The 56,481-nt window shown below is 61.8% G+C and carries 52 protein-coding genes and 1 tRNA gene (2 of these 53 running past the window's edge); 26 read left to right on the forward strand and 27 right to left on the reverse strand.

Annotated features, from left to right (window positions below):
• Positions 1-371: the 3' end of an aldo/keto reductase gene (locus ACODR6_RS14720; RefSeq protein WP_489022764.1), read on the forward strand. The gene continues 511 nt to the left of window position 1, outside the view; only the last 371 of its 882 coding nucleotides appear in the window; its start codon lies off the left edge, out of view; the stop codon is at positions 369-371.
• Between the two features lie 351 nt (positions 372-722).
• Here the strand turns inward: ACODR6_RS14720 and ACODR6_RS14725 are convergent, their stop codons facing one another.
• Positions 723-1,106, reverse strand: a complete 384-nt coding sequence (locus tag ACODR6_RS14725; protein ID WP_489022765.1) for a hypothetical protein — start codon at positions 1,104-1,106, stop codon at positions 723-725.
• A gap of 177 nt (positions 1,107-1,283) precedes the next feature.
• Between ACODR6_RS14725 and ACODR6_RS14730 the strand changes: the two genes are divergently transcribed.
• The 3 genes from ACODR6_RS14730 to ACODR6_RS14740 all read left to right on the forward strand — a co-directional run bounded on the left by ACODR6_RS14730 (position 1,284) and on the right by ACODR6_RS14740 (position 4,953).
• On the forward strand, positions 1,284-2,537 hold the full coding sequence (locus ACODR6_RS14730; protein ID WP_489022766.1) for an alpha/beta hydrolase: 1,254 nt from the start codon (positions 1,284-1,286) through the stop codon (positions 2,535-2,537).
• A gap of 85 nt (positions 2,538-2,622) precedes the next feature.
• Positions 2,623-3,873 (forward strand): NAD(P)/FAD-dependent oxidoreductase, encoded by a 1,251-nt coding sequence (locus ACODR6_RS14735; RefSeq protein WP_489022767.1) that lies wholly within the window; start codon positions 2,623-2,625, stop codon positions 3,871-3,873.
• Positions 3,874-3,915: 42 nt separating this feature from the next.
• Entirely contained in the window at positions 3,916-4,953 is a 1,038-nt protein-coding gene (locus tag ACODR6_RS14740; RefSeq protein ID WP_199626079.1) for a proline racemase family protein, read from the forward strand.
• A gap of 2 nt (positions 4,954-4,955) precedes the next feature.
• Here the strand turns inward: ACODR6_RS14740 and ACODR6_RS14745 are convergent, their stop codons facing one another.
• Complete coding sequence (locus ACODR6_RS14745; protein WP_413710897.1) at positions 4,956-5,432, reverse strand: RbsD/FucU family protein; 477 nt, start codon at positions 5,430-5,432, stop codon at positions 4,956-4,958.
• Positions 5,416-6,663 carry an ROK family transcriptional regulator gene (locus tag ACODR6_RS14750; RefSeq protein ID WP_489022768.1) on the reverse strand — a complete coding sequence of 416 codons (1,248 nt, stop codon included), beginning with the start codon at positions 6,661-6,663 and terminating at the stop codon, positions 5,416-5,418. Before ACODR6_RS14750 ends, ACODR6_RS14745 begins: the two co-directional genes overlap by 17 nt.
• Positions 6,664-6,902: 239 nt before the next feature.
• On the opposite strand from ACODR6_RS14750, the gene ACODR6_RS14755 reads away from it, so the two are divergent.
• From ACODR6_RS14755 to ACODR6_RS14790, 8 genes are all read left to right on the forward strand, one after another.
• A complete protein-coding gene (locus ACODR6_RS14755; RefSeq protein WP_489022769.1) occupies positions 6,903-7,922 on the forward strand; it encodes a sugar ABC transporter substrate-binding protein in 1,020 nt (339 codons plus the stop codon).
• A gap of 159 nt (positions 7,923-8,081) precedes the next feature.
• Entirely contained in the window at positions 8,082-9,161 is a 1,080-nt protein-coding gene (locus ACODR6_RS14760; RefSeq protein WP_489022770.1) for an ABC transporter permease, read from the forward strand.
• Positions 9,161-9,943 (forward strand): ATP-binding cassette domain-containing protein, encoded by a 783-nt coding sequence (locus ACODR6_RS14765; protein WP_112713619.1) that lies wholly within the window; start codon positions 9,161-9,163, stop codon positions 9,941-9,943. Before ACODR6_RS14760 ends, ACODR6_RS14765 begins: the two co-directional genes overlap by 1 nt.
• Positions 9,940-10,569 carry a nucleoside triphosphate hydrolase gene (locus ACODR6_RS14770; protein ID WP_203429669.1) on the forward strand — a complete coding sequence of 210 codons (630 nt, stop codon included), beginning with the start codon at positions 9,940-9,942 and terminating at the stop codon, positions 10,567-10,569. Before ACODR6_RS14765 ends, ACODR6_RS14770 begins: the two co-directional genes overlap by 4 nt.
• Before the next feature lie 140 nt (positions 10,570-10,709).
• Positions 10,710-11,918 carry an MFS transporter gene (locus ACODR6_RS14775; protein WP_489022771.1) on the forward strand — a complete coding sequence of 403 codons (1,209 nt, stop codon included), beginning with the start codon at positions 10,710-10,712 and terminating at the stop codon, positions 11,916-11,918.
• A gap of 80 nt (positions 11,919-11,998) precedes the next feature.
• A complete protein-coding gene (pyrC, locus tag ACODR6_RS14780; protein ID WP_489022772.1) occupies positions 11,999-13,039 on the forward strand; it encodes a dihydroorotase in 1,041 nt (346 codons plus the stop codon).
• A 188-nt stretch (positions 13,040-13,227) separates the two neighbouring features.
• Complete coding sequence (locus tag ACODR6_RS14785; protein WP_130279161.1) at positions 13,228-14,409, forward strand: diguanylate cyclase; 1,182 nt, start codon at positions 13,228-13,230, stop codon at positions 14,407-14,409.
• Between the two features lie 186 nt (positions 14,410-14,595).
• A complete protein-coding gene (locus tag ACODR6_RS14790; RefSeq protein ID WP_489022773.1) occupies positions 14,596-15,132 on the forward strand; it encodes a glyoxalase superfamily protein in 537 nt (178 codons plus the stop codon).
• 34 nt (positions 15,133-15,166) lie between these two features.
• Here the strand turns inward: ACODR6_RS14790 and ACODR6_RS14795 are convergent, their stop codons facing one another.
• Positions 15,167-15,649, reverse strand: a complete 483-nt coding sequence (locus ACODR6_RS14795; RefSeq protein WP_489022774.1) for an anthrone oxygenase family protein — start codon at positions 15,647-15,649, stop codon at positions 15,167-15,169.
• 92 nt (positions 15,650-15,741) lie between these two features.
• Here ACODR6_RS14795 and ACODR6_RS14800 point away from each other — a divergent pair, with 92 nt between their 5' ends.
• Positions 15,742-16,392 (forward strand): TetR/AcrR family transcriptional regulator, encoded by a 651-nt coding sequence (locus ACODR6_RS14800; RefSeq protein WP_203429665.1) that lies wholly within the window; start codon positions 15,742-15,744, stop codon positions 16,390-16,392.
• Here the strand turns inward: ACODR6_RS14800 and ACODR6_RS14805 are convergent.
• Positions 16,389-17,291, reverse strand: a complete 903-nt coding sequence (locus tag ACODR6_RS14805) for a GGDEF domain-containing protein (protein ID WP_203429664.1) — start codon at positions 17,289-17,291, stop codon at positions 16,389-16,391. The two genes, ACODR6_RS14800 and ACODR6_RS14805, sit on opposite strands and share 4 nt — an antisense overlap.
• A gap of 332 nt (positions 17,292-17,623) precedes the next feature.
• On the opposite strand from ACODR6_RS14805, the gene ACODR6_RS14810 reads away from it, so the two are divergent.
• Positions 17,624-18,319, forward strand: a complete 696-nt coding sequence (locus ACODR6_RS14810) for an orotate phosphoribosyltransferase (RefSeq protein ID WP_112713601.1) — start codon at positions 17,624-17,626, stop codon at positions 18,317-18,319.
• A 61-nt stretch (positions 18,320-18,380) separates the two neighbouring features.
• Positions 18,381-19,307, forward strand: a complete 927-nt coding sequence (locus ACODR6_RS14815; protein WP_489022775.1) for a carbohydrate kinase family protein — start codon at positions 18,381-18,383, stop codon at positions 19,305-19,307.
• Between the two features lie 2 nt (positions 19,308-19,309).
• On the opposite strand, the gene ACODR6_RS14820 is transcribed toward ACODR6_RS14815, so the two are convergent.
• From ACODR6_RS14820 to ACODR6_RS14830, 3 genes are all read right to left on the reverse strand, one after another.
• Entirely contained in the window at positions 19,310-20,113 is an 804-nt protein-coding gene (locus ACODR6_RS14820) for an alpha/beta fold hydrolase (RefSeq protein ID WP_489022776.1), read from the reverse strand.
• 119 nt (positions 20,114-20,232) lie between these two features.
• Positions 20,233-21,858 carry a glucose-6-phosphate isomerase gene (gene pgi, locus ACODR6_RS14825; RefSeq protein ID WP_489022777.1) on the reverse strand — a complete coding sequence of 542 codons (1,626 nt, stop codon included), beginning with the start codon at positions 21,856-21,858 and terminating at the stop codon, positions 20,233-20,235.
• A 423-nt stretch (positions 21,859-22,281) separates the two neighbouring features.
• The gene (locus tag ACODR6_RS14830) at positions 22,282-23,982 is read right to left on the reverse strand and encodes a long-chain fatty acid--CoA ligase (protein WP_489022778.1); all 1,701 of its coding nucleotides are present in this window, start codon (positions 23,980-23,982) and stop codon (positions 22,282-22,284) included.
• A 234-nt stretch (positions 23,983-24,216) separates the two neighbouring features.
• Here ACODR6_RS14830 and ACODR6_RS14835 point away from each other — a divergent pair, with 234 nt between their 5' ends.
• A complete protein-coding gene (locus tag ACODR6_RS14835; RefSeq protein WP_112714372.1) occupies positions 24,217-24,609 on the forward strand; it encodes a PRC-barrel domain-containing protein in 393 nt (130 codons plus the stop codon).
• 57 nt (positions 24,610-24,666) lie between these two features.
• Here ACODR6_RS14835 and ACODR6_RS14840 read toward each other — a convergent pair whose 3' ends face one another.
• The 6 genes from ACODR6_RS14840 to osmF are packed head-to-tail and all read right to left on the reverse strand — an operon-like array spanning position 24,667 to position 31,381.
• A complete protein-coding gene (locus tag ACODR6_RS14840) occupies positions 24,667-27,108 on the reverse strand; it encodes a glycoside hydrolase family 2 protein (protein WP_489022779.1) in 2,442 nt (813 codons plus the stop codon).
• Between the two features lie 10 nt (positions 27,109-27,118).
• Positions 27,119-27,514 carry a VOC family protein gene (locus tag ACODR6_RS14845; protein WP_489022780.1) on the reverse strand — a complete coding sequence of 132 codons (396 nt, stop codon included), beginning with the start codon at positions 27,512-27,514 and terminating at the stop codon, positions 27,119-27,121.
• A 46-nt stretch (positions 27,515-27,560) separates the two neighbouring features.
• Positions 27,561-28,310 carry an ABC transporter permease gene (locus tag ACODR6_RS14850; protein ID WP_489022781.1) on the reverse strand — a complete coding sequence of 250 codons (750 nt, stop codon included), beginning with the start codon at positions 28,308-28,310 and terminating at the stop codon, positions 27,561-27,563.
• The gene (locus ACODR6_RS14855; RefSeq protein WP_489022782.1) at positions 28,307-29,251 is read right to left on the reverse strand and encodes an ABC transporter ATP-binding protein; all 945 of its coding nucleotides are present in this window, start codon (positions 29,249-29,251) and stop codon (positions 28,307-28,309) included. Before ACODR6_RS14855 ends, ACODR6_RS14850 begins: the two co-directional genes overlap by 4 nt.
• Entirely contained in the window at positions 29,248-30,414 is a 1,167-nt protein-coding gene (locus tag ACODR6_RS14860) for an ABC transporter permease (protein ID WP_489022783.1), read from the reverse strand. Before ACODR6_RS14860 ends, ACODR6_RS14855 begins: the two co-directional genes overlap by 4 nt.
• A gap of 58 nt (positions 30,415-30,472) precedes the next feature.
• A complete protein-coding gene (osmF, locus tag ACODR6_RS14865; protein ID WP_203429657.1) occupies positions 30,473-31,381 on the reverse strand; it encodes a glycine betaine ABC transporter substrate-binding protein OsmF in 909 nt (302 codons plus the stop codon).
• 420 nt (positions 31,382-31,801) lie between these two features.
• Between osmF and ACODR6_RS14870 the strand changes: the two genes are divergently transcribed.
• Both ACODR6_RS14870 and ACODR6_RS14875 read left to right on the forward strand, forming a co-directional pair.
• Positions 31,802-33,013 carry a LysR family transcriptional regulator gene (locus ACODR6_RS14870; RefSeq protein ID WP_489022784.1) on the forward strand — a complete coding sequence of 404 codons (1,212 nt, stop codon included), beginning with the start codon at positions 31,802-31,804 and terminating at the stop codon, positions 33,011-33,013.
• A gap of 34 nt (positions 33,014-33,047) precedes the next feature.
• Positions 33,048-33,770, forward strand: coding sequence for a copper homeostasis protein CutC (locus tag ACODR6_RS14875; protein WP_489022785.1), 723 nt, complete (start codon positions 33,048-33,050; stop codon positions 33,768-33,770).
• 6 nt (positions 33,771-33,776) lie between these two features.
• On the opposite strand, the gene ACODR6_RS14880 is transcribed toward ACODR6_RS14875, so the two are convergent.
• From ACODR6_RS14880 to ACODR6_RS14910, 7 genes are all read right to left on the reverse strand, one after another.
• Complete coding sequence (locus ACODR6_RS14880; protein WP_489022786.1) at positions 33,777-34,796, reverse strand: zinc-binding alcohol dehydrogenase family protein; 1,020 nt, start codon at positions 34,794-34,796, stop codon at positions 33,777-33,779.
• 60 nt (positions 34,797-34,856) lie between these two features.
• Positions 34,857-35,831 carry an ABC transporter permease gene (locus tag ACODR6_RS14885; RefSeq protein WP_112713573.1) on the reverse strand — a complete coding sequence of 325 codons (975 nt, stop codon included), beginning with the start codon at positions 35,829-35,831 and terminating at the stop codon, positions 34,857-34,859.
• 28 nt (positions 35,832-35,859) lie between these two features.
• Entirely contained in the window at positions 35,860-37,413 is a 1,554-nt protein-coding gene (locus ACODR6_RS14890; protein WP_489022787.1) for a sugar ABC transporter ATP-binding protein, read from the reverse strand.
• 121 nt (positions 37,414-37,534) lie between these two features.
• Positions 37,535-38,521, reverse strand: coding sequence for an ABC transporter substrate-binding protein (locus tag ACODR6_RS14895; RefSeq protein WP_112713569.1), 987 nt, complete (start codon positions 38,519-38,521; stop codon positions 37,535-37,537).
• A 210-nt stretch (positions 38,522-38,731) separates the two neighbouring features.
• A complete protein-coding gene (locus ACODR6_RS14900) occupies positions 38,732-39,178 on the reverse strand; it encodes an RbsD/FucU family protein (protein WP_130279144.1) in 447 nt (148 codons plus the stop codon).
• A gap of 9 nt (positions 39,179-39,187) precedes the next feature.
• The gene (locus ACODR6_RS14905) at positions 39,188-40,207 is read right to left on the reverse strand and encodes an aldo/keto reductase (RefSeq protein ID WP_489022788.1); all 1,020 of its coding nucleotides are present in this window, start codon (positions 40,205-40,207) and stop codon (positions 39,188-39,190) included.
• A gap of 33 nt (positions 40,208-40,240) precedes the next feature.
• Positions 40,241-41,743, reverse strand: coding sequence for a UxaA family hydrolase (locus ACODR6_RS14910; protein ID WP_489022789.1), 1,503 nt, complete (start codon positions 41,741-41,743; stop codon positions 40,241-40,243).
• Between the two features lie 228 nt (positions 41,744-41,971).
• Here ACODR6_RS14910 and ACODR6_RS14915 point away from each other — a divergent pair, with 228 nt between their 5' ends.
• Positions 41,972-42,868, forward strand: coding sequence for a GntR family transcriptional regulator (locus tag ACODR6_RS14915; RefSeq protein ID WP_489022790.1), 897 nt, complete (start codon positions 41,972-41,974; stop codon positions 42,866-42,868).
• 3 nt (positions 42,869-42,871) lie between these two features.
• Here ACODR6_RS14915 and ACODR6_RS14920 read toward each other — a convergent pair whose 3' ends face one another.
• The 4 genes from ACODR6_RS14920 to ACODR6_RS14935 all read right to left on the reverse strand — a co-directional run bounded on the left by ACODR6_RS14920 (position 42,872) and on the right by ACODR6_RS14935 (position 46,727).
• Positions 42,872-44,362 carry an MDR family MFS transporter gene (locus ACODR6_RS14920; RefSeq protein ID WP_489022791.1) on the reverse strand — a complete coding sequence of 497 codons (1,491 nt, stop codon included), beginning with the start codon at positions 44,360-44,362 and terminating at the stop codon, positions 42,872-42,874.
• Positions 44,363-44,556: 194 nt separating this feature from the next.
• Positions 44,557-45,402: a hypothetical protein gene (locus tag ACODR6_RS14925; RefSeq protein WP_199626109.1), complete on the reverse strand. Its 846-nt coding sequence runs from the start codon at positions 45,400-45,402 to the stop codon at positions 44,557-44,559.
• A gap of 169 nt (positions 45,403-45,571) precedes the next feature.
• Positions 45,572-45,647 (reverse strand) — tRNA-Thr (locus ACODR6_RS14930).
• 120 nt (positions 45,648-45,767) lie between these two features.
• Positions 45,768-46,727: an NAD(P)H-dependent flavin oxidoreductase gene (locus ACODR6_RS14935; RefSeq protein ID WP_489022792.1), complete on the reverse strand. Its 960-nt coding sequence runs from the start codon at positions 46,725-46,727 to the stop codon at positions 45,768-45,770.
• A gap of 254 nt (positions 46,728-46,981) precedes the next feature.
• On the opposite strand from ACODR6_RS14935, the gene ACODR6_RS14940 reads away from it, so the two are divergent.
• The gene (locus tag ACODR6_RS14940; protein WP_112713552.1) at positions 46,982-48,190 is read left to right on the forward strand and encodes a RodZ family helix-turn-helix domain-containing protein; all 1,209 of its coding nucleotides are present in this window, start codon (positions 46,982-46,984) and stop codon (positions 48,188-48,190) included.
• A 9-nt stretch (positions 48,191-48,199) separates the two neighbouring features.
• On the opposite strand, the gene ACODR6_RS14945 is transcribed toward ACODR6_RS14940, so the two are convergent.
• A complete protein-coding gene (locus ACODR6_RS14945) occupies positions 48,200-48,622 on the reverse strand; it encodes a hypothetical protein (RefSeq protein WP_148194478.1) in 423 nt (140 codons plus the stop codon).
• 8 nt (positions 48,623-48,630) lie between these two features.
• A complete protein-coding gene (gene ppk2, locus ACODR6_RS14950; protein WP_203430023.1) occupies positions 48,631-49,512 on the reverse strand; it encodes a polyphosphate kinase 2 in 882 nt (293 codons plus the stop codon).
• Between the two features lie 238 nt (positions 49,513-49,750).
• On the opposite strand from ppk2, the gene phoR reads away from it, so the two are divergent.
• From phoR to phoU, 6 genes are all read left to right on the forward strand, one after another.
• Complete coding sequence (gene phoR / locus ACODR6_RS14955) at positions 49,751-50,971, forward strand: phosphate regulon sensor histidine kinase PhoR (RefSeq protein WP_489022803.1); 1,221 nt, start codon at positions 49,751-49,753, stop codon at positions 50,969-50,971.
• 199 nt (positions 50,972-51,170) lie between these two features.
• The gene (locus tag ACODR6_RS14960; protein ID WP_112713544.1) at positions 51,171-52,205 is read left to right on the forward strand and encodes a substrate-binding domain-containing protein; all 1,035 of its coding nucleotides are present in this window, start codon (positions 51,171-51,173) and stop codon (positions 52,203-52,205) included.
• Positions 52,206-52,364: 159 nt separating this feature from the next.
• Positions 52,365-53,846: a phosphate ABC transporter permease subunit PstC gene (pstC, locus tag ACODR6_RS14965; RefSeq protein ID WP_130279134.1), complete on the forward strand. Its 1,482-nt coding sequence runs from the start codon at positions 52,365-52,367 to the stop codon at positions 53,844-53,846.
• Entirely contained in the window at positions 53,843-55,165 is a 1,323-nt protein-coding gene (gene pstA / locus ACODR6_RS14970) for a phosphate ABC transporter permease PstA (protein ID WP_199626114.1), read from the forward strand. Before pstC ends, pstA begins: the two co-directional genes overlap by 4 nt.
• A 14-nt stretch (positions 55,166-55,179) precedes the next feature.
• Complete coding sequence (pstB, locus tag ACODR6_RS14975; protein WP_112713538.1) at positions 55,180-55,995, forward strand: phosphate ABC transporter ATP-binding protein PstB; 816 nt, start codon at positions 55,180-55,182, stop codon at positions 55,993-55,995.
• A gap of 44 nt (positions 55,996-56,039) precedes the next feature.
• Positions 56,040-56,481, forward strand: the 5' portion of a protein-coding gene (phoU, locus tag ACODR6_RS14980) for a phosphate signaling complex protein PhoU (RefSeq protein WP_112713536.1). Its footprint extends 272 nt past the window's final position; only the first 442 of its 714 coding nucleotides appear in the window; it begins with the start codon at positions 56,040-56,042; the stop codon falls past the right edge of the window.

Raw genomic sequence — 56,481 nt, forward strand, 5'->3', positions numbered from 1 at the left:
AAGCGGCATCGAAATACTTCAAGGTCGCCACCGTCCAGAACCGTTATAATCTGGTCGATCGCACCAGCGAGGATGTGCTCGACTATTCGGCAAAGCACAATATCGGCTTCATCCCCTGGTATCCGCTCGCCGCCGGCGACCTCGCCAAGCCGGGCTCGCTGCTCGATACGATCGCCAGGAAGCACAATGCGGCGCCGAGCCAGATCGCCCTTGCCTGGGTGCTGAAGCGCAGCCCCGTGATGCTGCCGATCCCCGGCACCTCGAAGGTCAAGCATCTGGAAGAAAACGTTGCCGCTGTCGGCATCACGCTGTCGGATGAGGAGTTCGCTGCTCTCGATGCCGAGGGAAAGAAGCTTTTCAAGGCCGCCTGATTTTGTGACGAAAGGTGTGGCGGCAACCGTCGCCATGCCCCGCATCCGGCCGAAAATCGGTCAGGAATTTGACCGGTTTATTAAAATTGCTGCAAAATGAGGCGACTTCGCAAATGTGTTACAGTTAGCTATGCGAATGATGCATTGCTGCGTTGCGGTAATATCCCTATTCCTGATCAAATGAATGGGCTATCTATATCTCCGTAAGCAGCGCACTCCTCCTCCCAGCGCTCTTACGAAGACTGGTAACACTCCTCCTCCCAGTTGCCAGTCAAGATCAAGAGCTCGGTGCACCTCCTCCCGCACCGAGCTCTTTTCTATTTCAGCCCCTTTTATTTCAGTGCTTGAAAATCAGTCGCCGATCCGCGCCACGCCGGTCTCGCCGTTGTCGCGCGTCCACTTCACCTTGCCGGGGCCTGCGCGCTCCAGCTGGAAGCACATCGGTGCGCCCTTGTACCAGGTCTGAAATTTCTGGCAGAGCTGGTCCGATTGGATCCACCATTTGCCGGTATCGCTGGGCTTGAAGTAGCGGCCGAGACCGATCGCCTTGCCGCTGCCATCGACGGCGCCCGATGTGTGATAGTTGAGCGGCAGCTCGCCGCCGAGCGGTGTGGCGAGATAGATCGTCCTGCCGATGATATCGCGCCGGATGTCGTCTTCCGCCAGCCGTTCCGCATGCGCGAGCGACGGCATCAGCAATGCCACCGAGGTGAGGGCGATCAGAATAGCCTTCATTGCATCCGTCCATCTATCCATGAATATTGGGTGAAGAACGGGCAAGACGAAGATAAAGTTTCACCTGGACGCGATCGGCCTGCCTTATTTGACTCCGCTGCATTGGCCGTCTTATTTGGCGGGCGGCCGGACTGCCGGCAGTAACGGGGAGATGGTATGCTCGGCGGATCAGGGGCGATGCAAAAGACGCTTGCTGCGATGACGCTTGCAGCCTTTCTGCTGACCGGCTGCGGTGGCCGCGCCGTCGGCGTCATGACCCCCGTAGGCGCGACGCAGCCAGGCACCTCTCAGGTCAATCTGCTGGTCGCGACCACCCGTGCACCGGATACCGATCCAGGCGTTCTGTTCTCCGGCGAGCGCGGAACCGGTCTGATGGTCAATGCCGTCGATGTCTCGATCCCGCCGGATGCCAATCGCAAGGTCGGCCAGGTCCAGTGGCCGAAGCGGCTGCCCGCCGATCCGCTGCGCGATTTCGTCACTGTCTCTGTCGATCCGCTGCAGGGCGAGAAGGCGGGCGAGGGCTGGCTGAAGGGCCATATGCCGAAGAGCCGCCGGGTGCTGATTTTCGTTCACGGCTTCAACAATCTCTATGAGGATGCGGTCTACCGCTTCGCGCAGATCGTTCACGACTCGCATGCCGACGTCGCGCCCGTCGTCTTCACCTGGCCGTCGCGCGGCTCGATTTTCGATTACAATTACGACAAGGAAAGCACCAACTATTCCCGCGATGCGCTGGAAGAGCTGCTGCGCCGCACCGCCGAAAACCCCGCCGTCAGCGACGTGACGATCATGGCGCACTCGATGGGCACCTGGCTGACGGTAGAGGCGCTGCGGCAGATGGCGATCCGCGATGGACGCGTCGCCCCGAAGATCAACAATGTCATCCTGGCGTCGCCGGATCTCGATGTCGATGTCTTCGGCCGCCAGTTTGTCAGCCTCGGCAAGGACAAGCCGCATTTCACCATCTTCGTCTCACGGGATGACCGGGCGCTTGCCCTGTCGCGCCGCATCTCGGGCAATGTCGATCGCCTCGGCCAGATCGATCCCTCGGTCGAGCCTTACCGCAGCAAACTCGAAGCGGCGGGCATCACAGTGCTCGATCTTACCAAGCTCAAGGGCGGCGACCGCCTGAACCACGGCAAGTTCGCCGAGAGCCCCGAAGTGGTGAAGCTGATCGGTGATCGGTTGATTGCGGGACAGACCATCACGGATTCCAATGTCGGTCTCGGCGAAGCCGTCGGTGCCGTCGCCATCGGTACTGCACAGACTGTCGGCAGTGCAGCGAGCGTCGCCGTCAGCACCCCGATCGCTATCTTCGATCCACGCACCCGGCGCAATTATGATGCCCAGCTGAAGCGTCTCGGCCAGTCGGTGGAGAACACCGCAGGCTCCGTCGGAGACAGCGTCGGCGCCGGGCTGCCCAGCCAGTAAAAATTCCCATAGGCAAGTTGATTGATCTGATATATCACGTCCCTCAGCGGCGATCTGCAAGGCGCCGATGGGAATGGATGGCGCGATGACGGATAATGTGAAGCGAACGGTTGCCGTGGTTGGCGCAGGCGTGATCGGCGCCTCGATTGCCTTCGAGCTGCAGCGGCGCGGCTATCAGGTGGCGCTGATCGACAAGGGTGAACCCGGTCGCGGCACCTCCTATGGCAATATGGCCAGCATCGCGCTCGATTTCGCGGCCGGATCCGGCCCCACGACCTGGAAGAAAATCCCGCGCTGGCTGCTGGATCCGGAAGGTCCGGTTTGGTTGCGCCCGTCCTACGCGCCGAAGATGCTGCCCTGGTTCCTGCGCTTCATCGCTGCCGGCCGCCCGTCGCGCCTGCGCGAGATCGAGGATGCCGGTATGCAGCTGACCGGCCGCGCGCTCGGCGATTTCCGCGCCATGCTATCGGCGATCGGTGCATCTGACCTGATGACCGACGAAGGTTGCCTGGCGATCTACGAGACGGAAGCCGAATTTGGCGGCGACCGCGGTCATATCGAGATGATGCAGCGCTACGGCTTCGAGTTCGAAGTGCTGAACGGCGGCGCGATCCAGCATTACGAGCCGACGCTGTCGTCCAAGGTCGCCAAGGCCGTGCTGCTGCCCGACAACAAGTCGATCCGCGATCCCTATCAGCTGGTCGTCAAGCTTGCAGCCGCGGCCGAGGCGGCCGGTGCGCGCTTCCTGTCCGGCAGCGTGCAGGGAATCGAGCGCAAGCCCGATGGAAGCAAAACCGTTGTCCTGGAAAGCGGCGGGCGTATCGAGGTCGGTTCGGTCGTCCTCGCTGCCGGTGTCCATACGCGCACGCTTGCCGAAAAGCTCGGAGAGCCGATCCCGCTCGAAACCGAGCGCGGCTATCACACACAGATCATGAAGCCCGGCATTTCCATGCGCTATTCGGTGATCTGGCCGCACCGCGCCTTCATGATCACGCCGACAGCAGGGGGGATCCGCATCGGCGGGAATGTCGAACTCGCCGGTCTTGATGCCGCGCCCGATTTCCGCCGCCCGCGTGTTCTGGTACGCCATGCACAGCGCGTGCTTCCCGGCCTTAAGGTCGAGGACACCAGCGAGTGGATGGGCCATCGCCCGGCCTTGCCGGACACGATCCCGATCATCTCGGCTTCGTCGAAGGTGCCCGGCGTGTTCTACGCGACGGGCCATGGCCATCTCGGCCTGACGCTGGCAGCGACGACGGCGCAGCTGATCGGCGATATGGTCTCCGGAGAGAAGTCGGCGATCGACATGAAGCCGTTCCGCATCGATAGATATTGATTTGCATGACGAGCCTGAGCTCGCATTGGAAGGACTAGGCAGATGAGATGGAAGCGCACGATCCAGCTTCTGGACGTTCATTGCGAAGGCGAAATCGGCAAGGTCGCGATCGGCGGCGTACCGAAGATCCCCGGCGAAACCGTGGCGGCCCAGCTGCACTGGCTGAACACCGATCCCAAGGGCACCGAGCTTCGCCGCTTCCTCTGCCTCGAGCCGCGCGGCGCCCCGATCGGCTCCGTCAATCTCCTGCTGCCTGCCAAGCATCCGGATGCCGATGCGGCCTTCATCATCCTGCAGCCTGACCAGGCGCATGCGAGCTCCGGCTCGAATTCGATCTGCGTCACGACCGCGCTGCTCGAATCCGGCATCGTCGAGATGAAGGAACCGGAAACGGTCGTCACGCTCGAAACGGCGGCCGGCCTCGTCAAGGCGGTCGCTACCTGCCGCGACGGCCGTTGCGAGAAGGTGCGCCTGACGATGGTTCCCGCCTTCGTCCACGAGCTCGATGTCGAGGTCGAGACGCCGGAATGGGGGAAGATCAAAGTCGATCTCTGCTACGGCGGCATCTTCTATGCGCTCGTCGATGTCGGCCAGATCGGCTCGAAGATCGAAAAGTCCAATGCGGCTGAATTGGTCCGCGCCGGCATGGTTCTGAAGGACATCATCAACCGCGACATCCAGGTCGTCCATCCTGAAATCCCGGCGATCTCGGGTGTCGCCTACGTCATGTTCCGCGATATCGAGCCGGATGGCGCTGTGCGCACCTGCACGACTATGTGGCCCGGCCGCGCCGACCGCTCACCCTGCGGCACCGGCAGCTCGGCAAATCTCACCACCCTGCATGCCCGCGGCAAGGCAAAGCCCGGCGACATCTTCACGTCGCGCTCGATCATCGGCTCGGAATTCGAAGTCGGCCTGCAGTCGGTGACTGAAGTCGCGGGCCGTCCGGCCATCATCCCGACCATCACCGGCCGCGGCTTCACCTTCGGCCTCTCACAGGTCGCCCTCGACCCCTTCGACCCGCACCCGGGCGGCTTCGCCCTGACCGACGTCTGGGGCCCGCAGGCGGGCGAGATCTAGGATCAGTAGTCGAAGGGCTCGACCTTCGGCTTCCCGCTTTCTTCGACGGAATGCGGATAAATCACGCCCTTGCGCAGGATGATGTTGGCGTAGAGCCGTGGCTCGCTCGTCTGGATGATGGCGTGGGCGGCGCGGACGCGGCCGTAGAAATCCTGGCCGATGAGCGGCGTGACGGCGCGGTGCGGTTCGTGGCGGGCGCAGCAGTCGATCATTTCTTCATGAACGGGATCGAGCTTGTCGCGCTCTGCCTTGACCGTCGAGCGGAAGATTGCTTCGGGCACGAAATCGTCGATCGGCAGCACGCTGAGCACGGCGTCCAGCACGGGGATAAGGCCATGGCCGTCGAGCCGGATCAGCCGGCGGGCGTGTTCGACGCCCGGATAGTTGCCGTCGACGATGGCGATTTCGTCGCCGTGGCCCATGGCGCGCAGCGTCGAAAGCAGTTCCGGACTCAAGAGCGGATCAAGCCCCTTCAGCATTTTCAATCTCCTTGAACAGCACGTTCTGATCGGTCAGATAGCGCGCAAAGATCGGAAGGCTCGCCCCGCCGATCGCGCGTGCCTGCGACCCAACTGCGCCCTCGATAATCTCGGGCATGACGACGCCTTGAAGGTCGAGCTTCTCGGCTTCACGCATTGTCGCCCGAACGATCCGCTCGCGCACCCAGCCCGGAAAGCCCCCGTCGATCACGGCGGCGCTGAAGTCGATGATCGAGGCGGCCGCAACGATCGCCTGCGCCAGCGCCTTGGCCGAATCCTGGATCCAGAGCTCCATCGCCTCGCCGAAATCCACCCAGTCGTCGGCGGAATACCAGAGCGGCTCGGGATCGATGCCACGCTCTCGCAGCATGTTTTCGAGCACGAAGATCGAAGCGATTTCAAGCAGCTGCAGCGTCTCTCCGTTCTTGCCGCGCACGGGCAGGGGGCCGATGGCACCCGCCGTTCCCGTGCGGCCGGAAAAGATCGCCGAGTTCAGGACGATGCCGCCGCCGATGAACGAGCCGATGAAGAAATAGACGAAATCGGGATAGGAGGGGCCGACACCGAAAACGAGCTCGGCGCCGCAGGCGCTCGTTGCGTCGTTCTGCAGGAAGACGGGATAGGAAACCCGCTTCGTCACCTCGGCCTGCAGGTCGAAGCCGCGCCAGACATCCATGGCGCCGGGCGGCGAGCCGACTTCCTCGGCCCAATTCCAGAGCTCGAAGGGGGCGGCGATGCCGATACCCGCAATGCGGCCGCGCTGCTGCGCATCCAGCCGTCCCTCGAGCTCGGCAATGCCTGATACGATGAAATCGAGAAAATCGCCGGGGAGGGGATAGGCGTAGGTCTTGTGCAGCTGCATGCGGATATTGCCGACGAAATCCATCAGCACCAAGTCGGCGCTTCGCCGGCCCATCTTCACGCCGAACGAATAGACGGCGTCCGGATTGAGATGCATCGGGATCGATGGCTGGCCCACACGGCCGCGCACCGGGGCGCCACGCGAAAGCAGACCTTCCCTCTCAAGCTCCCGCATGATGACGGAAACCGTCTGCGCCGATAGACCGCTGCGGCGCGCGATATCGGCCTTCGACAGCGCGCCGTAGAGGCGCACCAGCGAAAGCACGAGCCGCTCGTTGTAGGCGCGCACCCGGATCTGGTTCGCGCCCCCGGCGGGGTTCAATATTGGCGGTTGGGCCGGTGTGTGCACCGGGCCTTCCAGGGATGCCATTGGTCACTCCTCCCGACCATCGGCCTATGCCTGATTTTCAACCAGCATGCCATACCGAATTAATAATTCAATTGGATTTATTTATTGACAAGCGATTTTCTTTTCGCTTTTAATCGCCAACGTGAACGGCATCGAGCGGCCTGGGAGGAGGCTAAACGCGAAATCCGCGGCCGCGTTCGTGCTTGAAAATACGGGTTCGGCCATCGTGGCGATCCGGTTAATCTCTGGGAGGAGTTCTCATGAAGAAATCAGTTCTCGCTTTCGGCGCGCTCGCACTCGGCGTCGCCTTCTCGGCTCCGGCAATGGCCGCCGACGTTTCGGCCTGCCTGATCACCAAGACCGATACCAACCCCTTCTTCGTCAAGATGAAGGAAGGCGCGACGGCCAAGGCCAAGGAACTCGGCGTCAACCTGAAGTCCTATGCCGGAAAGATCGACGGTGACAGCGAAAGCCAGGTTGCCGCTATCGAAACCTGCATCGCTGACGGCGCCAAGGGTATCCTGATTGCTGCTTCGGACACCAAGGGCATCGTTCCGAACATCAAGAAGGCGCGCGACGCCGGCCTGCTCGTCATCGCTCTCGATACCCCGCTTGAGCCGATCGACGCTGCCGACATGACCTTCGCAACCGACAACCTGCTCGCCGGCAAGCTGATCGGCCAGTGGGCCAAGGAAACGCTCGGCGACAAGGCTGCCGATGCCAAGGTTGCCTTCCTCGACCTCACTCCGTCCCAGCCGTCCGTCGACGTTCTGCGCGACCAGGGCTTCATGATGGGCTTCGGCATCGACCCGAAGGATCCGAACAAGATCGGTGACGAAGACGACAAGCGCATCGTCGGCCACGACATCACCAACGGCAACGAAGAAGGCGGCCGTACCGCGATGGAAAACCTTCTCCAGAAGGACCCGACCATCAACGTCGTCCACACCATCAACGAACCGGCTGCTGCCGGCGCCTATGAAGCGCTGAAGGCTGTCGGCCGTGAGAAGGACGTGCTGATCGTTTCCGTCGACGGCGGTTGCCCGGGCGTCAAGAACGTTGCTGATGGCGTCATCGGCGCCACCTCGCAGCAGTACCCGCTGCAGATGGCCGCTCTCGGTATCGAAGCGATCAAGAAGTTCGCCGATAGCGGCGAAAAGCCGAAGCCGACCGAAGGCAAGAACTTCTTCGACACCGGCGTTACCCTCGTCACCGACAAGCCGGTTTCCGGCGTCAAGTCGATCGACACCAAGGAAGGCCAGGGCAAGTGCTGGGGTTGATCCCCGCCTAGCCTGAACCAAAACGCGGAGATGCCCGAAGCGGCATCTCCGCTCCCTGCTCATCTTTGACAGCGCGCCGAATTGGGTGCAGCTTATCCCACGTCCTGCCTGAAAGTGGCGGGATGCCCCTTAGGGAGTGGGGTCACGCGGAGGATTTCCATGAGCGAGCCGACAACAGCCGCACCGCATCACGATTATGAAAAAGTCCTCAAGGACAGTTCGAAGGACGTTGCTTCCTTCGATACGGACGACAACTCAGTCCTGCAGAGATTCAGGCATTTCCTGCACTCGTCGCCATCGGCCGTATCGCTGATCGTCCTTGTGCTGTCGCTGATCATCTTCGGCGCCCTCCTGGGCACCAAGTTCTTCTCGGCATTTTCGCTGACGCTGATCCTGCAGCAGGTGGCGATCACCGGTATCGTCGGCGCCGCGCAGACGCTTGTCATCATGACGGCCGGCATCGATCTTTCCGTCGGCGCCATCATGGTGCTCTCGTCGGTGGTCATGGGACAGTTCGTGTTCCGCTACGGCCTTCCGGTCGAACTCGCCGTTCTCTGCGGCTTCGCCGTCGGTGCCCTTTGCGGCTACATAAACGGCCTGCTGATCGCCCGAATGAAGCTGCCGCCTTTCATCGTCACGCTCGGCATGTGGCAGATCGTGCTTGCCACGAACTTCCTCTATTCGGCCAACGAGACGATCCGCGCGCAGGATATCGAAACCCAGGCGCCATTGTTGCAGCTCTTCGGCAATACGTTCCGCATCGGCGGCGCGGTCTTTACCTATGGCGTCATCGCCATGGTCCTGCTCGTGGCGGTTCTCTGGTACATCTTGAACCACACCGCATGGGGCCGGCATCTCTACGCCGTCGGCGACGACCCTGAAGCCGCCGGTCTTTCCGGTGTCAACGTCAAGCGCATGCTGGTCTCGACCTATGTCCTGTCTGGCCTCATCTGTGCGCTGGCCGGCTGGGCTCTCATCGGCCGCATCGGTTCGGTGTCTCCAACAGCCGGGCAGTTCGCCAACATCGAATCCATCACCGCTGTGGTGATCGGCGGTATCTCGCTCTTCGGTGGCCGCGGCTCCATTCTCGGCATGATGTTCGGCGCGCTCATCGTCGGCGTCTTCTCGCTCGGTCTTCGCCTTCTCGGCACCGACGTGCAATGGACTTACCTCCTGATCGGCGTGCTCATCATCGCCGCAGTTGGAATCGATCAGTGGATCAGAAAGGCAGCAGGCTGATGGCACTCGAACCTCTTCTCACGGCGCGCGGCCTGGTCAAACGCTACGGTCGCGTCACTGCCCTCGATCATGCCGATTTCGACCTCTATCCCGGCGAAATCCTCGCCGTGATCGGCGACAACGGCGCGGGCAAGTCCTCGCTCATCAAGGCGATCTCGGGTGCTATCCGTCCCGACGAGGGGGAGATCCGGCTGGAAGGCCAGCCGATCCACTTCTCGTCGCCGATCGAGGCGCGCAAGGCCGGCATCGAAACGGTCTACCAGAACCTCGCCCTGTCGCCGGCGCTGTCGATTGCCGACAACATGTTCCTCGGACGCGAGCTCCGCAAACCCGGCTTCATGGGCCAGTTTTTCCGAAAGCTCGATCATTCGGCGATGGAAAAGCAGGCGCGTGCCAAGCTTTCTGAGCTCGGCCTGATGACCATCCAGAACATCAACCAGGCGGTGGAGACGCTCTCCGGCGGTCAGCGCCAGGGTGTCGCCGTTGCCCGCGCCGCAGCCTTCGGCTCGAAGGTCATCATCCTCGATGAACCGACGGCCGCCCTCGGCGTCAAGGAAAGCCGCCGCGTTCTGGAGCTCATTCTCGACGTCCGTTCGCGCGGTATCCCGATCGTGCTCATCTCGCACAACATGCCGCATGTCTTCGAAGTCGCCGACCGCATCCACATCCACCGTCTCGGACGCCGTCTCACGGTGATCAATCCGAAGGAATACACGATGTCGGATGCCGTCGCCTTCATGACGGGCGCCAAGGCCGCTCCCCAGGAGACGGTCGCCGCATGAACCTGAGGATAGACGAGATTACCGGCGCGGTGCTCGGCCGCGCCGGGAGTGCGAAGCGCTTCCTGATCGCCATCGCCGGTCCGCCCGGTGCCGGCAAGTCGACAATGGCCGATAATCTCGCCAATGGCCTCAAGGCCCGCGGAGAGACCGCGGCCGTGCTGCCGATGGATGGCTTCCACATGGACAATGCCGTGCTGATCGAGCGCGGCCTACTCGCCCGCAAGGGCATCCCCGAGACCTTCGACGTCCGCGGTTTCCTCGACATCGTCCGCGCCGTCCGCCCGGCCGATCAGGAAGTGCTGGTCCCGGTCTTCGACCGCTCCCGCGAACTCGCCATCGCCTCCGCCCGCCCGATCTCGCCCCACGATCGCTTCATCATCATCGAGGGCAACTACCTGCTCTTCACGCAGGGTAAATGGGCCGATCTCGACGGCATCTTCGATTTCACCATCATGCTCGCCCCGCCGATCGAGGTTCTCGAAGAGCGCCTCTGGGAGCGCTGGCGCGGCTACAAGCTCAGCGAAGAAGAAGCCAGCGCCAAGGTCTACGGCAATGACCTCCCGAACGGCCGCCTCATTTTGGAGAACCGCCGTCCGTCCGATGTCACCCTTGAAATTGCGCTCTAGGGCTCATTATTGCGGCACTTGCCGACCGGCGAGAATCGCGACATCCATTCAACCTCTGGCTTTGGAGCCGGAGGTTTTTTATTTTCAGCGGCAGGCATCTGTTTTCAAGCCTCACGCGATTTTCAAGTCTGCCTTTGCCGATGCTGCGATCCTATCTTGCCTTTGCACGCCAGACCCCCCGGCTCCTCGGCTACGCGGTCATCCTGATGGTCCTGTCGAGCGCCGGACAGACATTCTTCTTCTCGCTGTTTTCTAAGGCGTTCCGCGGCCACTACGCGCTAAGTGACGGCAGTCTCGGAACAGTGTTTGCCATTGCGACTTTCACGTCGGCCCTGGCGCTGCCCTATCTCGGCCAGAAAATCGACAGGGTAAGCCTTCGCAGCTTCACGCTCGGTGCCGGCCTGTTGCTCGGTACAGCCTGCGCGATGATTGCCCTCTCGCCCGCATCGGTTCTCTTCTTTGCCGTCTGCCTCTTCCTGCTTCGGCTGGCCGGTCAGGGCTTGATGGTGCATACGGCAATGACGTCGATGGTCCGGTTCTTCCCGGCCGACAGCGGAAAGGCGATGGCCGTCGTCAGCCTCGCCTATTCGGCCGCGTTGGTCTTCATTCCGGCCGTTGCGGTTGCCGTCATAGGCGTCGCCGGTTGGCGGGGGACGTGGCTGCTGACGGGCGTAGCGGTCGCTCTCGGTGTCTGCGCAGCATGCCTGCTGCTACCGCGGGATGATGCGTCCGGCAATGCGGCGAAGACCAGTGTTCAGGCGGCGAAGCCGCAAGCAGCCCGGCCGAAGCTCGCATTGATGCTGCTCCTGTGCCCGACGATGCTGGCGGTCTCCTTCATCCTGACGGCAATGATCTTCCATCAGGCCGTCCTTGCAGCTGAAAAGGGATGGCCGCTCGAATGGCTGGCGGCCTGCTTTTCCGTTTTTGCCATCGCGCAGGCGGCGACATCGGTTCTCGTGGCACCCGTCATCGACAGGATCCGCGCCGTCCGCATCCTGCCGGTCTTCCTCTTGCCGCTCGCGCTAGGGCTGAGCGTGATCGCACTCTTCGACGGCTTCTGGGCGGCGCCCGTCTACATGGGTCTTCTCGGCATGTCCGCCGCGATCGATCTGAAGCTCGGCACCATTCTCTGGGCCTATCTCTTCGGCGCCGGGCAGTTTGGCTATGTCCGCTCACGCTTCGAAGCGATCCGGATCGTCGTTACCGGCGGCGCTCCGCTCGTGGCCGGAAAGCTGCTGGATGCCGGCATCCCGCTCGCGAGCCAGGCCGCCGCCTACGCAGGCTATGCCGTCTGCGCCTCCGCTTTGGCCGTTATCGTCGGCCGGTCTGCGGCCGTCGCTCACAAGTGATTGCGGCGCTGTCTAAACGGTTGTTTCCATCGGCCTGTTGATGCTATCGAAGCGCCACCCGCAGCGCTCCGGAGGCTCCCATGCAATCGATCACCATCCGCCGTCCCGATGACTGGCATCTGCATCTGCGCGATGGCGCCATGCTGGAGGGGGTGATCGGCGATACCAGCCGTGATTTCGCGCGGGCCATCATCATGCCGAACCTCGTGCCTCCCGTCGTCACGACGACGGATGCGCGCGCCTATCGCGAGCGGATCATGAAGGCTCTGCCTGCAGGCGACCGGTTCGAGCCGCTGATGACCCTTTATCTCACGGAGCATACCAGCGCCGATGATGTCGAAGAGGGTAAGAAGAGCGGGCTGATCACCGCGGTGAAGCTCTATCCCGCCGGCGCCACCACCAATTCGCATGGCGGCGTGCGCGATATGGACAAGGCGATGCCGGTTCTGGAGCGCATGGCGAAGATCGGCCTGCCGCTTTGCGTCCACGGCGAAGTCACGACACCTGAAATCGATATCTTCGATCGCGAAGCCGTGTTCATCGAAACCGTGCTCGATCCGTTGCGCAAGCGTCTGCCGGAACTGAAGGTGACGATGGAGCATGTGACGACGGCCGATGGCATCGACTATATCAAGTCGTCCAAGGCCAATCTGGCCGGCTCGATCACCACGCATCACCTGATCATCAATCGCAACGCCATCCTCGTCGGCGGCATCCGCCCGCATTATTATTGCCTGCCGGTCGCCAAGCGCGAGAACCATCGCCTGGCGCTGCGCGCCGCCGCCGTCAGCGGCGATCCGCGCTTCTTCCTGGGAACGGATTCCGCGCCGCATGTCGATCCGCTGAAGGAATGCGCCTGCGGCTGCGCCGGCATCTATACCTCGATCAACACGATGAGCTGCGTGGCCCATGTCTTCGAGCAGGAGAACGCGCTCGACAAGCTCGAAGCCTTCGTCTCGCTGAATGGTCCGGCCTGGTACGGCCTGCAGCCGAATGAAGAGAAGATCACGCTGGTCAAGCGCGAAGACGCGATCACGTTTCCGTCAAAAATCGAGACGGGTGCAGGCCCGGTCACGGTCTTCGACCCGATGTTCCCGCTTCATTGGGACGTAAAGCTCTGAATAAAGCGCGAAAACTGTCAATTTCGGCGGGTATTCCCGCCGCTTTTACTGTGTAATTGTTACCGCTCTAACATTCGTGTTCGCGGTCCATGATTTTTTAACAGAATGCGTAAGACATTCGTCACCAGTGGCACGATAGCCTGTGGACGGATTATTGGGCGCGGCAGGAGCCGCGGAGTTACCAAAGCATGATGCTGGATTATAATTCCCTTCTGCTGGCGCTCGGCGTTTCAGCAACGTGCCTGGCTGTGACCCTGATGGGCAGCTGGTTCGCACGCCGTGCCGAGACCTTCCTGCTCACATGCACCTGCGGCCTCGTGCTCGTCGTCAGCGGCATCTTCGTCTACAGCATCTATGTTTCGTCGCCCGGCATTGTCATGGGCGTTGCGAGTTTCGTGCTCTTTCAGGCGGGCTTTGCGGCCATCTGGGGCGCCGGCTATCAGTTTCGCACCAACCGTCTGCCGCTCGCAGGAATCCTGATCCGCGCACTGTCGGCCATGCTGCTGCCGGTGGGCGCGATGGCGACAGGGTATGACGGCCTCGGCTTCATCGCCGACAACAGTTCGATCACCCTCCTGCTGCTGGCGACCGCCCACCAATACTGGCGGGCGAAGGCCGAAGCGCCGGCGCCGATCATGGGCATCACGGTGCTCTATACGCTGACGGGCATATCCTTTGCGCTCTGCGCTGCCGTCTTGATCTGGGACGGCAAGCTCGTGCTGGGGGCCGCGCCCAACAATTGGGCCGAGGATCTGAGCCTCGCCGTCTGCATCGCCAGCATGACCGGCATCGGCGCCCTATCGCTGGCGCTGCACCAGTGGCGGCTTGCCGCCCGACACCGCCAGGAAGCGATTACCGATTCTCTGACCGGCCTTCTCAATCGCCGCGCGCTCTTCGATCGTCATGGCGAGCGCCAGATGGGTTCGTCGACCGCCGTCATCATCTTCGATCTCGATCATTTCAAGTCGATCAACGACCGCCATGGTCATGCCGCCGGTGACCGCGTTCTCAAGATCTTTGCCGGCGAACTCGCCGCCCATTGCCGCTCGGGCGATACCGCTGCCCGTCTTGGCGGTGAAGAATTCGCGCTCGTTCTCAAGGAGATCATGCCCGGCCGCGCCGAGATGATCGCCGAGCGCATCCGCCGTACTTTCGAGGAACGTGAAATCTATATCGATGACGAAGTGCTGAAATGCACCGTCTCGATCGGTGTCGCGCCCGGCCGTGCCGCGCCGATGGATTTCGATACCATGCTCAGCGAGGCCGACAAGGCGCTTTATGCTGCCAAGCGCGCCGGGCGCAACCGCGTCGAGCTCGCAAACCACCTGCAGGCAGTTCCGGCCGCGCCCTCGGTGCGCAGCGCCTCTTGATCATCCGGCACGAGGCGCTAATGTCGGGACTGGCCGGATGCAGCCAGCCGTCCCGCGGCGCACAAGCGCTAAGGTGAATGCATCCAGATGAAATCCTTCACATCCTTGCTAATGGCAAACGATGGCGAACGGGTCAGCAGACGCGGGCACTGATCTTCCTGTTCGCTGCCGATGGAAGGATGAATCATGCGCTATTTTCGCGATGCCAAGATCATGGCAAAAGCACTGCGGCAAGCTCTTGCGAGCCGCGATATTTCCCTCACCCACAGCGAGACATTGGAGATCGTTGCCCGGCAATTCGGCTTCGACCAGTGGAATATCCTCGCCGCCAAGCTGGACGAGGCGGAAGACGTTGGTCCGGCCATTGCGCTGGAGCCGCCGATCCCGATCTTCCGCATCTTCGATGTGGCAAAGGCCATGGAATTCTATTGCGGTTTCCTGGGCTTCACGCTCGATTGGGAACACCGCTTCGGCGAGAACTTCCCGCTCTATTGCCAGGTTTCATGCGGCAAGCTGATCATGCATCTCAGCGAGCATTCCGGCGATGCGAGCCCAGGCGCCAAGGCATTTGTGTGGATGACAGGCGTGCGCGCCTTCCAGGCAGAACTGTCGGCCAAGGACTATCGCTACATGAAGCCGGGGATCGAGGACGCCCCCTGGGGATGGGAAGTGACCGTCATCGACCCGTTCAGCAACCGGATCGCCTTCTGCGAAAAGAAGTGACGGTGAGGGCGGGAGGAATGCCCTCCCGCCTCATTCAAAGGATCATCAGCGCACGGACAAAGGCGATGGCGGAAGCCAGCGATGCCGCCGTGCGCACATGGTTCCACCAGGTCCAGTCGCTGAGATAGCGATTCCAGAGCGTCACGGCTTCGCTGCCGCTGCCGCTGACATTCGCCAAGGCGTCGTTCATCGGCACGTTGAAGGCAATGGTGGAGATGAAAGAGGCGATGATATAGGCGGTCGCGCCGCCGATCATCCAGATGCTGGCACTCCCCCGCCAATCCATGAACGCCATGACCGCAATCGTGATGCAGAGGATCGCAACCGGGACGAACAGCAGCATGAAGGGCGAGCGCACGATCGTCACGTTGATCGAGTTCATCGCCGCGATGCCCTGCTCGGGCGGGATACGCGCGAAAGCCGCCATGATGAAAGTTGAGAAGGCGAAGAATATGCCGGCGATCAGGCCGCTGCCGATCGCCGCGGTGACGAGCAGGATGGGAAGAATGAATGCCATGGCGAAACCCCTCCATAAAATAAGAGAAAATCTCTCATTTGCAAAATGAGATAAACTCTCTTATTTTCGTTGTCAACCGAGGAGGGATGCGCATGGACGATAAGACGCCGGTGCGGCGCAGGCGGCAAGCCGTGCCTGGGGGGCAACCCCGACGCATCCCGAGCCAGCAGCGCGGCCGTGATCGCTTTGAGAAGATTCTGGCTGTGGCTGCCGAACTGATCGAGAAGAACGGCAGCGATGCCCTGAAGATGAGCGAGATCGTCGAGAAGGCGGAGCTCTCCTTCGGCGCCCTCTATCAATATTTCCCAGACAAGACCTCGATCATCCGCACCCTTGCCGAACGCTTCAACGAAGAGGGCAGGCGGTGCGTCGAGGAGGAGCTGTCGAAGGTTACGGATGCCGCCTCGCTGCACCGGGCGCTCGGCACGATCACCGACGAATACTACCGCTTCTTCCGCCGCGAGCCCGTCATGCGCGATATCTGGCATGCGACGCAGGCAGACCGTCTGCTGCGAGCCGTCGATGCCGAAGATATGGAGTTTCATGCGCAGGCACTGTTCTCGGTGCTGAAGCGCCTCTGGCCTGAACGGAGGGAAAGTGACCTGCTGCCGGCCGCGCGGCTGCTGATGCAGCTGCTGGCGGCGGCCGTGCGCTATGCGATCTCGCTGGATGATGAGGAGGGGGAGACGGCGATCGCGCTCTACAAGAAGATGCTGCCCGCCGATCTCGAGCGCTTGGTCTAGCTGGCGACGCTTTCGCCGGAGACCGACCGGGCTGCCGCCCAGTGCACGGCGTTGCGGCCATTGTTCTTTGCCGAATAGAGCTTCCGGTCTGCCGCCGTCAGCATCACCTTCAAGCTCTCGCTTTTGGGGTCACCACGATAGACGCCGAAGCTTGCGGTCACGCGTCCGGCCGGAAGCGGCCCGATCGCCTTGGCGGCCAGTTCCTTGCGCAGCCGGTCGGCAATGGCGATCGCTGCCGTGGTGCCCGTCCGAGGCAGAACAAGGCAGAATTCCTCGCCGCCGATGCGGGCGGCGATATCGTAGGGCCGAAGATTGTGCTGGATCGTCGCGCCCGCCGCCATCAGCACCTGGTCGCCGACATCGTGGCCGAATTCGTCGTTGATCGATTTGAAATGGTCGAGGTCGAAGACGACGACGCTGATTGCCGTGCTCTCGCGTGCCGCCCGGGCGATCTCCATCGAGCCGATATCCTTCAGCCAGCGGCGATTGCCGAGGCCGGTGAGAACATCTGTCGTTGCCTGACGGCGCAGCTGCGAGAGGGTGGCGTCCAGCTCGACAATGAGAACCGAAATGCCGTTGGTGACGACACCGACCTCGTCCGTGCGCTTGCTGCGCACCGGCTTGACCGCGCCGGTGGCGCGATAGGTTTCCACAGTCTTTGCGATCTCATGCAACGGCTTGATCAGCATCCAGACGGATGCCAGGCAGAACGCCGTGCCGATGAGCGTGGCGCCCAACACCGTTCCAAGCACCGGGATGGCTTCGCTGCGAAAGCCGGTGACGAGGTAGGTGATGAGGGCGAGTAGGGGGATATGCGTCGATGCAAAGCATATTGAGAAAATCTTGAAAGTGAGCGACGCGTTGAACTTCTGAGTGATTTCGGACATCGCCAGATTCATTCCGGACTCCTTGCACGGCTTTCAGAACCGCGCAGAAATTGGCCCGTCAGGTGTTTTTCAAATCCTAAGGCATCCATTAGAATTTTAGCGAATACCGGTGGTTTGCCGGTCCGGTAAGGCCAAAAGCCTTGGTTCCCAATATTTATCAGTAGGTCCTTAAATTTGCGCGGATTTGTGGAAAAAATCGAGGGCACTACGCTGTGAACGCGCTATGGTTTTGCCGCTCCGGATGGCGCTCGCGCCCGCGTCGAACGTGCAAAAAGTTCCGGCACTGGAAAGATTTTTTCGTTGCTGCTATTGCCGCATGGCACCGTAAGCCGAAGGAGAGAGCCATGACCAAGACGACATTTCCCGACCGCGCCATTATGGCGGAACTCCTTGCCAAGATGCTATGGGAAATCAAGGCGGTCCACTTCAACGCCGAGCAGCCCTACAAGCTCGCCTCCGGCATGGCGAGCCCGGTCTATATCGATTGCCGCAAGCTGCTCTCCTATCCGCGCGTCCGCTCGGCGGTGATGGATTTCGCCGCCAGCGTCATCACCCGCGACGCCGGTTTCGAGCGCTTCGATTGCATCGCAGGCGGCGAGACGGCGGGTATTCCCTTCGCAGCGCTCTTGGCCGATCGCCTCAGCCTGCCGATGATCTATGTCCGCAAGAAGCCGAAGGGCCACGGCCGCAATGCCCAGATCGAGGGTCATATGCCCGAGGGGTCGCGCGTTCTCGTCATCGAGGACCTGACGACCGCCGGCGGCAGCATGTTCACCTTCATCGATGCGATCCGCGCAGCCGGCGGCATCGTCGATCACGGCATGGCGCTCTTCTATTACGGCATCTTCAATGAAGGCGCCTTGCGCTTTGCCGACGGCAAGGTGAAGCTCCACCATATCGCCACCTGGCGAAACGTTCTGGCTGTAGCCAAGGAGCAGAAGCTGTTCGATGAGAAGACGCTGAGCGAAGTCGAAGCCTTCCTGGACGCGCCGCTTGCCTGGTCCGGCCGGAACGGTGGCGTCAGTGAGCTTTCGCTCTAGCCTTTTGACAAAAGCTCACTTATTGGATTGAGACAACAAGAGCCTTCTGGGAGGAATTGCGATGATTTTGTGCTGTGGCGAAGCGCTGATCGACATGCTGCCGCGTGAGACGACGCTGGGCGAAAAGGGCTTTGCGCCCTATGCCGGCGGCGCGATCTTCAACACCGCGATCGCGCTCGGCCGCCTGGGCGTGCCGACGGCCTTCTTCACCGGCATTGCCGATGACATGATGGGCGAAATCCTGCTCGGCACCCTGAAGGCCAGCAATGTCGATTACAGCCCCTGCGCAATCACGCCGCGGCCCTCGACCATCGCCTTCGTCAAGCTCGTCAACGGCCAGGCGACCTACGCCTTCTACGACGAGGGCACCGCAGGGCGCATGATCACCATCGATGATCTTCCTGTTCTTGGCGACGATTGCGAAGCGCTGCATTTCGGCGCCATCAGCCTCATCCCGAGCCCCTGCGGCGAGACCTACGAGGCGCTGCTCGATCGCGAAGCCGCCAAGCGCGTCATCTCACTCGATCCGAACATCCGCCCGGGCTTCATCAAGAACAAGGAAGCCCATATGGCGCGCATCAAGCGCATGGCCGCCAAGTCGGACATCCTGAAGTTCTCCGACGAGGACCTCGAATGGTTCGGCCTCGAAGGCAGCCATGACGATCTCGCGGCCTACTGGCTGAAGCAGGGCGCCAAGCTCGTGGTCATCACCAAGGGCGCCGAGGGCGCATCCGGCTACACCAACGAGCGCAAGGTCACCGTGCCGAGCGAGCGCGTCACCGTGGTCGATACCGTCGGTGCCGGCGATACCTTCGATGCCGGCGTCTTGGCGTCGCTCAAGATGGACAACCTGCTGACCAAGGCGCAGGTCGCCTCGCTCGACGAGAAGGCGCTGGGCAATGCCCTGGCGCTCGGCGCCAAGGCTGCGGCTGTCACCGTCTCCCGTGCTGGCGCGAACCCGCCATGGGCACGCGAAATCGGCCTCTGAGATCAGGTCTGGCTGCCGAGAAAGGCCAGCACCTCGCGATTGAAGAGGGCTGGCCGCTGCAGCGGCGCAAAATGGCTGACGCCTGATATGAGAACGAACGCGGCGTCAGGGATTGCTTTCGCGAGATAATCCATGTGTTCGCGGCGGATGAACTCGTCGCTCTCGCCGATCGCAACCGTGACCGGCACCTTGATCGCCGCTAGTTCTGCAGCCGTATAATTCGGCTCGCTCTGCATCATCTTCCCGACATCCGCCACGAAAGCTTCGAAATCCTCAGGTGTTGTCGAAAGCGCCTGATAGTCCTTCCGGTGACGGCTGAAGCAGCGGTCTATGACGGGCGTCGGGCGGAACTCGAGCGTTCCAGTCGCATCCATATTGCAGGCGAAGAAGAACACGCCCGAGACGCGGTCCGGATGCCGGTCGGCAAGGATCAGTGCCGTGCAGGCGCCGTCGCTCCAGCCGATGACCGATGCCTTCTCAATCTCCAGACGATCCATCACGGCAAGCACGTCGCCGGACATCAGCACATAGCTGAACGGCCGGTCGTCGCGCGTGCTGCGGCCATGGCCCCGGCTGTCGATGACGATGACGCGATATCCGGCATCGATGAGGGCCGGCACCTGATAGCCCCAATTCCCGGCATTCCCGAGCCCGCCATGCAGCAGGATCACCGCCGGACCGGCGCCATAGCTGGCGTACCAGATCTCCGCGCCATCATTCGAAACCCGGCCTTCCGCGCCGGAGGCGGGGAGCGGCTCAGCGCCGTCTTCATCGAATTTGAAAAGCTCGTCGTCGGCGAATTCCATGGGCAATCTCCTCGTGCATTTCCCATAGGACGAATAGATGTCCAGTCATTCGACAGCATCAAACAAAAAAAGCCCACCCGCGCTGGCGGATGGGCTCGATAAGCGATTGAAGCGCAGCCTTATTTGGCGAGCTTTGCCAGAGCAGCTACGAGACCCTGCGTCGAGGAGTCGTGGCCGGCAGCGCTTTCCTTGCCTTCGACGACAGGCAGCAGGCCGGTCGCCAGTTCCTTGCCGAGCTCGACGCCCCACTGGTCGAAGGAGTTGATGCGGAAGAGCACGCCTTCGACGAAGACGCGGTGCTCATAGAGCGCGATCAGGCGGCCGAGCGCGTAAGGCGTCAGCTTGTCATAGACGAATGTGATCGACGGGCGGTTGCCTGTGAAGACACGGTGCGGCGCGATGAAATCCGCCTTCTTGTCGTCCATGCCCTTGTCGGTCAGCTGCTTCTTGGCTTCCTTGAAGGTGCGGCCCTTCATCAGTGCTTCCGACTGCGCCAGAACGTTTGACATCAGCAGCTGGTGCTGGTGGCGCAGCTCGGGCTCGAAGGCATTGGCGGCGATCATGAACTCGGCGGGGATGATGCTCGTGCCCTGATGGATCAGCTGGTAGAAGGCGTGCTGGCCGTTGGTGCCGGGCTCGCCCCAAACGACCGGACCGGAATTGCCCTCGACCGGCGTGCCATCGATCGTCACACCCTTGCCGTTCGATTCCATGTCGAGCTGCTGTAGATATGCCGGGAAGCGCGACAGGCGCTGGTCATAAGGCAGCACAGCGCGCGTCGGATAGCCAAGAACGTTGCGATGGTAGAAGCCGATCAGACCGAGCAGCATCGGCAGGTTTTCGGTAACCGGCGCCTGACGGAAGTGATTGTCGACGGCATGGGCGCCATCGAGGAACTTGCCGAAATTCTCGGGGCCGATAGCGATCATGATCGGCAGGCCGATGGCAGACCACAGCGAGTAGCGGCCGCCGACCCAATCCCAGAAGCCGAAGACCCGCTCGCTGCCGATGCCGAAAGCGGCCACCTTGTCGAGCGCCGTGGAAACGGCCGCGAAATGATGCTGAACGGCGGCGTCGCCGAGAGCCTTGGCGATGAAGTTGCGCGCCGTCTGCGCGTTGGTCATCGTCTCGACCGTCGTGAACGTCTTCGAGGCGATGATGAACAGCGTGGTTTCAGGCTGCACGAGCTTCAACGTGTCGGCAATGTGCGCGCCGTCGATGTTCGAAACGAAATGCGCACGCGGCCCGTCATGGAAAGGCGCCAGCGCCAGCGTCGCCATCACCGGACCGAGATCCGAGCCGCCGATACCGATATTGACGACATCGGTGATCTTCTTGCCAGTCGCGCCCTTCAGCGCGCCCGAGCGGATGCCATCGGCAAACTTGCCCATGGCAGCGAGCACGGAATTGACGTCAGGCATGACGTCCTTGCCGTCGACGAGCACCGGCGTGTTGGAGCGGTTGCGTAGCGCGGTGTGCAGCACGGCGCGATCTTCGGTAAAATTGATCGCCTTGCCGGAGAACATCTCGTCACGCTTCTTCGCGACGCCGCCCTCTTCGGCGAGCTTGACGAGCAGCGCCAGGATTTCGTCGTTCACCGCGGTCTTCGAATAGTCCATCAGGAGATCGTCGAGGGAGGCGGTGAAGCGCGAGAAGCGCTTGGTATCGGTGGCGAAGGCAGCGCGGATATCGGTGGCTTTGGTGGCGGCCGCAGTGCTCTTCAGCTTTTCGACGATGGCATTCATGGGAGGCTCCTTTGGAGGCGGAGAGGGTTGCGGAAACTATTCGCTTTGTAGGGCGCAAATCAAGTTCAGCCACAAGCTGCCTGCAAAAAATGACACAAGTTGTGCCGCGCTTGATGAAAAGGGAGAGTGCGGGTATATTTATGGAGTGGCAGACGGAGTTGTAGCTCCGCCTGCCTGGGCTTATTTTCTGTAGGTTACCCGGACGGACACTGACCAGCTCGTCCGGGTTTTCCTCACCATAAGCGTGACGCTCAGCGGTTTACACCACATCACACCACCTCCGTTTCTAGTGGCAAGGCTCTTGCCGAAGCCGGTGTGGCCCATCCTCACCGGTGGGTCGGCTGGTCTCGACCCCTGCTGCTTCTGCCCAGAAACGGCATGATCAAATCACATCTTATGGTTGCTTTCAATTGTGCGTGAGGATCAACCGCGCAGATCCTTGCGCAGGATTTTCCCGACCGGGCTCTTCGGCAGTTCGTCGCGGAATTCGATGATCCGCGGCCGCTTGTAGTTGGTGAGGTTCTCGGCGCAATGCGCCTTCACTTCGGCCTCCGTCAGGTTAGGATCCTTGCGCACGACGAAGAGCTTGACCGTCTCGCCGGAATGGCCATCCGGAACGCCGACGGCTGCCGATTCCAGAACGCCCGGGTGCATGGCCGCCACTTCCTCGATTTCGTTCGGATAGACGTTGAAGCCGGAGACGAGGATCATGTCCTTCTTGCGGTCGACGATCTTGGTATAGCCACGCTCGTCCATGAAGCCCATGTCGCCGGTGCGGAAATAGCCGTCCGGGGTCATGACCCGCGCCGTCTCCTCCGGCTTGTTCCAGTAGCCGGCCATCACCTGCGGTCCGCGGATGCAGATCTCGCCGATTTCGCCGAGCGGCAGCGAATTGCCGTCCTCGTCGCGGATATCAAGTTCGGTCGAGGGGATCGGCAGGCCGATCGAGCCGGTGAATTCCGGGGAATCGAAGCGGTTGGCGGTGGCAACAGGCGACGTCTCCGAAAGACCATAGCCTTCGGTGATGTGCGAGCCGGTCATCTTCAGCCAGCGCTCCGCCACCGGCCGCTGCACGGCCATGCCGCCGCCGAGCGACATGACGAGCGACGAGAAGTCGAGCTTGGCGAACTCGGCATTGTTCATCAGCGCGTTGAAGAGCGTATTGAGGCCGGGGAAGATATGGACATTGGCCTTGCTGAATTCCTTTACGAAGCCCGGAATGTCGCGCGGGTTGGCGATCAGGATGTTATGCGCACCGAGCGACATGCCCATCAGCGAATTCACCGTCAGCGCGAAGATATGGTAGAGCGGCAGGGCGCAGAGGAAGTTCAGCACATCCGGCTGCTTCTTCTTGTCGAAGGCCGATTTCAGCCAGAGCTGCAGTTGCAGTTTGTTGGCGAGCAGGTTGCGATGCGTCAGGATCGCGCCCTTGGCGACACCCGTCGTGCCGCCGGTATATTGCAGAAAGGCGATATCATCGCCGCTGAGCGTCGGGCGCTGCAGCGAGCGGCCTGCACCTTCCGACAAAACCTGCTTGAAGGTCTTGTGCTGCGGGATCGACCAGGACGGCACGAGCTTCTTGACCTTGCGCACAACCAGATTGACGATCAGTCCCTTGGCGCCGAGCATCTCACCGAGCGAAGTGACGACGACATGGCGAACGTCGGTCTTGACCAGGACCTGCTCCACGGTGCGGGCAAAATTCTCGAGCACGAAGATCGCTTTCGCGCCGGCATCGCGCAGCTGATGTTCGAGCTCGCGCGGCGTATAAAGCGGATTGACGTTCACCACGGTTAGCCCGGCGCGCAGGATACCGTAGACCGCAACCGGGTTCTGCAGCACGTTCGGCATCATCACGGCGACGCGGTCGCCCTTCTGCAGGCCGAGGCTCTGCAGCCAGGCGGCGACCTTGCGTGTCTGCACTTCGAGATCGCGATAGGTCAGTGCCTTCCCCATGCTGGAGAAGGCGACGCGATCGGCATAGCGCTCACAAGACTTTTCCAGCAGTTCGGCAACCGATTCGTATTCCAGCGGCGGAATTTCGGCCGGTACGATATCCGGATAGGTCGCGAGCCAGGGCTTCTGCCGCTTTTCGCCACCTGGATGCACGGAAATGCTGTTCATCGTGTCTCTCTCCCTATCCGGCCACGGTGCCGGTTCGCGGCTGCCGGCCGGACGATCCTCCATCATCCTTGCGGGCAGCTTATGCCAATGGCCGAACGGTTCAAGCCGCTATAAGCGTTACACTAACTTTGACGTAAACGTCAACAATTCGCCTCCGCACATTTGAAACGGACGCGGGAACAATGATTCAGGCCTGGCGTTTTCCAATCATGCAAAACAACAAAGGAGCTGAAAATGCTTAATCAGGGTACAGACGCCAGCCGCCGCGATCCCAACGTTAAGGACACGCATTCGCTGATTGCCAGCGACCGCGTGGAAGGCACCCGCGTTTATGGTGCAGATGGCAAGCATATCGGCTCGATCGAGCGCTTGATCATCGGCAAGCGCGATGGCCGTGTCGCCTATGCCGTGCTGAGCTTCGGCGGCTTTCTGGGGATCGGTCACGATCACTATCCGCTGCCGTGGGAAAAGCTGAACTACGATACCCAACTCGACGGCTACCGCATCGATCTCACCAAGGAGCAGATCGAAGGCGCGCCGAGCTATGCGGACGATGACGACACCTGGTACAACGATAATGGCCGCCGTGTTTATGACTATTACGGTGTGCCGCCGTACTGGATGTAAGTCGTTCGCTAGGACGAGCCGGAAAGGGCCCCGCTGCATGCGGGGCCTTTTGGCGTATTAGGACAGGAGATCGTTGGCGCAGCGCAGGACGACGCCTTGCGTGATGTCCTCAGCCTTGAACGTCCGCTTGGTCCTGATCGAGAACGTATGGCTTTCGCCCGGCAGCAGTGTGATCAGCATGCTGTCGACAACGGCCGCCGGATCGAGCCGGTCGGCCATCAGGCAGAGATCCTTCAGGAAAGTCCCCGCTGTGACCGTCACATCGACGCCATCGGCAGTGGCACTGACCGAAACCTTCATCTCAGGCTTCGGCAGTTTCAGATCGATATCCTCGACGAAATAGTGGAAGGCGCACTTGTCGAGCATCTGCACCACCACGACCTCGTTCGCCGCGTCGTCAGGCGTCGCAATGTCGTCCGCAAGCTCGAATTCCTTCGCTTCGAACCGGTCGCAGAGCAGCCGCCAGAATTCGAACTCGGCCAGCACCGTGCCATCGAGCCGAAGGCGCTTGCCCGAGATTTTCGATCGCCAGAACAGCGTCCGTTCGTTGACGGCAACGGCCGCGAGCTTGTCGCCACGCGGCTGGATGGTCAGCAGGCGCGGATCGAAGGCCTGCTGCATCGCATACCAGAGAGGCTTGCGCCGGCCGGCGGAATCGAGCGCTGCCCATGAGGTCACCGGCCAGCAATCGTTGAACTGCCAAACAACAGCGCCCTTGCAGATCGCCCGGTGCGAGCGCATGTGCTCGATCGCGAAGCGGATGGCGCGCGCCTGGTTGAGCTGTGTCGCGAAATGCCAGTCATCCATGGTCTCGGGCACCGGCAGGTGTCCAGCAAGGCCGCGGATCAGCTTCTCATTGCCCTGCGTCGCCTTCTGATGATGGAAGACCCCATGCGATTGCGGCGTCAGGGGCGCATCATGCACGCTCTCCTCCAGCGTCGCCCAGTTTGGCGGCGCCTGCCAGCCGAATTCGGAGCAGAAGCGCGGGATATAGTTGCGGTAGACCTCCCAGCCGACATCGTTCCAGACATCCCAGATATGCTTGCAACCGTGACGATCGTCATTCGGCTCAATATCCATCGTGCCGGAGTAGGGGCTGCCGGGATAGTAAGGCCTGTCAGGGTCGAGTTCGGCGCAGAGCTTAGGCAGTACATCGAGATAGTAGCCGAGACCCCAGCTGACGCCGTCCTTGATGATCGGGCGCCAGCCCCATTCGTCGAAGCCCCAGATATTCTCGTTATTGCCGTTCCAGACGATCAGCGACGCATGCGGCATCAGGCGGACAACATTGTCGCGAACCTCGGCCTCCACTTCGCTGCGCAGTGGTTCCTCTTCGGGATAGGAGGCGCAGGCAAAGAGGAAATCCTGCCAGACCATCATGCCTGCCCGGTCGCAGGCCTCGTAGAACTCGTCCCGCTCGAAAATGCCGCCGCCCCAGACGCGCAGCAAGTTGATATTCGCCGCCTTCGCCTCATCGATCCGTGCCGCATAGCGCTCGGCGGTGACGCGCGACGGGAAGCAATCGTCGGGGATCCAGTTGGCGCCGCAGGCAAAGAGCGGAACGTCGTTGACGACGAAGGTGAAGGCTGAGCCGTGCTCATCCGGCGCGGTGTCGAGTCGGACCGAGCGAAAGCCGATCTCCTTCGAATAGCTGTCCAATATGTGGCCGTCGTTATCGCGAAGTTCGATCAAGAGCGGGTAGAGCGGCTGCCCACCAAGATGATGCGGCCACCAGATCTGCGGCGAGGGAACCGTCACCTTGAAGCTTGCGTCGCCTGAAGCACCGACCTCGATAGTCTGCGATACGCCACCGATCTGCGCAACGATCGAGCAGCCCTGACCGTCCTGCTCAGCAGCGATCTTCGCGTTGATCGTCACAACGCCATCACCCCCGGCAAGCGTCGCGGAAACACGCGTTTCCGTCAGGCGGGCGCGATCCCAGCTTTCAAGCCGCACCGGCTTCCAGATACCCGCTGTTACCAGCGTCGGACCCCAATCCCAGCCGAAGTTGCAGGCCATCTTGCGCATCAGGTTGCCCGGGCCGGGATAGTTGTTCGGCCGGTAGCCGTACTGCTTTTCCATCTCCGCGCCATAAGCATAGGCGGAATGGAAGGTGACGGCCAGCTCGTTGGCTCCGGCCTTGAGGCGGCTCGAAACATCGATGCGATAGGTGCGATGCTGGTTGAAGGTCCGGCCGATCTCTTCGCCGTTCAGCCAGACCGTCGCGATCGTATCCAGCCCGTCGAAGACCAGCTCCTGCACCTTGCGGGTTTCAGGCGCCGCATCGAAATTGAGCCGGTAGACCCATTCGCAGCGGCCGATCCAGTCGTTGGTGATCTCGTTGACATCGAGATAGGGGTCCGGAATGAGGCGCGCCGCCAGCAGGTCGGTATGGACGCAGCCGGGCACGGTGGCGGAGATGGTTTCGGGCAGTCTGGGCCGGGCTGTATCGTTGCAGGAAAGGGTCCAGCCGGTATGAAGCTTTGTTTTCTCGATCATGCGGATGCTCTTACTGGAAACGGCCGTGGCGCTGCAGGACTTCGATCTTGTAGCCGTCGGGATCGGTGATGAAGAAGAACAGGGCGAAGAGCTTGCCGTCGCGATTGAGCTCGACCAGCTTGCCCGGATTGAGCCCGGCCTTCTCCAACCGCGCGTGTTCGACCGCCACTTCATCGACGGAGACGGCGAGATGGCCGTAGCCGTCGCCGAGATTGTAGGGCTCGATACGGCCCTTGTTGACCGTCAGTTCCAGCTCGAAGCCGGTCTCGGGATTGCTCATGTAAATGAGTGTGAAGGTCTCGAAGTCGATGCGATCGGCAACCGTGAGGCCGAAGACCTTGCCGTAGAACTCGACGGATCGCGCCTCGTCGAGAACGCGGATCATGGAGTGGATCATCTTTGCCAAGGCGGCCTCCTATTGCCGTATCACGGCAGCCTTGGTAGCTGCCGGATCAGGCGGGGCGCAAGCCAATTCTACGGGTAATCGCGCTTTCGACGACACCCATCGCGTCATAGATCAGCACCGCCATCAGGCCGACGATCAGACCGCCCTGCAGGATGAAGGCGGTATTGTCGGAAATCAGTCCGGCAATGATCACTTCGCCAAGCCCCTTGGCGGCAACCGTCGAGCCGATCGTCGCCGTGCCGATATTGATGACGGTCGCCACCTTCAGACCTTCGAGGATCAGCGGCAGCGCGAGCGGAAGCTCCACCTTGAAGAGCCGCTGCGTCGGGTTCATCCCCATTCCGTCGGCCGCATCGAGCACGGCGGGGTTGACCTGCCGGATGCCGGAAACGGTGTTTTCGAAGATCGGCAGCAGGCCATAAAGGAAGAGCGCAATCAGCGTCGGCGCAGCCCCGAAGCCGGTCGCCGGAACAGCAAGCGCCAGAACCGCGACAGGCGGAAATGTCTGCCCGGCATTGGCGATGGCGCGAGACAGCGGCAGGAAATCCTCACCGCTCTTGCGGGTCACGAAGACGCCGGCAAGGATCGCCAGGATGGCCGTGCCGACGATCGAGCCGATCACCAGCTCCAGATGCGCCAGCCCCAGAGACGGCAAGCTATTTTGCGTATAGACGGGCGGCGCGTTGTTGCTCGTCAGCGGCACGAGCATGAAGGAAAGCCACTCCGTCCTGAAAAGCAGGATCAGGAGCAGCGCGAATGCCGCCACACGGAAGATATTGGCGACGATGAACTTCATGCCTTGCGACCCAGCTCGATCAGCTTGCTCATCGAGATCGAGCCAACAGGGGCCTTGGCGCCGTCAGTGACCACGGCCTCTTCGGCGCCCTGCCAGATCATTTCCGCCAGCGCGTCCCGCAGGCTCAGCGATTGCGGCAGCGAGAAGCCGAGGCCGCTCTTGGCGGGCGCCATGCTTTCCCTCAGCGGCGACAGCGACATCAGCTTCAGCGCCCGGTCCGAGGTTCCCGTCAGTTGCTGCACGAAGGGATCGGCGGGCTCGGTCAGGATCTTCTCCGGCGTCGAGCATTGCAAAAGCTTGCCGCCGCTCATCACGGCGATCTGGTTGCCGAGGTGGAAGGCCTCATCCATGTCGTGGGTGACGAGAATGACGGTCGTGCCGAACTGCTTCTGGATCGCCAGCAGATCGTCCTGCGCCTTGCCGCGGATGACGGGGTCGAGCGCGCCGAAGGGCTCGTCCATGAGCAACACTTCCGGCTCTGCCGCAAGCGCGCGTGCCACGCCGACACGTTGCTGTTGGCCGCCGGAGAGCTGATGCGGGTATTTCTCGGCGAAGGTGGCCGGGTCGAGATTGAAGAGGCCGAGCAACTCATCGACGCGCTTGGCGATCCGCGCGCCATCCCAGCCGAGAAGCTGCGGCACGGTCGCAATATTCTGCGCGACGGTGCGATGCGGGAAAAGGCCGTGGCCCTGGATCGCATAGCCGATCTTACGGCGAAGCTCGGTCACCGGCGCGTCCATGATATTCTGGCCGGCAACGAAAATCTCACCTTCGGTGATCGGCACCAGCCGGTTGATCATCCGCATCAGCGTCGATTTGCCGGAACCGGACGTGCCGACGATCACGGTGACCGATCCCTTTTCGACGCTCATCGAGACATTGTCGACGACGGTGGCGGCGCCATAGCGCTTGGTGACGTTCCTGATCTCGATCATGGTCATGCGGCGGATCCCCGTATGCTGTCGATGACCGCATCGAGGATGACGGCCGATGAGAAGGCGAAGAAGACTGTCGGTACGGCGCCGAGCATCACCAGGTCCATCGCCGTCTGGCCGATGCCCTGGAAGATGAAGATGCCGAAGCCGCCGCCGCCGATGAGTGCGGCAATGGTCACGAGGCCGATGGCCTGAACCAGCACGATGCGGATACCGGTGACGATGACGGGCAGCGCCAGCGGCAGGTCGATCCCGGTCAGGATCTGGCGTCGCGTCAGCCCCATGCCGGCTGCCGCATCGCGCACCGAGGGATCGACGCCTTCGAGGCCGACCACGGTATTGGCGACGATCGGCAGCAGCGAATAGAGCACGAGCGCGATCAGCGCCGGCGCCGTGCCGATGCCGCGGATACCGAGCTCGGCGGCCAGCGGCACATGCGTGGCGATATAGCCGAGCGGCAGCATCAGGATGCCGAAGAGCGCCAGGCTCGGGATCGTCTGGATGAGGCTGAGCCCCTGCAGCACGGCTGAACGAAGTTTGGGCACCCAGAAGCAGAAGATGCCGAGCGGCAGGCCGATGACGATGGCGATCGCAAGCGAGCCGAAAGCCAGGAGAAGATGCGACTTGGCTTCCGTCCAGAACTGCGCCGAACGCGTCGCGAATTCCTTCATGATCGACAGGCTGTCGAGCAGCCCGGATGTCAGGCACACGGCCAGCAGCGCACTGTAGGCAATGAGCGCGCCGACCCGCATCCAGGGCGTAAGCCGGATCTTGACCAGCGCATCGGAGATGATCAGGCCGACGACGCCGAGCAGGATCCAGAAGCTGCCGCCGGGCGTCATGCGCGCGGCATTGCTGTTCGGCGGCGTAAAGGCGGTGGCGGCAAAGCCGATCGCCGCGATCAGCGCCGCAAGCGCCAGCGTGCCGATCGCAAGCCGCAGCACGGCATTCTGCAGGAAGAGCGCTGCAAAGGCGGTGGCGATGAGCAGGAGAGTGAGAATGATGGCGGCGGGCTGGTCGAGAAGCTGCGTGAGAAGCATCGGCTTGCCTGAGGCAATGCGGTTTGCCTTCACATAGATGAAGGGCAGAAGTGCAGTGGCAAGAACGCCAGCAATCACCAGAACCACGCCGAGCCGGTCCAGTTTGCGGACCGCTAAGGTTTCTTCCATCGATCCATCCCTGTCCGGAAAGAAGGATGCTCCGCCCCGGAGGGCGGAGCACTGCGAATTACTTCAGGAAACCTTTTTCCTTCAGGTAGCCTTCGGCAACGGACTTTGCCGGTTCGCCATCGACCTGGATCTTGGCGTTGAGCTTCCGGAGCTCGTCAGCCGTCAGGCTCTTGAAGATCGGGGCGAGCACTTCCTCGATCTTAGGATTGGCCTTCAGCACTTCCTCGCGAATGATCGGCGTCGGCGCATAGACCTGCTGCACGCTCTTGTCGTCTTCGAGAACGACGAGTTCGGCCGCCGCGATGGCGCCGTCGGTGCCGTAGACCATGGCGGTGTTGACGCCGTTGGTCTGGTCGGCCGCAGCCTTGATCGTCGCCGCGGTATCGCCGCCGGAGAGAACGACTTCCTGATCAGCCGTCAGCTTGAAGCCGTAGGTCGTCTGGAAGGCGGGCAGCGCGCCGGCGGAGTTCACGAACTCGGCGGATGCCGCGAGTTTGGCAGCGCCGCCACCGGCAACCCATTTGCCGAAATCGGACATGGTCTTAAGATTGTTCGGACCGGCGACATCGCTGCGTACAGCGAGAGCCCAGGTGTTGTTGGCGGGCGAGGGCGTCAGCCAGACGATCTTGTTGGCGTCATAGTCCAGCTTCTTGGCCATCTCGTAGCCCTGGTCGATATTCTTCCAGGCGGCGTCATCGGCCTTGTTGAAGAAGAAGCCGGCATTACCCGTATACTCAGGATAGATGTCGATTTCGCCGGCGGTGATCGCCTTGCGAACGACAGGCGTTGCGCCGAGCGCGATGCGGTCCTGCGTCTTGATGCCGTTGGCTTCGAGGGCGAGCGCGATGACGTTGCCGAGCAGCGTGCCTTCGGTATCGATCTTCGACGAAACGACGACGTCGGCAGCATGGGCCGCACCCGCCGCGAAGGCGGAAATAGAAACGGCAAGCGCGAGTTTCTTCAGCATGGAGTGTCCCCTTGGTTAACACCGTTTACGAACGCGGAGACCCCAACGGAAAGCTCCACGCGTGAAATCCCCCGGCCCAGACGGACAACCCGCCGGAATGCCGGACCTACGAGCATCATGGAAATAGTGTGCGCTCTCGAAAAATCGATGCAACCCCTCTCCAGTATTTGCGATCGCGGCGCGATTATCGCCGTGAAAGCAACGCTATGCGCGCAATTGCATTTCGTTCTGCAACGCCGCAGCGATTTGTTTTTGTCCCCTTGCGTGTTTCCACGATCATCGGGTGCTCAATCGCCTAATCAGCCACTGGCCCCGCTTTTCTTGTCCGGTGACGATAGCCTGCGGATTCCGAAAAGGGATATCTTTTTTCGTGAACACACAATAGTGTCCGCTTTTCAGTCACTTCCGGAGGTCGGCGCTTTGCATCTCGGCGCTCTTTTCATCGCCAGCAACGTCCTCTCGTCGGGCTCCGTCAGGGAGACGGCACGGCGCTTCTCGCTTGCTGCGTCGACGGTCTCCGCGGCCGTCTCGAACCTCGAAAGCGAGCTGGCGCTGAAGCTGACGGAACGTAGCGCCGGAGAGTTGGTGACGCTGATCGCAAGCAGCCAGGTGCGCCAGGGATTGACGCCGATACTGGAGGCGATCGCGCATCTCGCCGAGCTATCCGGAGAGGCGCCGGAGGAGTTCGAAGGCTGGGCCGCGCGCATCCCGGTGAAGATCGCCACGATGGAGCGCTTCCTTGAAGTCGCCGATCAGGGCAGCATCAATCGCGCCGCCCGCCGCCTCGGTCTCGGTCAGCCGCAGCTTTCCCTGCAGATCGCCAATCTGGAGAAGTTCACCGGCCAGAAGCTTTTCGAGCGGCAGGCCCAGGGCTCGGCGCTGACGGAGGACGGCAGGCGCGCCTACGCGATCTTCTCGGCAATCAGCCAGGCCTGGAACGATCTGAAATCGGCGGCAGACGAACGCTATCAGCGCACGGCGCGCTCGCTGCGCATCGGCTCGATCATCCCGACCGGTGCGGAAAGCTGGGTGGCCCGCTGCCTTGGCGCGCTCGTCGCCGACTGGAATAGCGGCCGCAACAAGAATGCCATCTCGCTGATTTCGATGACCGCCGACGATTTGCGTGAAGCGCTGAAATCCGGCCGCATCGACGTCGCCATCCTCGATTCCGTCTTCGGCCTCGAAAGCTTCCAGAACCGTGAGCTGCTGCGCACCGATCTCGTCGCGATCGCCCCGCCTGGCAGCACGGAGACGGATGTCGCAGCGCTCGTCGCCGCTCACCCGATCTGTACGCCGAGCGAGCGCACCGGCTTGGGCGATGCTGCAACGGAACTGAGCCGCGCCGGCATGGTAAGCCGCCGCTTCCGCAATCAGGATATCCGGGCGGCGGATTCCCTGCCTGTGATCGTCGATCTCGTCGCCAATCACGGCTACGTCTCGTTCCTCGGCCGCGTCAGCGCGCTGCCGATCGCCGATCGCGTCCGGATCGTCGATCTCGCCGAGCCGATCCCGATTTCCTATCATGTTGCCTTCAACCACCGGAAAGCCTCGGCGGATGCCTGCACGATGATCATCGAGGCCGTCGGCAAAATCGTCGGCCAGCCCATCGCAAAATCGCCGGTCATGGCGTAGAGCGTTCGGCGCGCCAATACGAGGGAGATGAGAGATGCCGGTTTTGCTTGAAGTGTGCGTGGATAGCGCCAAGGGCCTTGCCGCCGCAATCGAAGGCGGCGCCAACCGTATCGAGCTCTGCTCTGCCCTCGAAGTTGGCGGCCTGACCCCCGTCGCGGGCATGATGAAGGCCGCAGCGGCAGCACCAATTCCGGTCTATGCGATGATCCGCCCGCATGCCGGCCCGTTTATCTTCGATGCCGCCGACGAAGCGGCGATGATGGCGGATATCGATGCCGTCAGGGCTTTCGGCCTCGCCGGCGTCGTCATCGGCGCCAACCGGCCCGATGGCACGCTGGACATGCCGCTCATCCATCGCCTCAAGGCGCATGCCGCGGGCCTCGGCTCGACGCTGCATCGCGCCTTCGATCTCGTTCCGGATGCCGACGCGGCGCTGAAGCAGGCGGTCGAGCTCGGCTGCGAACGCATCCTCACCTCGGGCTGCGTGCCGAAGGCTATGGACGGTCTGGAAACCCTGAAGCGTCTTTCCGCCAGGGCCGCCGGCCGCATCTCGATCATGCCGGGAAGCGGCGTTCGTCCGTCGAATGCCGCCGAAATCCTGCGTGCCACCGGTGCCCGGGAAATCCACGGCTCCTGCAGCTCGCCGGTCGCAAGCATGGACTCGCGCGCCGTTGCTTTCGGCTTCGAAGCGCCGAGCGCCAATCAGACGGATACCGCAGTCGTCAGGCAGATGCGCCAGGTCATCGACGCGATCTGAACGGGATCAACCGGCGACCTTGATGACGGCCTTGATCAGGCCGCTCTTCTCATGCGCCCAGCGGGCAAGATCCCGCGGCGCATCGGCAAGCGTCGTGCGGTGGGTGATCAGCTTTTCGACCGGGACGAGACCCTTGGCGATCGAATCCGCCACATGCTCGAAATCGACGCGCGTCGCATTGCGGCTGCCGATCACCATCATTTCCCGCTTGTGGAATTCCGGATCGGAGAAGCGGATATCGTCCTTAACGACGCTGACGAGCACCAGCGCGCCGCCATGGGCAACGAAACCGAAGGCCTTCTCCATAGACGGCCCGTAGCCCGTGGCATCGAACACGACATCGAAACCATCGCCATCCGTCACGGCCTTCACCGCATCCGCAACCGCCTCATTCGCAACGATGCCTGACTGGAAGCCGAAACGCTCGGCCGCCATCTGCAACCGCTCGGTGCTGGTGTCGAGCAGCGCCACCTCATGACCTGCGATCCGCGAGAAGATTGCGGCACCGAGCCCGATCGGCCCGGCACCGATGACCAGGGAGCGAGAGCCAGCAGGCGCCATCGACCGGCGGACGGCATGGGCGCCGATCGCCAGGAATTCGGCAGTCGCGGCGGCCTCGAGACTTAGCCCCTTGGCGGCGTAGAGATTGCCGGCGGGCACGGTGATCTCTTCGCAGAACGCCCCGTCGGTGTGAACGCCGAGAACCTTGATGTTGGTGCAGCAGTTCGGCTTGTCCTTGCGGCAGGCAACGCAGCTTCCGCAGGAAAGGTAGGGATTGACGATGACAGGCGTGCCCACCGCCATCGCCACGCCGTCGCCGGCCTCGATGACGGTTGCCGAAATCTCATGGCCCATGACGCGCGGATATTCAAGGAAGGGATGCTTGCCTTCGAAGATGTGGTAGTCCGTGCCGCAGATGCCGACATGGCTGACCGCCAGCCGCACCCAGCCAGGAGCGGGCGTGCCGGGGGAAGGGCGCTCGACGGTTTCGAGCACGCCGGGCTTCTGGCAAAGCACTGCTTTCATCTTGGTTCTCGCATTCTGAAATGAAGAAGCCGGCCTCGCGACCGGCTTCATGTCGTTGTCTTAGACGCTCCGGCGGCGGCGCAGCTGGTCGAAATAGACGATCACGATGATCAGAAGACCGGTGATGATGCGCTGCCAGAAGGAGTTGACGTTCAAGAGGTTGGCGCCGTTGTTGATGGTCGCCAGGATGAAGGCGCCGATCAGCGGGCCATGGACGGAACCGACCGCGCCGAACAGTGAGGTGCCGCCGATCACCGACGAGGCGATCGCCTGCAGCTCCCAACCATCAGCCTGTGTCGCGTTACCAATGGCGATACGCGAGGCGAGCAGCACGCCGACGAAGGCGGCGAAGGTTGCCGAGAGGATATAGGCGAGGAAGATCATCCGGTTGACGTTGACGCCGGAAAGGCGCGCGGCTTCCGCATTCGAGCCGACGGCGAAGAGGTAGCGTCCCCAGCGGCTGAGATGCAGGAAGACGAAACTCGGCACCGCTACCAGGATGACCATCCAGAACAGGCTCGGGATGCCCAGGAAATCGGCGCGGGCGAAGTTCGAGAAGTCCTCGTTGACGATGTTGATCGACGAGCCGTTGGTGATCAGCAGGCCGACGCCACGCAGCGACGTCAGCGTCGCCAGCGTGATGATGAAGGGCGGCAGGCCCATCTTGACGATGCCGAAGCCGTGGAACGTGCCGATCAGCACGCCGAACAGCAGCGTGATCAGGATCGCTGCCCACACCGGCACCCCTGCCTGTAGCAGCCAGGCGATGATGACACCGGCAAAGCCGACGATTGCGCCGACCGACAGGTCGATACCCGCGGTAATGATGACAAAGGTCTGCCCCAGCGCCAGAATTGCTGTCATCGAGCCTTGCCGCAGCAGGTTGCTGATGTTCAGCGGCGTCCAGAAGCTGGCGGTGAAAATTCCGAGCATTAGCCAGAGGAAGAGCAGCAAGCCGATCAGCGTCAGGCCGAAAAGGATATTGACCTTGCGGCGTGGTGGCGGCGGTGCAATTTCGGTGGGGGTTGCAGTCACTGTTCTCTCTCCCTCTTATTCTTCTTGCTCAGACGCCGATCGCTTCGCTAAGCACTTCTTCGTGCGACGCCGCGTGGAAATCATGGCTGGCGACAAGCTTGCCGGCGCGGAACACATGCAGCCGGTCAGCGAGCTCGTAAACCTCAGGCAGGTAGGAGGAGATCAGAATGATGCCCGCGCCTTCCTTCAGAAGTTTGGAAAACAGCCGGTAGATTTCCGCCTTGGTACCGACGTCGACACCGACGGTCGGCTCGTCGAAGATGAACAGCCGCGCGCCATGGCTCAGCCACTTGCCGATGACGATCTTCTGCTGGTTGCCGCCGGACATGCTGGAGGCGTTGACGCGGCGGCTCGGCGTCTTGATGCTGAGATCGCGGATCTGCTTTTCGGCGTTGGCCGTTTCCACACTGTGGTTGATCACCGGACCGCTGCTCAGCCGCTTGAAGACCGGCAGATTGATGTTGAGACCAATCGGCAGATTGAGGCAGAGGCCCTGGTCACGGCGGCTTTCAGGCGCCAGGGCGATGCCGAGGTCCATGGCGGCGCGCTCGTTCTTGATGTCGACCTTCTTGCCCATCCAGTGGATTTCACCTGCAGTCGTCTTCTCCCGGCCGTAGAGCCCGAGCGCGAATTCGCTGCGTCCGGCGCCGATCAGGCCGTAGAGGCCGACGATCTGCCCTGCCTTGACGCTCAGCGACACGTCCTCGAAACCCGGTCCCGAGAGACCGCGCACTTCGACGATCGTCTCGCCGATCGGCACTTGCTCCTTGTGATAGATCTGTTCGATCGAGCGGTTGATCATCAGGGCGATCAGTTCATTCTCGTTGGTCTCGCCGATCAGCCGGGTGCCGACATGCGTTCCGTCGCGCAGCACCGAAACCCGGTCGGCGAGCTCGAACACTTCTTCCATGCGATGGCTGATATAGACGATCGTCACGCCTTCGGCCTGCAGACGGCGGATCAGCTTGAAGAGCTGTGCCGATTCCTGGCGCGTCAGATAGGCTGTCGGTTCGTCGAAGATCAGGAACTGCGTGCCGCGCATTGCCGCACGCGCTGTCGCGACCAGCTGCTGCTGGCCGATTGTCAGATCGCTGAGCAGCGCACCAGCAGGCAGGCCGAAGCCAAGGTCGTCGAGCACGGTCTGCGCCATGTTGACCATCTGCCGTTTGCGCATCAGGCCGAATTTGTTGACCTCGTCGCCGAGAAAGAGGTTGGCGGCGACCGTCAGATGCGGGCAAAGCACCACTTCCTGGTGAACGGCATTGATGCCGCGGGCGATCGCCTCATTCGGCGACGACAGGCCGACCGGATGGCCGCACCAGAGAATTTCACCGGCGGTTCTGGTGATGACGCCGGTCAGAAGCTTGATGAGTGTGGATTTGCCGGCGCCGTTTTCGCCGACGATCGCATGAATTTCACCGGCCAGAAACGTCACTGTCGCTGGCTTCAGCGCTTGGACGTAGCCGTAATTCTTCTGCAATCCCTTGAGTTCCAGAATGGGCGAACCTGCCGGAATACGGCTTGCCTCTTTCAGCGTGGCACTGTCATCGTGGCGATGACTGACCTCTTCCAGTCCGTCCATGGACCTCTCCTCCCATATGCGAATTCCGGTCCTCCACCGTCGCCCGCTCTCCATGTGCGGACGATAACACAGGTGAAGAAAAGGCCGCGCGGAATTTCTTGCGCGCGGCCTCGACAGAAGATTACTTGATCTTCGGGTTCAGAAGAGCGTCGATCTTCGGTTCAGCCATGTTGGCCTTGGTCACCAGATTGGCGCCGGTATCGACGTTCTGCTCGACCTTCTCGCCCTTGGAGACGGCCAGCGCGGTCTTGATGCCGTCGTAACCCATGCGATAGGGGTCCTGCACCACGAGACCGGCAAGTGCGCCGTCCTTCAGGAAGCCGACCGTCTTGTCGTCGCTGTCGAAGCCGATGACCTTGACCTTGTCGCCGAGCTTGTTTTCAGCAATCGCCTGACCAACGCCCTGTGCCATGATCAGGTTGGACGCGAAGACGCCAACGATGTTCGGGTTGGCAGTGATGAGGTCGGTCATCATGTTGAGGCCGGTGGTTGCCTGGCCGTCAGCATACTTGTCGGCGATGACCTTGAGGCCCGGATACTTGGTCTTGACCTGATCGAGGAAGCCTTCGCGGCGCTGTTCCAGCGAGCCGGCGCCGGCAATGCTGGTGATGATGGCGATTTCGCCTTCTTCCTTGCCGGTGGCGCCCTTGATGGCAGCGGCCAGACCGTCGGCAGCGATGCGGCCGCCCTGGACGTTGTCGGTGGTCAGGAACGACTTGAAGGCCTTGGAGTCAGCGCCGGAGTCGATACCGATGATCGGAACGGACTTTGCAGCTTCGTCGATCGGCTTGCCGAGCGCTTTGAATTCGGTCGGCGAGATGACGACAGCGGCCGGCTTGCCGGCAACGGCGTTTTCGAGGATGCTGATCTGGCCGTTGACGTCGGATTCAGACTGTGCGCCGAGTTCCGGTACCTTGACGCCGAGATCGGTGCCGGCCTTGCGGGCGCCGGCCAGAACGATCTGCCAGTAGAAGGACGTCGTGTCCTTGACGATGATCGGGATCGTCACGTCGGCAGCGAAGGACGCGGCCGGCATTGTGGTTGCGATCATCGCTGCGCCTGCGAGCGCCGTGAAGCTACGGCGCGACAGAAGGGACTTCATTTTCATTGTGGGTTCTCCTCCCAAGTTGCGTTCTCCTCCAGGAAACCAGACCGCTGAACGCAGGCGGACGATTTTTATCGATAAAAAACATTTGCTCGATGAAGCTAGCTGAGGCCTTTTGAAATTGCAAGTGGGGCAATTTCGCCTTTTTTGCTCTCTTCAATCCTCCGTAAGCTTATGTTTTTCCATCAATTCAAAGATGCTCTAAAATTACAATCAGCCGCGATAGACCTCTTCCGGAAGAACGACGCCTTTCTTCAGGATCAGATTGCCGTAGAGGCGGAATTCGGTTGTCGCGACGATATAGGCCGCCTTGCGCGAACGCTCGTAGAAGGCGAAGCGCTCCAGCGTGGCGATGCGGAAGTCGCCGGCCTTGCGGTCGACGATCGCCTGGAACTCCTTGCAGACCTCCGGCACGGCGGCGGCATCACCGACCACTTCCATGCGCCATGCGCTTTCCGGCACGAAGGTATCGAGAGGGAAATGCGTCAGGATCGCCTCGGCCATATCGGTCGCCGAAACGCCATCGGCGCGGATCATCTCCGGCCCCATGCTGGCCGACGGAAAGTTGGCGTCGGCGATGACGATCTCGTCGCCATGCCCCATCCTGGCGATCGCCAGAAGCAGATCGGGGCTGAGGACGGGATGGATACCCTTGAGCATGCTTCACTCCTATACGCGGACGGCGTCGCTGCCCAAGGGCTTGGCGACCAGCGTCTGACTTTCGAATTCTGGGTAAATGCTGTCCGGCAGCCGCGGCTCGAAGAGCTGCATGTTGCGGTCGACGCTCGATGCCTTGGCGGTGCCGATCAGCACCGACGAGACGATCGGGTCGCGCAGCGGAAACTGCAGGGCAGGCGCAGCAAGCGGAACGCCGTGGCGCTTGGCGATCTCTTCCATGGCGTTCACCTTGGCGGCGACGTCAGGCGTCGGCGCCATATAGTCAAAATGCGCGCCGGGGACCGCCCCTGTCGCCAGGATTCCGGAATTGAAGACGCCGCCGACCACGAGGCTGGTGCCCTTTTCGCGGCAAAGCGGGATCAGCTCAGCAACGGCAGAGCGGTCCAGCAGCGTATAGCGCCCGGCCATCAGGATGACGTCGATATCGGCGTTGCGCATCACGTCGAGGCAGACGGGCACCTCGTTGACGCCGAGGCCGAATGCCTTGATCGCGCCGCTGGATTTCAGCTGGTCCAGCGCCTTGATGCCGCTGTCGAGTAGCTGCTTCTGATAGATCGCATTCTTGGCCGCGCCATGCGTATAGCCGCCGATATCGTGGACATAGAGAATATCGATGCGGTTGAGGCCGAGGCGCGCGTAGCTGAAATCGACGGAACGCATGATTCCGTCATAGGAATAGTCGTAATCGGCATCGAAGGAGAGCGGGTCGACATAGCTGTAGTCAGGAACGGTGCCCGTCGGAACCGGGCGCAACAGGCGCCCGACCTTGCTCGACAGCACATAGTCATTCTCCGGCTTCGACCGCAGGAAATCGCCGACATAGCGCTCGCCGAGGCCGAGGCCATACCAGGGCGCGACGTCGAAATAGCGGATATCAGCCGACCAGGCGGCTTCCAGCGTTTCCATGGCCTGGTCGCGCGGGCAGGCGCGGTAAAGGCCGCCGAGAGCTGCGGCGCCGAAACTGATTTCGGTCACCTGCAGATCCGTCTTGCCGATCCTCCTCGTCTTCATCATTCCTCCTCTGAAGACTTGTGCAGCTTTATATTAGAGCGTCGCTCCGAGATGCCATGGCACGAATTCGTTATCGCCATAGCCGAACTCTTCGCTCTTGGTCTTCTTGCCCGATGCAGTGTCGATGATCAGTTCGAAGATCTCGCGGCCCTTGCCGGAGATCGTCGCGTCACCCGATGCGATCGTGCCGCAGTCGATATCCATGTCCTCTTCCATCGCCGCATAGAGCGCCGAGTTGCTGGACAGCTTCAGCGACGGGGCCGGACGACAGCCGAAGCAGCTGCCGCGTCCCGTGGTGAAGGCGATCATGTTGGCGCCCCCGGCCACCTGGCCGGTTGCCGAAACGGGGTCGTAGCCGGGCGTATCCATGAAGACGAGGCCGGATGCGGTGACGCGCTCGGCATAGCCATAGACGGCCGTCAGCGGCGAGCGTCCGCCCTTGGCGACAGCGCCGAGCGACTTTTCGAGAATGGTCGTCAGGCCGCCGCGCTTGTTGCCGGGCGAGGGGTTGTTGTCGAGCGATGCGCCATGAAGGCCGACATATTTCTCCCACCAGACGATCTTTTCGTCGAGCTTCCTGGCGACGTCATCGTTGACGGCGCGGCTGCGCAGCAGGTGTTCGGCGCCATAGATTTCGGAAGTCTCGGAGAGAATGGAGGTACCACCTGCCGCCGCCAGCAGATCGGCTGCAACGCCGAGCGCCGGATTGGCGGTGATGCCCGAAAAGCCATCCGAGCCGCCGCACTGCAGGCCGATGATGATGTCGCTGATCGGCAGCGCCACGCGCCGCTCCTTGCCGACATCGGCAGCGATCTCGCGCAGCATGCCCATGGCGCGTTCGACGGCGCGGCGCGAGCCGCCGGCATCCTGAATGTTGAAATGGCGCTTGGTGTCACCCGCACCGCTCTGGCCGTACAGAGTGAGCTGGTTGACCTCGCAGCCGAGGCCGATCATCAGCACGCCGCCGAAATTGACGTGGCGCGTGTAGCCGGCAAGCGTCCGGTGCAGAACGGCCATGCCGTCGCCAGTCGAGCTCATGCCGCAGCCCTGATCGTGAACGATCGGCACGAAACCATCGATACCTTCGTAATGCGGCAGGATCGTCCGGTTGGCCTCGTCTGCAATCGCCCGGCAGACGGTGGTGGAACAGTTCACGCTGGCGATGATGCCGATATAGTTGCGGGTGGCCGAGCGGCCGTCGGCGCGCTTGTAGCCCATGAAGGTGCGCGCCTTGTCTTCGGCGGTCGCCGCTTCCGGCGCGGAATTGGCGGTGGCCGCCAGGCGGTCGTTCTCGAAATGCAGATTGTGGCTGTGAACGTGGTCGCCGGCCTTCACGTCGGCGGTCGTGCGGCCGATCGCCTGTCCGTACTTGACCACGGCGCTGCCGGACGGGATATCGGCGATGGCGACCTTGTGGCCGGGGTCGATCTTCTGGCGCGCGGCAACGCCGGCGACGATGGCTCCGGGCTCGATCGCCGCCGTTGCGACGGCAACGTTATCTCCGGCCGAAAGGATGAGCCAAGGCAGTTTATCCAATTTACTTCTCCCTGAGGAAACGCTCGCTGCATCGGCGAAATGCGCATTGATTTTGTTTTTTATCTACAATAAACATTTTCAAGTCAACGGGAATATTGTTCCTGTGGACGAGGGAGGCAAACAGCCGCAAGCGATCCAGAATAATATAAGGATTGCAATAGATAAGCTCCCGGCGCACCGGCCGCACCATCGCGTGCGCCGATAGCGGACGGGCAGGAGCGGGGTCGCATGGCAAGACAGAATACAGTCTTCAAGGAAGCATACAATCGCTATGCCGCCGCATTGCGTCCGGAGGCCGCACTTCCGTCGGAGCCCGAGATCGCGGCCCAGCTCGGCATCAGCCGCAGCACCGCCCGCGCCATCCTCACGCGGTTGAGCGACGAGGGCATCATCCGCTGGAACAAGCGCCAGAAGATCGTGCTGCGCGCGCCGACCGCGAAGGATCTCTTTCCCTCCGAGGAAACGGATTCACTGCACGACATTATCGAGCGCAGCTTCATGCAGCGCATTCTCTCGGATGATGCGGCGCCGGGCATGCAGATCAACGAGCTCGAGCTTGCCCGGGAGATCGGCACCGGCACCACCAGCGTGCGCGAATTCCTGATCCGCTTCTCCCGCTTCGGCCTGATCGAGAAGCGCCCGAACAGTCACTGGATCCTGAAGGGCTTCACCCGCGAATTCGCGCTGGAGCTCGCCGACGTGCGCGAGATGTTCGAGCTGCATTCCGCCGCCGATTTCGGCCGGCTGCCGAAAGATCACGCGGCCTGGACCGATCTTGCGGCGATCAAGCAGGACCACCTCGACGTGCTCTCCGACATGGATCAGCGCTACAAGGAATTCTCCGCCCTCGACGAGCGCTTCCATCTGCTGATCCACCGCGCCTCGAAGAACCGCTTCATCGCCGATTTCTATGACGCGATCGCCATCATCTTCCACTATCACTACCAGTGGAACAAGGCAGCCGCCCGCCAGCGCAACGAGCGCGCCATTCACGAGCATCTCGACTATATAGCCGCCCTGGAATCAGGCGATCAGGCCCAGATCGATTTCTCGGCGCGTCTGCACCTACGCTCGGCCCGCCAGACCCTGCTGCAATCGCTGCCGCAGAATCCGGCCGACGCCTGACTTTCAATGTGAGGCCGCCTCGCTGGCGGGAACGCTGGTCGTCTTGCGGCCATGGTGGCCGACCGGGATCAGCCAAGTCGAAATCAGCGTCATGACGGCGACGACGACGATGCCCCAGAAGCTCCAGTGCAGCGACGCATCGAAGATGCCGCGGACGACAGGATCGCCTGCAAGCTCCGTCAGCCCCGTCGGCTGGTTCAGCACATTGTGAAGGTTGTCGGCGGTGTCGCCGCTGGCATAGTGATTGATCCCCGCATTCAGGATCGCGCCGAGAACCGTGGCGCCCAGCGTATTGCCGAGGCTGCGTGCGAAGATGATCGAGGCAGTGGCGCTGCCGCGCATCGACCACTCGACGCTGTCCTGCACCAGCGCGATGCTGGTGAGATTGATGAGCCCCATGCCGAAGCCCATGAAGAACGAACCGGCGCCGGCGACGATGGGCGAGCTATCCGGCGTCAGGAACAACAGGAAGAGCGCGCCGAACGGGAAGAGCAGGCTGCCGAAGCGCAGCGTGTTGCGGATGCCAAAAGCCTTGAACAGCTTGCTCGACATCATCACCGACAGCGGCCAGCCGACGACGAGCATGGTCAGCGTGAACCCGGCAACGATCGGCGAACGGCCGAGCACGCCCTGGATATAGACCGGCAGAATGGTGGAGAGGCCGATCAGCGCCATGCCGGCGAGCAGCATGCAGATATTGCTGGTCGCCACGAGACGGCGGCTCCAGAGTGCGATCGAGATGATCGGCTCCGGCGCGCGCTTTTCCTGCCAGAAGAACAGGGCACCCGAGATCAAAAAGACAGCGGCGAGCGACAGCAGGATCCAGGCTTCGGCATCCGTCTCGGTCAGGATCACCAGCAGCGCGATGATGGCGATCGAGAAGAGGATGGAACCGAGATAATCGATACTCGCCTGCTTGTGCGCCACGGTCTCCTTGAGGAACAGCGAGAAGGCGATGATCGAGAAGATGCCGATCGGCAGGTTGATCCAGAAAATCCAGGCCCAGGAGATATTGTCGACGATGATGCCGCCGGCGAGCGGCCCGACGACCGCCGATGTCGCCCAGACGGTGGCCATGATGCCCTGAACGCGGCCGCGCTCCTCCAGCTTGAAGAGGTCGCCGATGATCGTCATCGTCACCGGCTGGATGGCGCCGGCGCCAAGGCCCGGCAGCAGGCGAAACAGGATGAGCGAGGTCATCGACCAGGCGAGGCCGCACAGCAGAGAACCAATCAGGAAGACGACGATGCCTGCGATCAGCACCGGCTTGCGGCCGAAGATATCGGAGAGCTTGCCGTAGATGACAGTCGTCGTCGACTGCGCCAGCAGGAAGGCCGAAAAGACCCAGCTGTAATAGGTAAAGCCGCCGAGCTGTCCGACGATGCGCGGCATGGCGGTCGCGACGATCGTGGCTTCGATCGCCACCATGAAGGTGGCAAACATGATGGTCGCGACAACGAGAACGCGGTTCGAGCGCTGGGCCGTATCAGACATGACTTACCTTTCAGGATGCTTCGCGGCAGGCCGTCAGAGGGCGGCTCGGCAGAAGGGGGCAGTGCCGGCGCGAAGTGCTGCTTTGGTTTTTAGGCCCTAGCTGCTGCTGCTGTAAAGGTAATTATCCGTACAGTTACAAAAGCCTGGCCGCCGCAGCGTTGGTCTCGCTGCGGCGGCCGGGAATGGTTTCAAGCTTAGAACGACGAGCCGCGCCAGATCGGGCCGTTGCCCTCTTCGTCCTTCAGGCTGCTCGAGCCGAAGTGATAGCGCATGCCGACGAGGAAGTTGTTGGCGATGTCGCTGTCGCTGCCGAAGCCGTCGACAGAGAGCTTGGCATGCTCGAAGCGATAACCGGCATAGAAGGAAACCGGCGTGCCATCCGGCCGGTAATTGCCGATCGCCGAGATCTTCCAGACATCGGCCGTCTCGACATCGTCCTGATAGCGGTCGAACGCAACTTCGGCATCGGCACGGATATTGTCGGTGAAGAAGTAACGCATGCCGGCGCGGCCGGCATAGTGATCGTAGTCGAACCCGCCGATATCGGTCGTGCCAAGGCCGGCCTGGCCATAGATGGTCATGTCGGTGCCGAGCCATGCGGCTTCCAGGCCGCCGAGATAGTCGCGGGCTGTCGTATCAGGCAGGAAACGGGATTCAAACCGTCCCGTCTGGCCGAAGACGCCGACCGCATAGTTGCTGTCCGGCCGGTAATAGACATGCAGCGTGCCGCCGATATTGTCGTTCCAGCCGAATTCCTGGAGATAGGAATGCGCATAGTCGGCATCCGCCTGCAGGTTAAGCCCGGTGTCGGAGCTCGCATTCATCGATCCGCGCAACCGCCACGAGTGGCTGTCGAGATCCGTATCCCGCGAAGACCCAGCCTCGAAACCGCCCTCGACATAGCCGGTAAAGCGGCTCGCCGTCGCCGGCGTCGTTGCCGGTTCATCTAGCAAAAACTTCGGCACCATCACGTCGTTGGGCGCCAGATCAGCAGCCAAAGCGCCCTGCGCCGCAAGCAACGAAATGCCCGGACCCAACATCCAAGCCGCCAAAACCTTCATCGAAGCAGTCCCCCAGTAATCAAAACTGGCAAGACCGTATCAACCAAGGGTTAACCATGTATTTCAATCATTGCGTAATCAAACAAAAACTGAACAAACCCATAGGCTGTAGTTTTTGCGAAGGCGAAGAGTGCGTCGGGAGAGAGAATGGTGCCGCTTACGTGACTCGAACACGTGACCCCATCATTACGAATGATGTGCTCTACCGACTGAGCTAAAGCGGCAATCCAGGCGGGCGAAGCGTTCGGCCCGCGATTTGCATGGCGCTGATACAGGCATTGTTTGAAGATTTCAAGCGCCGTCTGATCGCTTTGGTAAAAAAGAACGGCGCTGTGGAAATCCGTTCAGAGCGACAGGCGGGTGCGGGCGCCGTGGTACTCGCTCTCGAGGCGGCCGACCAGCTTGGCGACTGGCTCGACTGCCTTGATGGCGCCGATGCCCTGGCCGCTGCCCCAGATATCCTTCCAAGCCTTGGCGCCGCCAACGGCCTGTTCGAAGTCCATTTTCGAGGGATCGGCGATCGGCAGGTTGTCAGGGTCGAGGCCGACGGCTTTGACCGAGGGCTTCAGGTAATTGCCGTGCACGCCGGTGAAATAGTTGGAATAGACGATGTCGTTGGCAGCATTCTCGACGATCGCCTGCTTGTAGGCGTCCGAGGCACGAGCCTCTTCTGTGGCGATGAAGGGGGTGCCGATATAGGCCATGTCGGCGCCCATTGCCTGCGCCGCCAGGATCGCCCCGCCATTGGCGATCGCGCCGGCCAGCAGCAGGGGCCCGTCGAACCATTCACGGATTTCCTGGACAAGCGCGAAAGGTGAAAGCGTGCCCGCGTGGCCGCCGGCGCCCGCTGCCACAGCGATCAGCCCGTCTGCGCCCTTGCGGATCGCCGAGTTGGCATGGCGGTTGTTGATGACATCGTGGAGCACGATGCCGCCATAGGAATGCACGGCGGCATTGACCTCGGGAACGGCGCCGAGCGAGGAGATGACGACCGGCACCTTGTATTTCACGCAGAGCCTGAGATCGTGCTCAAGGCGCTTGTTCGACATATGGACGATCTGGTTGACGGCGAAGGGGGCTGCTGGTCTGTCGGGATTGGCGGCATTATGGGCGGCGAGATCCTCGGTGATCATTGCCAGCCACTCGTCGAGTTGGCTTTCGGGGCGGGCGTTGAGCGCCGGAAAGGCGCCGATCACTCCTGCCTTGCACTGCGCCAGCGTCAGCGCCGGATGCGAGATGATGAACAGCGGCGAGGCCACGACCGGCAGGCGCAGGTTCTTCGTCAGGATTTCGGGCAGGGCCATGAGATCACCATCAATTGACGTTTACGGAAGCGTCAATTTGATAACAGAGTTCCATCGCGCCGAAAAGGCCACCCAACTGGGCAGGCTACCGATTTCGCGATTTTCGGATATTCTGAAAGGCAGCGTTTTCCCCTGCCGATCGGCCGGGCGGCGCGCCGGAGGCTTGCGGTTTGGCGCTGTTGCCGCTACCGGATTTTGTTAGGCATTTGTAAAGATTTGAGCGGAATGCCGGTTTCAAGAGTGAAGGATCGCACGTGAGCGGATTAGAAACGGCCATCAGAACTGCGCTTGGCAATTCCGATCGCGACAATCCCGAGATCCGCGCCAGAATCTATCAGTCTGCCCGCCAGGCGCTGGAAGCGGGGCTGCGCAAGCAGGACATCACCGACCGCGAGGCGATCGCCCATCACCGCCACCGCCTGGAAACCACGATCCACATGATCGAGGCCGAGGAGCGCGAGCGCATGCATCCGCGCCAGGGGCCGCCGGAAGTGCCGGTTCCGCCGGTCGTCGATGTTCCCGAGCCCGTCCATCACCAGGTTGAGCCGGAAGCCCCGGCGCCGGAACTCGCTGGCGAGACCCGCTATGCCGAAGAGCCGCGCCGCGCCTATGACGAGGCCAGCCTCGATGGCGTGCATGCCGGCGAGGCCGATCATCTGGGTGCAGCGCCCGCTGCCGAAGAGAGCTTCGCCGCCGAGCGCCGGGCGCCGTCTGCCGCCGCCAATATGGATTTCCGCCCGGAAGGAGCGGCCAAGCGCCGCAAGCCGCGCAAGATCTTCTCGCGCCTGCTCGTCTGGTGCGTGCTGATCGCCTTCGTCGGCACCGGCGCCTGGTGGGCGCACAAGTCCGGCCTGCTCTTGACGGCGCAGGAGCGTGACACCAGCGTCGCCAATCCGCCGGCGAGCACCCAGCCCGAAGATTTCGACGGCAGCGACAGCCAAACCGCCGACAATAACAATAATGCCGGTACGCACACCGATCAGCCGGTGACGATCGACCCGCAGAACAGCTTCTCGGCTGCCTGGATCGAAGTCTTCAAGGCCTCGGATGCCGGCAAGATCGAGAACGGTGCCCAGGCGCGCACCGAAAACATCACCGAAAATGACGAGGCGGCCGTCCGCCTGATCTCGCAGAGCAACGGCGCCGATGGCAATATCGCCATTCCTGTCGCAGCCGATGTGCTGCAGCAGCTGGCGGGCAAGTCCTCGACCATCGCCATTACCCTGCAGTCGACGAGCGATGAGCCGACGCAGATCACCGTCGAGTGCAATTTCCAGACACTCGGCAATTGCGCCCGCCACCGCTTCAGTGTCACGCGTGAGAAGTCGGATGTGCTGGTTCAGGTCAATTTCGACCGGTCGCTGGCGCCGAGCTCTGCCGGCAAGCTGCTGATCAACAGCGATGTCGACGGCAAGGCCCGCGGCATCAACCTCTACGCCGTCCGCATCCTGCCTGGCCAATAAGCCGACGCGTCAGGTGCCGGGTGCCTGGCTGAGCAGGATCGAGAGGTCCTGCGGCGTATCCTCGACGATGCCGTCGAAGCCGCAGCTTTCGCGCACGATCAATGCCGGAGCGCCATTGGTCAGTTTCAGGCCGACGATGACGTTGTTGTAGCCATCCCAGATCTGCGGCGCCGGTTTGTAGCGCCGTTCCCAGCGCGCTTCGATCACGGGTGCCGCAAGCGGCTTGCCTGATAGTACCTGCTCGATTTCCAGGCGGAACAGCGCATCCTTCTGCTCGGGACGCGCCTGATAGCCGACGACCTTGGCGCGGACGATCGCATCCGAGCGGTAGAGCACGCTGTAATCGACATCCTGCAGCAGCACGCAGGCCTGCGCCTCAGCCGCCAGCCCCATCATCACGAGTAGTCCGCCGATTACAGCCGCAGGCCGCATCTTCACTCCTATTTCAGAAAGCCCGGACCCCAGCCGATGATCTTCTCATCCAGCTCGCCGATCGCCTTCTCGTCCTTGCCGTCATAATCCATCGTCTTCAGCATGTGACGGATGAGATTGAGACGGGCGCGCCGCTTGTCGTTGGCGCGGATGACGGTCCAGGGCGCTGCGTCCGTATGCGTTGCCTTCAGCATCCGGTCGCGCTTGTCGCTGTAGTCGCCCCATTTCGTCAGTGCCGCGATATCCATGGAAGATAGCTTCCAAACCTTGAGCGGATCGTGCCGCCGGTCATGGAAGCGCTTCAGCTGCATTTCGCGGCCGATATCGAGATAGAACTTGAAGAGATAGATGCCCTCATGGGCGATGACCTTTTCGAGCAGCGGCGCCTGCTCGAGAAAATCCTCGTATTGCTTCGGTGTGCAGAAGCCCATGACCGGCTCGACGCCGGCGCGGTTATACCAGGAACGGTCGAAGAGCACGAATTCACCGGCCGTTGGAAACTGCGCGATATAGCGCTGGAAATACCACTGCCCGAGCTCGCGGTCGTTCGGCTTGGCGAGCGCGACGACACGCGCAAGGCGGGGGTTCATCTTGCCGGAGGAGGCCGAGATCGCGCCGCCCTTGCCGGCCGCATCGCGTCCCTCGAACACCGCCATGACGCGCTTGCCGGTCGCCTGCAGCCAGAACTGCACCTTGACGAGCTCCACCTGAAGCTTATCGAGGTCTTCGAGATACTCTTCTTCCTTCAGCTTCTTCTTGTAGGGAAAGTCGCCGGATTCGAGTGCCTTTTCGTCGATCCAGGCAGGCAGCACAGGATCGTCCACGTCGAAGACGCGCTTCTTGCCTCTGATATCCAGTTCGACTGCGCGGCTCTCGACATCTTCGGCCATCATTTCCTCCCGGCGCTTCGGCTTCTGAGCAGGCGATCATATTTCGCGTTAAAAATCAAATTGCTCGCTGCGGCATGAAAATAGTTGTGTGTTTCCACTGCGGCTTTTTCGCTTGGTGGAAGCAGTCGAAAACTTCTGTCATGAATCACGGCTATCAGGCAAAGTTTGAAGCAATGATTGCGACTGAAAGCCGGGCGAGGGGCAAGTGGAAGAGGAAATGCCGTGGACATCGGGGCTGATGGCCCGCATCAGGCAGGAACGCCCCGTGCTTCTTGCCGCTCTGGTCATCGGGCTGGTGGCGCTGGTCTCGGGGATGAACAAATGGGGCGTGCTGGCGCTCGTCGTCCTGATGCTGCTCGTCGTCGTCATGAATGCCGAGCCGGCGGTGCAGGCCAAGCTTGCCGAAATCCCTGAGCCTGAGCCGGAAGCGCCGAAGAGCCGCCTGCCTGAAGTGGCCGCCACGCTTGCCGGGCTCGATATCCCCGTCATGGTTCTCTCCGGCGATGCCTCGGTGCTGTTCCAGAACCGCGCGGCCGAAAAGGCCTTCGGCGAGATGATCATCGGTGCGCATCTTTCGGCGCGCCTGCGCTCGCCCGGCATTCTCGACATGGTGCGCGAAACGATCGCCACCAATGCGGCAAACCAGATCGAGCATTCCGAGCGGCTTCCTTCCGAACGCGTCTATATCGTCCGCAGCGCCCCGATCGATCTCGGTGAGGGGGAGGGTGGCGAGCGTTTCTTCATGCTCTCCTTCCGCGATATTTCGGAAGTCCGCCGCATCGACCGTATGCGCTCGGATTTCGTCGCCAATGCCAGCCACGAGCTGCGCACGCCGCTCGCCTCGCTGCGCGGCTTCATCGAGACTATCCAGGGTCCGGCCAAGAACGATGCCAAGGCGCAGGAACGCTTCCTTGGCATCATGTTCGACCAGACGACCCGCATGAGCCGTCTCGTGGATGATCTGCTGTCGCTGTCGCGGCTTGAGTTGAAGTCGCATATCGCGCCCGACGAAAAGGTCGATCTCGTGCCGCTGCTCGGCCATGTCCGGGATTCCCTGCAGCCGCTGGCGAAGGATGTCGGCGTCGAGATCAATCTCAATCTGCCGGAAGGCCGGGCGGAGGTGCTCGGCGATCGAGACGAGCTGGTGCAGGTCTTCGAGAACCTGATCGAGAACGCCTGCAAATACGGCCAGGAAGGCAAGACGGTCGACGTCTCGATCAAGAACGGCCAGGGCCAGCCTGTCGAAGTCACCGTCGCGGACCGAGGGCCCGGCATCCCGGCAGAGCATGTGCCGCGCCTTACCGAGCGCTTCTACCGCGTCAATATCGAGGACAGCCGTTCGAAAAAGGGCACCGGTTTGGGCCTTGCCATCGTCAAGCATATCCTGACCCGCCATCGTGCACGGCTGATCGTTAAGTCCGAGGTTGGCAAGGGAACGGCCTTTACCGTGCGGTTTTGACATAAAGCCGCAACACACCCATTACATCGAAAAATTTTATCTATGTATTTCAGTATTTTAGACTGTCACAAATGTTTCATCAAAGTGACATAAAAGCTCTGTGCATCAGGGGCTAAAGAGTGGCTGCCGATGAAAAAAGGCAATGCGAGGGCCCTGGGGGGCCTGCCCACACAAAGCCCAATGCCGGGAGATTTTTCTGATGAACACGCTTAAACTCACCGTTGCCGCTCTCGCCGCAACCGTTGCTTTTGCAGGCGCTGCAGCCGCTCGCGACCAGATCCAGGTTGCCGGTTCGTCCACCGTTCTGCCTTACGCCAAGATCGTTGCCGAGTCCTTCGGCGAAACCTTCACCAACTTCAAGACGCCGGTCGTTGAATCCGGCGGCACGGGCGCTGGCCTCAAGGAATTCTGCAAGGGCGTCGGCGAAGACACGATCGACGTTGCCAACGCTTCGCGCCCGATCAACAAGAACGAAATGGAAGCCTGCAAGGCTGCCGGCGTAACCGACATCCAGGAAGTCAAGATCGGTTATGACGGTATCGTCTTCGCAACCGACGCTTCCAACCCCGACGTCGCCTACGTTCCGGAAGACCTCTACAAGGCTCTGGCCGCTCAGGTCGTCGTTGACGGCAAGCTCGTTGCCAACCCCTACAAGAAGTGGTCGGAAGTCAACCCGAAGCTCCCGGCTGTTGATATCGCTGCCTACATCCCGGGCGAAAAGCACGGCACCCGCGAAGTCTTCGAACTGAACGTTCTCGCTGCAGGCTGCAAGGCTTCGGGCGCTCAGGAAGTTATCGCCAAGGAAATCACCGACAAGGCTGCTCAGGCCAAGGCTTGCGTTGCAGTCCGTAAGGACGGCGCTGCAGTCGACATCGACGGCGACTATCCGGAAACGCTGGCACGCATCGCTGCCAACAAGACCGGCGTTGGCGTCTTCGGTCTCTCCTTCTACGAAAACAACGCTGACAAGCTCAAGGTCGCGACCATGAGCGGCATCGTTCCGTCGACCGAGACCATCTCGAACGGCACCTACCCGGTTTCCCGCCCGCTGTTCTTCTACGTCAAGAAGGCACATCTCGGCGCCGTCCCGGGCCTGAAGGAATACGTCAACTTCTTCGTATCCGACCAGATGATCGGCCCTGACAGCCCGCTCGTCGAATACGGCCTGGTTGCTGCTCCGGACGCCGAGCGCGAAGAAATCCGCAAGGCCGTCGAAGCCGAAAAGACCATGTAATGCATAAGCCGGCGCGGCATCAGGGGGTGCCGCGCCGGTTTTCTAATGACAGTACCCTTGCCGCTGCATGGCAAGGTTTTGAGTTTGTCCATGATTGGGAAGCTGTGCGGGGACATCGCCGCATATGCTCTTGGGGCTGAGCGCCTGGGGACGTAAAGAATGAGCACATCCATTATACTCTTGTGTCTCGTGGTGTTCGGCGCGCTGGCCTATGTGGCCGCCCGCAGCCGTGCCACGGCGCTTGCCGGGGGCAAGTCTTCCGCGCTGCATTCGCGGCCGGGTTATTATGGCGCCTATGCCGCCATCTGGGCCGTCCTTCCGGCCCTCGTCGTTCTCTGTGTCTGGCTCGCCGCCAGCCCGGGCATCATCGAATCCACCGTCCGCAACGCCTTCCCTGAAGATGTGAAGGCCAAGAGCGCTGCCGAGCAGGACTTGAGCTACAGCATGGTCGCTACCATCGGCCGCGGCTTCAATCTGCTGACGGCTGACGAGCTCGCCGCGCTCGGTGCCGACACCAAGGCCGTCCAGGCCAAGCTCAACGAAAAGGGCGTTCCGCTCGCCGGCGAGCCGCAGCCCTACATGCTGGACGCCGCCAAGCTGCTGAATGCCGAAAGCGCCGGCAGCCGCCTGATCATGAGCGCCATCGTGCTGGTGCTTGCCGTTGCTGGTGCGCTCTATGCGCTGCGCGGCATCACGCCCCGCTTCCGCGCCCGCAACCGCGTCGAGCGCGTCATGCTCTGGGGTCTGCTCCTGGCATCCTCGATCGCCATTTTGACGACGATCGGCATCGTTCTGTCGATGCTGTCGGAAGCCCTGCGCTTCTTCGCCAGCGTCCCACCGCTCGAATTCTTCTTCGGCACCGTCTGGGATCCGCGCTTTGCCGGCGCCGGCAGCTCGTCGGAAGGCCAGTTCGGTCTCATCCCGCTGCTGCTCGGCACGCTCTATATCGGCCTCGTCGCCATGCTGGTCGCCGTTCCGGTCGGCCTGTTTGCGGCGATCTACATGGCCGAGTATGCCTCGCCGAAACTTCGCTCGCTGGCAAAGCCGCTGCTCGAAGTTCTGGCCGGTATTCCGACCATCGTCTACGGCTTCTTCGCCCTCGTCACCGTCGGTCCGTTCCTGCGCGATCTTTCCTCGCAGGTCAGCGGCCTCCTGACGGGCAACTACACGAACTTCATCCAGGCACAGAGCGTTCTGACCGCCGGTATCGTCATGGGCATCATGCTGATCCCATACGTCTCCTCGCTGTCGGACGACATCATCACCGCCGTGCCGCGTGCCCTGCGTGACGGTTCGCTCGGCCTCGGTGCCACGCGCTCCGAAACCATCAAGAAGGTAGTGCTTCCCGCTGCTCTCCCGGGCATCGTCGGCGCACTGCTGATGACCGCCTCGCGCGCCATCGGCGAAACCATGATCGTCGTGCTTGCGGCCGGTGTTGCCGCCCGCATGCAGATCAATCCTTTCGAGCCGATGACCACCGTGACGGTCAAGATCGTCAACCAGCTGACGGGTGACCTTGAGTTCACCTCGCCGCAGACGCTCGTCGCCTTCGCGCTCGGCATCACGCTCTTCTTGATCACGCTTTGCCTCAATATCTACGCGCTCTACATCGTGCGCAAATACCGGGAGCAGTACGAATGACGAATATCGCTTCTCCGGTTTCCGGCACTCTCGTATCCAAGGCGCCTGCGCGCCGCGACATCGGCATCAAGCGCCGCTATGCCGCCGAACGCCGCTTCCAGGCTTACGGCATGGCCGCTATCGCTTTCGGCTTGATCTTCCTGGTCATCCTGCTGTCGACGGTCATCCGTCAGGGCTACACGGCCTTCCAGCAGACCGCGATCTCGCTGCCGATCGAGTTCACTGAAAAGACGATCGATCCGGGCAACAAGCGCGCGACCGATCCGTCCGTCCTGATCGCCGCCAATTACGGCGCCCTGCTGCGTGACGCCATCGTCAAGCAGCTCAACATCAACGCATCGAGCCGTCCCGACGTGCGTGATGCATCGGCGATGCTCTCCAAGGGCGCTCCGATCCAGCTGCGCGACATGGTCGTCGCCGACCCGTCGATCATCGGCAAGACGATCAACGTTACGGTTCTCGCCGACGCCAATGTCGACAGCGCCAACAAGGGCCAGATCGATCTGAGCGTCGATGAGAAGAACCGCAAGGTCAACGACAAGCAGGTTGGCTGGATGAACGAACTGAAGTCGAGCGGCGCTCTCTTCAAGCAGTTCAACACGGGCCTCTTCGTCAACGGCAATTCCAGCCGTCCTGAAGCCGCCGGCCTCGGCGTTGCCCTCATCGGCTCGCTCTATCTGATGGCGATCGTTCTTGTGCTGTCGCTGCCGATCGGTGTCGCCGCCTCGATCTATCTCGAGGAATTCGCGCCGAAGAACCGGCTGACGGATCTCATCGAGGTCAACATCAACAACCTGGCTGCGGTTCCCTCGATCGTCTACGGTCTGCTCGGTCTCTCAGTGTTCATCAACTTCATGGGCATGCCGCGCTCGGCCTCGCTGGTCGGCGGTCTGGTGCTCACGCTGATGACGCTGCCGACGATCATCATCGCGACGCGTGCGGCTCTTCGCGCCGTCCCGCCGTCGATCCGCGCGGCCGCTCTCGGTCTCGGCGCCTCGAAGATGCAGATGGTGTTCCACCATGTGCTGCCGCTCGCCATGCCGGGCATCCTGACCGGCACCATCATCGGCCTGGCGCACGCGCTCGGCGAAACCGCGCCGCTCTTGCTGATCGGCATGGTCGCCTTCGTCGCCAATGCACCGGCCACGCCTCTCGACCCGTCCACCGCCCTCCCAGTCCAGGTCTACATGTGGGCCAACGAAGCCGAACGCGCCTTCGTGGAACGTACGTCGGGTGCCATTATCGTCCTCCTCCTGTTCCTGATCGTCATGAACCTCGGAGCCATCCTCTTGCGCCGTCGCTTTGAGCGCCGCTGGTAAACGGAGTAGAAACAATGAACATGTTGACCGAAGCAGCAGTTGAAAAGGCTCTGGACCAGAAAATGAACAGCATTCCCTACAAGATGATCGGCCAGGACGTTTCCGTCTATTACGGCGAAAAGCGCGCCCTCTTCGACGTCAAGCTGAACATCCGCGAAAACACCGTCACGGCGCTCATCGGCCCGTCCGGCTGCGGCAAGTCCACCTTCCTGCGCAGCCTGAACCGCATGAACGACACGATCGACAATTGCCGCGTCACCGGTAAGATCACGCTCGATGGCGACGATATCTACGATCCGGATATCGACGTCGTCGAACTGCGCGCCCGCGTCGGCATGGTGTTCCAGAAGCCGAACCCGTTCCCGAAGTCGATCTATGAGAACGTCGCTTACGGCCCGCGCATCCATGGTCTCGCTAAGACCAAGGCCGACATGGACCAGATCGTCGAGACCAGCCTGCAGCGCGCCGGCCTCTGGAACGAGGTCAAGGACCGCGTTCATGAATCCGGCACCGGCCTCTCCGGCGGTCAGCAGCAGCGCCTCTGCATCGCCCGCGCCGTTGCAGTCTCGCCTGAAGTCATCCTGATGGACGAGCCGTGCTCGGCACTCGATCCGATCGCCACGGCAAAGGTCGAGGAACTGATCCACGAGCTGCGCGAAGCCTACACGATCGTCATCGTCACGCACTCCATGCAGCAGGCCGCCCGCGTTTCGCAGCGCACGGCCATGTTCCACCTCGGCAACCTCGTCGAGGAGAACGACACCGACAAGATGTTCACCAATCCGGACGATCCGCGCACCCAGGATTACATCATGGGCCGCTTCGGCTGATCTTTGGCGTCACGACCCCCGATAGACACTCAAGGACTTTCCCCATGGCATCGACACATATTTTTTCTGCGTATGACGAAGACCTGAAGTTCCTCTCGCGCCGCATTTCCGAAATGGGCGGCCTGGCCGAGCAGATGGTTTCCGACGCTGTCCGCGCCCTCGTCAACGGCGACGCGGCGCTGGCGCAGAAGGTCATCTCCGACGACGTGATCCTCGATCACGCCGAGCGCGAGATCAACGACAAGGCGATCGTCACCATCGCCCGCCGCCAGCCGATGGCGTCGGACCTGCGCGAGATCATGGGTTCGATCCGCATTGCCGCAGACCTCGAGCGCGTCGGCGACCTCGGCAAGAACACCGCAAAGCGCGTCATCGCCGTGCAGAGCACCGGCGTTCCGCGCAAGCTCGCCCGTGGCCTGGAGCATCTCTCCGAGCTCGCGCTCGTCCAGCTGAAGGAGGTGCTCGACGTCTACACGACGCGCGCTG

Source organism: Rhizobium sp. FG96 (assembly GCF_057808655.1).

Excerpts from the sequence above, each read along its gene's own strand:
- ACODR6_RS14960 (WP_112713544.1), top strand. The coding sequence starts at position 51,171 with ATGAACACGCTTAAACTCACCGTTGCCGCTCTCGCCGCAACCGTTGCT.
- ACODR6_RS14760 (WP_489022770.1), top strand. The coding sequence starts at position 8,082 with ATGAGCGAGCCGACAACAGCCGCACCGCATCACGATTATGAAAAAGTC.
- ACODR6_RS14800 (WP_203429665.1), top strand. The coding sequence starts at position 15,742 with ATGGACGATAAGACGCCGGTGCGGCGCAGGCGGCAAGCCGTGCCTGGG.
- ACODR6_RS14850 (WP_489022781.1), bottom strand. The coding sequence starts at position 28,310 with ATGAAGTTCATCGTCGCCAATATCTTCCGTGTGGCGGCATTCGCGCTG.
- ACODR6_RS14815 (WP_489022775.1), top strand. The coding sequence starts at position 18,381 with ATGATTTTGTGCTGTGGCGAAGCGCTGATCGACATGCTGCCGCGTGAG.
- ACODR6_RS14875 (WP_489022785.1), top strand. The coding sequence starts at position 33,048 with ATGCCGGTTTTGCTTGAAGTGTGCGTGGATAGCGCCAAGGGCCTTGCC.
- ACODR6_RS14840 (WP_489022779.1), bottom strand. The coding sequence starts at position 27,108 with ATGATCGAGAAAACAAAGCTTCATACCGGCTGGACCCTTTCCTGCAAC.
- ACODR6_RS14740 (WP_199626079.1), top strand. The coding sequence starts at position 3,916 with ATGAGATGGAAGCGCACGATCCAGCTTCTGGACGTTCATTGCGAAGGC.
- ACODR6_RS14905 (WP_489022788.1), bottom strand. The coding sequence starts at position 40,207 with ATGAAGACGAGGAGGATCGGCAAGACGGATCTGCAGGTGACCGAAATC.
- ACODR6_RS14925 (WP_199626109.1), bottom strand. The coding sequence starts at position 45,402 with ATGTTGGGTCCGGGCATTTCGTTGCTTGCGGCGCAGGGCGCTTTGGCT.
- ACODR6_RS14790 (WP_489022773.1), top strand. The coding sequence starts at position 14,596 with ATGCGCTATTTTCGCGATGCCAAGATCATGGCAAAAGCACTGCGGCAA.
- ACODR6_RS14730 (WP_489022766.1), top strand. The coding sequence starts at position 1,284 with ATGCAAAAGACGCTTGCTGCGATGACGCTTGCAGCCTTTCTGCTGACC.
- pgi (WP_489022777.1), bottom strand. The coding sequence starts at position 21,858 with ATGAATGCCATCGTCGAAAAGCTGAAGAGCACTGCGGCCGCCACCAAA.
- ACODR6_RS14795 (WP_489022774.1), bottom strand. The coding sequence starts at position 15,649 with ATGGCATTCATTCTTCCCATCCTGCTCGTCACCGCGGCGATCGGCAGC.
- ACODR6_RS14765 (WP_112713619.1), top strand. The coding sequence starts at position 9,161 with ATGGCACTCGAACCTCTTCTCACGGCGCGCGGCCTGGTCAAACGCTAC.
- ACODR6_RS14835 (WP_112714372.1), top strand. The coding sequence starts at position 24,217 with ATGCTTAATCAGGGTACAGACGCCAGCCGCCGCGATCCCAACGTTAAG.
- ACODR6_RS14890 (WP_489022787.1), bottom strand. The coding sequence starts at position 37,413 with ATGGACGGACTGGAAGAGGTCAGTCATCGCCACGATGACAGTGCCACG.
- ACODR6_RS14945 (WP_148194478.1), bottom strand. The coding sequence starts at position 48,622 with ATGCGGCCTGCGGCTGTAATCGGCGGACTACTCGTGATGATGGGGCTG.
- ACODR6_RS14785 (WP_130279161.1), top strand. The coding sequence starts at position 13,228 with ATGATGCTGGATTATAATTCCCTTCTGCTGGCGCTCGGCGTTTCAGCA.
- ACODR6_RS14830 (WP_489022778.1), bottom strand. The coding sequence starts at position 23,982 with ATGAACAGCATTTCCGTGCATCCAGGTGGCGAAAAGCGGCAGAAGCCC.
- pstA (WP_199626114.1), top strand. The coding sequence starts at position 53,843 with ATGACGAATATCGCTTCTCCGGTTTCCGGCACTCTCGTATCCAAGGCG.
- ACODR6_RS14810 (WP_112713601.1), top strand. The coding sequence starts at position 17,624 with ATGACCAAGACGACATTTCCCGACCGCGCCATTATGGCGGAACTCCTT.
- ACODR6_RS14725 (WP_489022765.1), bottom strand. The coding sequence starts at position 1,106 with ATGAAGGCTATTCTGATCGCCCTCACCTCGGTGGCATTGCTGATGCCG.
- ACODR6_RS14880 (WP_489022786.1), bottom strand. The coding sequence starts at position 34,796 with ATGAAAGCAGTGCTTTGCCAGAAGCCCGGCGTGCTCGAAACCGTCGAG.
- ACODR6_RS14755 (WP_489022769.1), top strand. The coding sequence starts at position 6,903 with ATGAAGAAATCAGTTCTCGCTTTCGGCGCGCTCGCACTCGGCGTCGCC.
- ACODR6_RS14915 (WP_489022790.1), top strand. The coding sequence starts at position 41,972 with ATGGCAAGACAGAATACAGTCTTCAAGGAAGCATACAATCGCTATGCC.
- osmF (WP_203429657.1), bottom strand. The coding sequence starts at position 31,381 with ATGCTGAAGAAACTCGCGCTTGCCGTTTCTATTTCCGCCTTCGCGGCG.
- ACODR6_RS14900 (WP_130279144.1), bottom strand. The coding sequence starts at position 39,178 with ATGCTCAAGGGTATCCATCCCGTCCTCAGCCCCGATCTGCTTCTGGCG.
- ACODR6_RS14750 (WP_489022768.1), bottom strand. The coding sequence starts at position 6,663 with ATGGCATCCCTGGAAGGCCCGGTGCACACACCGGCCCAACCGCCAATA.
- phoR (WP_489022803.1), top strand. The coding sequence starts at position 49,751 with ATGGCCCGCATCAGGCAGGAACGCCCCGTGCTTCTTGCCGCTCTGGTC.
- ACODR6_RS14855 (WP_489022782.1), bottom strand. The coding sequence starts at position 29,251 with ATGACCATGATCGAGATCAGGAACGTCACCAAGCGCTATGGCGCCGCC.
- ACODR6_RS14860 (WP_489022783.1), bottom strand. The coding sequence starts at position 30,414 with ATGGAAGAAACCTTAGCGGTCCGCAAACTGGACCGGCTCGGCGTGGTT.
- ACODR6_RS14805 (WP_203429664.1), bottom strand. The coding sequence starts at position 17,291 with ATGAATCTGGCGATGTCCGAAATCACTCAGAAGTTCAACGCGTCGCTC.
- ppk2 (WP_203430023.1), bottom strand. The coding sequence starts at position 49,512 with ATGGCCGAAGATGTCGAGAGCCGCGCAGTCGAACTGGATATCAGAGGC.
- ACODR6_RS14935 (WP_489022792.1), bottom strand. The coding sequence starts at position 46,727 with ATGGCCCTGCCCGAAATCCTGACGAAGAACCTGCGCCTGCCGGTCGTG.
- ACODR6_RS14920 (WP_489022791.1), bottom strand. The coding sequence starts at position 44,362 with ATGTCTGATACGGCCCAGCGCTCGAACCGCGTTCTCGTTGTCGCGACC.
- ACODR6_RS14770 (WP_203429669.1), top strand. The coding sequence starts at position 9,940 with ATGAACCTGAGGATAGACGAGATTACCGGCGCGGTGCTCGGCCGCGCC.
- ACODR6_RS14745 (WP_413710897.1), bottom strand. The coding sequence starts at position 5,432 with ATGCTGAAGGGGCTTGATCCGCTCTTGAGTCCGGAACTGCTTTCGACG.
- ACODR6_RS14775 (WP_489022771.1), top strand. The coding sequence starts at position 10,710 with ATGCTGCGATCCTATCTTGCCTTTGCACGCCAGACCCCCCGGCTCCTC.
- pyrC (WP_489022772.1), top strand. The coding sequence starts at position 11,999 with ATGCAATCGATCACCATCCGCCGTCCCGATGACTGGCATCTGCATCTG.
- pstC (WP_130279134.1), top strand. The coding sequence starts at position 52,365 with ATGAGCACATCCATTATACTCTTGTGTCTCGTGGTGTTCGGCGCGCTG.
- ACODR6_RS14895 (WP_112713569.1), bottom strand. The coding sequence starts at position 38,521 with ATGAAAATGAAGTCCCTTCTGTCGCGCCGTAGCTTCACGGCGCTCGCA.
- pstB (WP_112713538.1), top strand. The coding sequence starts at position 55,180 with ATGAACATGTTGACCGAAGCAGCAGTTGAAAAGGCTCTGGACCAGAAA.
- ACODR6_RS14735 (WP_489022767.1), top strand. The coding sequence starts at position 2,623 with ATGACGGATAATGTGAAGCGAACGGTTGCCGTGGTTGGCGCAGGCGTG.
- ACODR6_RS14820 (WP_489022776.1), bottom strand. The coding sequence starts at position 20,113 with ATGGAATTCGCCGACGACGAGCTTTTCAAATTCGATGAAGACGGCGCT.